Raw genomic sequence first — 57,671 nt, 5'->3', positions numbered from 1 at the left:
TGCGCGTCGCCGCGAGATGCGTGACGTTCGGTTGCCGCAGCACGGCGAGCCGTTCGGCGGCGGCCGGCACCGGCGCGGCCGCCGCCCCTTGCCGCCAGATCTGCCCGCCCGCGCGCGGATTGTCGTCGACGATCGCGACCGTCGCGCCGCCTTGCGCGGCGGCCCGTGCGGCCGACAACCCGGCCGGGCCCGCGCCGACGATCGCGACGTCGACGCTCAGTCGTTCCTGTTTCATCGCGTACGCTCCACCTGCATCCCGTCGCGGCACAGCGTCTGGCAAGCCAGCCGGCGCCGGCCGTCGATCGTCATCCGGCATTCCTGGCAGATGCCCATCCCGCAAAACGGCGCACGCGCCGCGCCCGTGCACGACACGCGGGTCGTGTCGTCGCCGCTCGCCGCGACGGCGGCCGCGACGGTCGCGCCGTCGGCCACCGTCAGCGCGCGGCCGTCCAGGTGAATGATCATGAAAGCGCTCCGGCTACGGGGGACGTCGTCAGGAAACGTCCCGGCAAATACGGTTCGACATCGATCGGCGGCCGCTCGCCGGCCATCAGCGCGGCGACGAGCCGCGCGCTGCCCGGCGCGGTCGTCACGCCGAGCCCTTCGTGCCCGACCGCGAGCCACACGCCCGGGCGCGCCGGGTGCTCGCCGAGCAACGGCAGGCCGTCGGGGCTCGCGGAGCGGAAGCCCGTCCACGATCGGATGCCGTTCAGGTCGGCCAGACCGGGCAGGTAGCCCACCGCGCGGCGCAGCATCCGCGCCAGCACGGGCGGCTCGACACGCGCATCCTCGGTGTCGAACTGGCGCGACGAGCCGATCAGCAACTGGCCGGTCGGCCGCGGCTGCACGTTGAACGCGACCGACGTGCCGTCGCTCGCATGCGCGCTTGCCGCATAACCGAGCTCGACGAGCTGGTGCGACACGTGGCCCGGATAGCGATCGGTAATCAGCAGATGGCCCTTTTTCGGGCGCAGCGGCAACTCGGGCAGCAGCGTGCGCGCCGCAACGCCGTTCGCGACCACCACACGCTCCGCGCGCAGCGTGTCGCCGCTCGCGAGCGTCACGCTCGGCCCGTCGACGGCGACGGCCCGGTCGCGGCGCAACGTGATGCGCGGTGCGCGCTGCAACAGCCAGGTCGCGGTCACCGGCGCGTAGAGAATCGCGTCGCCCGGAACCTTCAGCGCACCGCCGAGCCCCGTGCGCAGCATCGGCTCCAGTCGCGCGAGCGTCGCCGCGTCGATCAGCTCGCCGGCCACGCCGTGCGCGGCAAGCGTCGCCTGCTTCGCGCGTGCCAGATCCATCTCGTGCGCATCGGCCGCGAGCCACAGCGTGCCGCAATCACGGTACGCGCAGCCTTCGGGCATCTCGCCGCTCAACGCCCGCCACAGTTCGATCGAGTAATGGCTCAGCGCAAGCTCGGCCGCGTTGTCGTCCATCGCGACGAGGTGGCCCATGCCCGCGCCGGTCGCGCCGCCGCGCGCATCGTCGACGACCAGCACGCGCAGCCCGCGCTGCGCGAGTTCGTGCGCGCACGCCGCGCCGACGATGCCGGCGCCGATCACGACGACGTCGGTCTTCATGTCGCTCACGACCCGATGCCCCAGCCGAACGGATCGTCTTCCTCGATCAGCAGCGTCGCTTCGGCGCTCAGGTGCGCGCTGCCGCGAATCGTCGGCACGATGCCGCCGTCGGCCTGCTCGTAGCTGGCGTGGAACACGCTGCCGATCACGCTCGCCTGCCGCCACACGGCGCCCGGCGCGAGCTTGCCGTCGGCCGCGAGGCACGCGAGCTTCGCGCTGGTGCCGGTGCCGCACGGCGAACGGTCGTACGCGAGGCCCGGGCACAGCACGAAGCTACGGCTGTCGTGCTCGGGATCGTCGGCGAACAGCTCGATGTGGTCGATCTCGCCGCCGTTCGCGCCGGTGATGCCCGCGCGTTCGAGCCCTTCGCGCACGGCCGACGCGTACGCGGCGAGCGCCGCGACGTTGTCGCCGGCGACGCGCTGCCCGTGGTCGCTGATCAGGAAGAACCAGTTGCCGCCCCACGCGATGTCGCCCTTCACGGGGCCATATCCCGGCACGTCGAGCGCGACGCCCTGCGCATGGCGATACGCGGGCACGTTGCGCACGCTGACCGACAGGTCGTCGTGCAGCGTCGCCTCGACGGTGCCGACGGGCGTCTCGATCCGGTGCACGCCGGGTGCGATGCGGCCCATGTGATGCAGCGTGCGCACGACGCCGATCGTGCCGTGCCCGCACATCCCGAGATAGCCGCTGTTGTTGAAGAAGATCACGCCGGCCGCCGCATCCGGCGACACGGGTTCGCACAGCAGCGCGCCGACCAGCACGTCGCTGCCGCGCGGCTCGAGGATGCACGCGGTGCGGTAACGGTCGTGCTCGCGCGCGAGCACGTCGCGGCGCTCGGCCATCGTGCCGCTGCCGAGCGACGGGAAACCGGACACGACGAGCCGAGTGGGTTCGCCGCCCGTGTGCGAATCGATGATCTGGATGCGCTTCATCATGAGCCGTCCGAAGTGGGGAAAGGAGCATAGCTTCCTCCGTCGCGCGTCCGTCCGCTTGTGGCTTTTCGATGAGGACGACGACGAAATCGGCATAGTGCGGCGCGCCCCTCGCGCCCCTGCCGGCCGCTGTGCCGATTTCGTCATTTTGCTCCGCGATACGACTCAAGCGTGATGGGCGTTTGCGCGGCGATACTGGTTGCCACACCGACACCCCTGTCGGCCGACCGATACGAACGTAGGAGATTTCAGTGAGCCGCAAAGCCATTCAGTGGACCGGGGTTTTCCCGGCCGTCAGCACCCAGTTCAAGCCGGACTTTTCCCTCGACATCGACGCCACGCACCGCGTGGTCAAGAACCTGGTGAACGACGGCGTGTCGGGCCTCGTGGTCTGCGGCACGGTCGGCGAAAACACGTCGCTGTCGACGAGCGAGAAGCTCCAGGTGATCGAGGCCGCGCGCGACGCGGCCGGCGGCAAGATCCCGGTGATCGCCGGCATCGCCGAATTCACCACCGAATTCGCGCGCAACACGGTGCGCGAAGCGCAGCGCGTCGGCGTCGACGGCGTGATGGTGATGCCCGCGCTCGTGTACTCGGCGAAGCCGCACGAAACCGCCGCGCACTTCCGCGCGGTCGCGACGAGCACCGACCTGCCGGTGATGGTCTACAACAACCCGCCGATCTACAAGAACGACGTGACGCCCGACGTGCTGATCGCGCTGCAGGATTGCGAGAACATCGTCTGCTTCAAGGATTCGTCGGGCGATACGCGCCGCTTCATCGACCTGCGCAACGCGGTCGGCGATCGCTTCGTGCTGTTCGCGGGCCTCGACGACGTCGTGGTCGAGAGCATCGCGGTCGGCGCCGAAGGCTGGGTGTCGGGCATGTCGAACGCGTTCCCGAAGGAAGGCGAGACGCTGTTCCGCCTCGCGAAGCAAAAGCGTTTCGACGAAGCGCTCGCGCTGTACCGCTGGTTCATGCCGCTGCTGCACCTCGATGCCCGCCCCGACCTCGTGCAGTGCATCAAGCTGTGCGAAGAACTGGTCGGCCGCGGCAGCGCGATCACACGTCCGCCGCGCCTCGCGCTGCAGGGCGACACGCTCGCCGAAGTGAAGGCGATCGTCGCGAAGGCGCTCGACACGCGCCCGGCACTGCCCGACGTCGGTCTCTGATCGACGCCCCCGCGGCGGCACGCAGGCTTCCCAGGCCGCACGCCGCCGCCTCCGGTCCGGCATTGGCCCGCGGGCCCGTTTGCGCCGGCGCCCGCCCGCGCCGCACGTGAACGGCCCGCGGCCCGCCCCGGTCGTTCGAACCGGGCGACGCCGGCCGGCCGGCGTGCGCGCTGCTCCGTCGGAGCGCGCGCAGCTCGCGCCGGCACCGCCCTTCCCCCCAGGAGACAAGCCCATGCCAGGCCAAGGCAACGCTCACCCGTCTGTCCCGCTTTCCCGTTCCGCGGCCCCCGACGCGGGTCACGGCAAATTCAAGAAACAGCTGTCGCTGACCGATCTCACGTTCATCGGTCTCGGCGCCATTTTCGGTTCGGGGTGGCTGTTCGCCGCGAGTCACGTGTCGACGATTGCGGGCCCGGCCGGCATCTTCTCGTGGCTGCTCGGCGGCTTCGCGGTGCTGCTGCTCGGCATCGTCTACTGCGAACTCGGCGCCGCGCTGCCGCGCGCCGGCGGCGTCGTGCGTTATCCGGTGTTCTCGCACGGCCCGCTGCTCGGCTACCTGATGGGCTTCATCACGCTGATCGCCTTTTCGAGCCTGATCGCGATCGAAGTCGTCGCCGCGCGCCAGTACGCGGCCGCGTGGTTTCCGGGCCTGACGGCCGAAGGCTCGAGCGACCCGACGACGCTCGGCTGGCTCGTGCAGGCCGCGCTGCTCTGCTTCTTCTTTTACCTGAACTATTCGAGCGTGAAGACGTTCGCGAAGGCGAACAACATCATCAGCATCTTCAAGTTCATCGTGCCGCTCGCGGTGATCGGCGTGCTGTTCACGTTCTTCAAGCCCGCGAACCTGACCGTGCAAGGCTTCGCGCCGTTCGGCATGCCGGGCATCGAGATGGCCGTGTCCGCCGGCGGCATCATCTTCGCGTACCTCGGGCTCACGCCGATCGTGTCGGTCGCGAGCGAGGTGCGCAATCCGCAGCGCACGATCCCGATCGCGCTGATCCTGTCGATCCTGCTGTCGACACTGATCTACGTGCTGCTGCAGCTCGCGTTCATCGGCAGCATTCCCACGGCGATGCTCGCCGCCGGCTGGCACGACGTAAGCAAGGCGTTCTCGCTGCCGTACCGCGACATCGCGCTCGCGCTCGGCGTCGGCTGGCTCGCGGTGATGGTCGTCGCCGACGCGATGATCTCGCCGAGCGGCTGCGGCAACATCTACATGAACGCGACGCCGCGTGTCGTCTACGGCTGGGCGAAGACGGGCACGTTCTTCAAGGTGTTCACGCGCGTCGACGAAGCGTCGGGCATCCCGCGTGCGGGCCTGTGGCTCACCTTCGGCCTCGCGATCTTCTGGACGCTGCCGTTTCCGTCGTGGGAAGCGCTGATCAACATCGTATCGGCCGCGCTCGTGCTGAGCTATGCGGTCGCGCCGGTCTCGGTCGCCGCGCTGCGCCGCACCGCGCCCGACCTGCCGCGGCCGTTCCGTGCGAGCGCATTCGGCCTCACCGGCCCCGCTTCGTTCGTGATCGCCGCGCTGATCGTCTACTGGTCGGGCTGGAGCACCGTGTCCTGGCTGCTGGGCCTGCAGATCGCGATGTTCGTCATCTATCTCGCGTGCCGCCGCTGGGTGCCGACCGCGCACCTGAGCCTCGCCGAGCAAGTGCGCTCGTCGACGTGGCTGATCGCGTTCTATGCCGCGATGATCGTGCTGTCGTATCTCGGCGGCTTCGGCGGCACGGGCCGCCTCGCGCATCCGTACGACACGGCCGTCGTCGCGGCCGTCGCGCTCGTCATCTACTACTGGGGCGCCCGCACCGGCGTGCGTGCCGACAAGCTGCGGCTCGACGACGACGAGGACTGACGCGCCCGCGCCCTTTTCCATGCTCCCCGCGGCCGGGCGCACCACGCCCGGCCCCTGCTTTTTTCCGAGGAAAACCATGCAACTCACAGGTCAACTGCTGATCGGCCAGTCCGCCGTCACCGGACAGAACGGCACCCTCCACGCGATCGCCGCCGCCACCGGCGAACCGCTCGAACCGGCTTTCGGCGGCGCGAGCCTGCACGACCTGGAGACGGCCTGCGCGCTCGCCGACGACGCGTTCGACATCTATCGCGAAACGTCGCTCGACGCCCGCGCCGCGTTTCTCGACGCGATCGGCCGCCACATCATGGCGCTCGGCGACGACCTGATCGAGCGTTGCGTCATCGAGACGGGGCTGCCGCGCGCACGCGTCGAAGGCGAACGCGGCCGCACGGTCGGCCAGCTCGCGCTGTTCGCGTCGCTCGTGCGCGACGGCGGGTTTCTCGACGCGCGAATCGATCCGGCGCGCCCCGAGCGCAAGCCGCTGCCGCGTGTCGACCTGCGGCTGCGCAACGTCGCGGTGGGGCCCGTCGCCGTGTTCGGCGCGTCGAACTTCCCGCTCGCGTTCTCGGCCGCCGGCGGGGATACGGCGTCGGCGCTCGCGGCCGGCTGCCCGGTGATCGTGAAGGCCCATTCCGCGCATCCGGGCACGTCGGAACGCGTTGGCCGCGCGATCCAGCAGGCCGCCCGCGAATGCGGGATGCCGGCCGGCGTGTTCTCGCTGCTGTTCGACGCATCGCGCGAGATCGGCCAGGCGCTCGTCGCCGATCCGCGCATCAAGGCCGTCGGCTTCACCGGCTCGCGCCGCGGCGGCGTCGCGCTGATGCATATCGCGGCCGCGCGCCCCGAGCCGATTCCGGTCTATGCGGAAATGAGCTCGATCAATCCCGTGCTGCTGTGCCCCGCCGCGCTCGAGGCGCGCCACGAAACGATCGCGCCGCAATTCGTCGCATCGCTCACGCTCGGCGCCGGCCAGTTCTGCACGAATCCCGGCCTGGTGCTCGCCGTCGACGGCCCCGCGCTGCGCGCGTTCGAAGCCGCGGCGGCCGATGCCGTGCGCACGGCGGCCGCACAGACGATGCTGACGCCGCCCATTCATGCGAGCTATGCGCAAGGCGTCGCGGCGCTACGCCATCACGATGCGGTCGAGCTGCTGGCCGAAGGCGTGGAAGGCGGCCGCCATCAGGCCCGTGCGGCGCTGTTCGCGACCTCGGCCGACGCGTTCATCGCGCACCCTGAACTGCGCGACGAAGTGTTCGGTCCCGCATCGCTGATCGTCCGCTGCGCGGATGCCGATACGCTGCATCGCGTACTGAAGTCGCTCGAAGGCCAATTGACGATCGCCGCGCACCTGGCCGACGGCGACGCGGCGCTGTTCGCCGCGCTGCGCCCGACGCTCGAACGCAAGGCCGGCCGCATTCTCGTCAACGGCTTCGGCACGGGCGTCGAAGTCGGCCACGCGATGGTGCACGGCGGCCCGTTCCCGGCGACGTCCGACACGCGCACGACGTCCGTCGGCGCACGCGCGATCGAGCGCTTCCTGCGCCCGGTGTCGTACCAGGACGTGCCGGATGCGCTGCTGCCGGACGCGCTGCGCGACGGCAATCCGCTGCACGTGCCGCAGCGCATCGACGGCGTGCCCGCGCCGCGCGAGGTGAATCATGACTGAGCAAACCGCCGAAGTCGTCCTGTCGCTCGATGAAGTCCATGCGCTCGCGCTGCGCGTGCTGACGCACCACGGGATGTCCGACGCGCATGCGCGGGCCATCGCCAGCGTGATCACGCAAGGCCAGCGCGACGAGTGCCATTCGCACGGCGTGTACCGGCTGCTCGTCTGCGTGCGCTCGCTGAAAAAGGGCAAGGTCGATCCGCAAGCCGTGCCGACGCTGCGCAAGCTGTCGTCGTCGATCGTCTCCGTCGACGCGCATCGCGGCTTCTCGCTGCTGAGCTTCGAAACCGGGCTGCCGGTGCTCGTCGAGATGGCGAAGCAGCACGGGATCGCCGCGATGACGATCAACCACTGCTACCACTTCTCGGCGCTGTGGCCCGAAGTCGAGGCGATCGCGGCCGAAGGGCTGGTCGGCATCGCGATGAACCCGAGCCATAGCTGGGTCGCACCGGAAGGCGGCCGCGAACCCGTGTTCGGCACCAATCCGATCGCGTTCGCGTGGCCGCGCCCGGGCGGCGAGCCGTTCGTGTTCGATTTCGCGACGAGCGCGATCGCGCGCGGCGACATCGAGCTGCACGCCAAGCAGGGCAAGGCGATTCCGTCGCACTGGGCGATCGACGCCGACGGCCGGCCGACCACCGATCCGAAAGCCGCGCTGCAGGGCGCGATGCGCACCTTCGGCGGCCACAAGGGCTCGGCGCTCGCGGCGATGGTCGAATTGCTCGGCGGCGCGCTGATCGGCGACATGACGAGCCGCGAATCGATGGATTTCGACGAAGGCGTCGGCGCGACGCCGTGCCACGGCGAGCTCGTGATCGCGTTCGACCCGAAGGTGTTCCTCGGCGACGATCTCGACGCGGGGCTCGCACGCGGCGAACGGATGTTCGAGTCGATCGTCGCGCAGGGTGCGCGGCTGCCGTCGCAGCGGCGCTTCGACGCCCGCGCGCGCAGCATCGCGAACGGCGTGCGGGTTCCGAAGGCACTGTACGACGAGATCCTGACGCTGCTCGACTGACGCCCGGGCGCGGGGGCGGCGCGCATTCGTCGTCGACGCGCAGGCGTCTGCGCCGCTTTCCGAACCGGCCAGGCGGGCAGCACGCCGCCGCCCCGCCCGTCGCGCGGCACCGGCCCGTCGCCGGCCCATGGCCGCCACGCCCGCGGCGGCTGTGGGATAATTGACGGGTTTGCCCAGGGCGCAGCTCAAGAGGTTGTTCGCACGGGCGCGAGAGAGGCCTTTATTCCCGTGCCTCCACCCTTTTCCCGCGATCTTTCTTCAGCAACCACAATGCCCACTTACCGTTCCAAAACCTCCACCGCCGGCCGCAACATGGCAGGTGCGCGCTCGCTGTGGCGCGCCACCGGCATGAAAGACGACGATTTCTCGAAGCCGATCATCGCGGTCGTCAACTCGTTCACGCAGTTCGTGCCCGGGCACGTGCACCTGAAGGATCTCGGCCAGCTCGTCGCGCGCGAGATCGAAGCCGCCGGCGGCGTCGCGAAGGAATTCAACACGATCGCGGTCGACGACGGCATCGCGATGGGCCACGACGGCATGCTGTATTCGCTGCCGAGCCGCGACATCATCGCCGACTCGGTCGAGTACATGGTGAACGCGCACTGCGCGGACGCAATGGTGTGCATCTCGAACTGCGACAAGATCACCCCGGGGATGCTGATGGCCGCGATGCGCCTGAACATTCCGGTGATCTTCGTGTCGGGCGGCCCGATGGAAGCCGGCAAGACGCGTCTCGCGAACCCGGTCACCAAGGCCATCGAAGTGAAGAAGCTCGACCTCGTCGACGCGATGGTGATCGCGGTCGATCCGTCGTATTCCGACGCCGAAGTCGCCGAAGTCGAACGCTCGGCCTGCCCGACCTGCGGTTCGTGCTCGGGCATGTTCACCGCGAACTCGATGAACTGCCTGACCGAAGCGCTCGGCCTGTCGCTGCCCGGCAACGGCACCGTGGTGGCCACGCACGCCGATCGCGAACAGCTGTTCAAGCGTGCCGGCCGCCGCATCGTCGAACTGACGCGCCAGCACTACGAGCAGGACGACGAACGCGTGCTGCCGCGCTCGGTCGGCTTCAAGGCGTTCGAAAACGCGATGACGCTCGACATCGCGATGGGCGGCTCGACCAACACGATCCTGCACCTGCTGGCGATCGCGCAGGAAGCCGGCATCGACTTCACGATGAAGGACATCGATCGCCTGTCGCGCGTCGTGCCGCAGCTGTGCAAGGTCGCGCCGAACACGAACAAGTACCACATCGAGGACGTGCATCGCGCCGGCGGCATCATGGCGATCCTCGGCGAGCTCGACCGCGCCGGCAAGCTGCACACCGACGTGCCGACCATCCACGCGCCGACGCTGAAGGACGCGCTCGACCAGTGGGACATCGTCCGCACGCAGGACGAAGCGGTCCGCACGTTCTACCAGGCCGGCCCGGCCGGCATCCCGACGCAGGTCGCGTTCAGCCAGAACACGCGCTGGCCGAGCCTCGACCTCGATCGGGCCGAAGGCTGCATCCGCTCGTACGAGCATGCGTTCTCGAAGGAAGGCGGCCTCGCCGTATTGACGGGCAACATCGCACTCGACGGCTGCGTGGTGAAGACGGCCGGCGTCGACGAGAGCATCCTCGTGTTCGAAGGCACGGCACATGTGACCGAATCGCAGGATGAGGCAGTCGAAAACATCCTGAACGACAAGGTCAAGGCCGGCGACGTGGTGATCGTGCGCTACGAAGGCCCGAAGGGCGGCCCCGGCATGCAGGAAATGCTCTACCCGACCAGCTACATCAAGTCGAAGGGCCTCGGCAAGGCCTGCGCGCTGCTGACGGACGGCCGCTTCTCGGGCGGTACGTCGGGCCTGTCGATCGGTCACTGCTCGCCGGAAGCGGCAGCAGGCGGCGCGATCGGCCTCGTGCGCGACGGCGACAAGATCCGCATCGACATCCCGAACCGCACGATCAACGTGCTGGTGTCGGACGAGGAACTGGCGCGCCGCCGCGAGGAGCAGAACGCGAAGGGCTGGAAGCCGGCGCAGCCGCGTCCGCGCAAGGTGTCCGCCGCACTGAAGGCGTACGCGAAACTGGTCATGTCGGCCGACAAGGGCGCCGTGCGCGACCTGTCGCTGCTCGACGACTGACGCAAAGGGCGCATGCCGGCGATCGGTTGCCGGCCACGCAACCGACCGCAAGCCCGAATCGAAAGCCGCTCTCCGGAGCGGCTTTTTTTCGTCCGGCGCACGGGGAGATCCGCGGCGCCGGCGACGTCAATGACGGAATTCCTCGGGGCCGCCACCGCCCCCGCCACCTCCGCCGCCGTGGTTACCGCCACCGTTTCCGCCGCCTTGAGGCCGCGCGTAACCGCCGCCGCCCCCGCCTCCCTGGCGCACCGGCGGCGGCATCGGCCGCGCCTCGCCACCCGGCGCGGGCTGCGGGCGCACCACGGCCGGCGGCGGGTTGGCGGGACGCGCGTTGCCCGCGCCTCCCGGCATCGGTGAAGGCGCCGGCGCTGCCGGTGGCGGTGTGCGAATCGCGCCGTTCCAGCCGCCGCGTGCGGCCGACGGCCGCGCGTCGTGCACGGGCGGCGGGCCGCCCGGCGCACCCTGCATCGGCCCGCCCGGCTGCGGACGGCCTTGTCCCGGCGGCATGCCGCCGGGGCCGAGCCGCGGCTCCGGACGATGCGCCCAGCGATCGCGGTCGTGGTACCACGGCCGGTGCCGGTAATAGCGATCCCAGTACGCGGCGATCGCGAATCCCGTCACCGGGACCCCGATGATCGCGCCGTATTCGAGCAACGGTACGTAGCTGCCCTGGTACGGATATTCGAGCAACTGCGCATCGATCCAGCCGCGCACGCCCGGCAGCGCGACGTCGCACCACGAGTAATCGCTCAGGCAGCCGAATACGTCCAGCGCGGTATCGGGCGGGATCTGCGCGACCACCGGATAATCGGGCGCCGGCCCGGCAAACAGCTCGGCCGGCGAATTCGTGTAAGCGCTGCTCTGCGCGTCGGCCATGCCCGGCGCGGCCGCCAGGCCCACCAGGACGACACACAGGCTGCGGACAAACGTGTTTCTCATGATGCTCTCCCGCGCGGTGCCGCCGCGCGCCGGCCGATGCCGATCAGTGCCGATGGCCGCCGCCCCAGTGGCCGCCACCCCAATGCCCGCCGCCCCACGGACGATGCCAGTAGCCGCCGCGCCCGCCCCAGTATCCGCCGCCGCCCCAGCGGCCCCAGAAGCCGATCGTGACGGGTGGCCCGTACCAGCCCGGGTAATACGCGGGGGCGTAGTATGGATACGGCGCCGGCACATAGGCCGGCGCGACATATACCGGCGCCGGCGCTTCGACGTAGTCCGGGGTGGCTGGTACCGTGGAAGGGGCCGGACCGGGCGTGGCCGGCGCAACCGGAATTTCACGCTGTGACACCGTCGCGGGCGCCGGTGCGTAATAAGGCGCATAACCGTACGGGCTCGTGTAGTAGCAGCCGCCGAGCGTCAGCGCGGCCAGCGCGATGACGGCAGGCCTCGCGGCGGGAATCGGGTTCATCTCGTGCTCCGGCAGAATCCGCGCGCCGCCGGGCGCGCGCCTGACTCTAGCTTACGTCCCCTGCAGATTTCCGCGCGTATGATCGGTTACTTTTTGTTTCCTGGCCCGGATGGCGCGGGCACGCGGTGTGCTGCTCGTCCGCGGCGCCCACGTTGAAGTTGGCGCAAATGCCCTCAACTTGAACGATGTCAGGCTGACCGGCGCGGACGAGCGTTCGCGAGCAACCGGCCACCGCAAACCGGCGAGCTTCGGCCCGCCCCGACAGGAACGCGGCTCGCGCCGCCATCGACATGACTACGCCACGCCCCACTTCCCGGGCGGACACACCGCTCGATCCGATCATCCAGTTGCTGGCGCTTGCCGGCGAACAGGGTTATCTGACACACGCCGACCTCGTCGACGCGCTGCCGCCCGAAAGCGACAGCCCCGATGCGCTCGACGTCGTGCGCGCCGCGCTTGCCGACATCGGCATCGCCGTGCTCGACGAGCCGGCCGCGCCCGCACCGTTCGCCGCCGCGGCGCCGGTCGACGTCGATCGCGACACGCTCGACGAAGGCCGGGCCATGCTCGGCGAACTCGCACGCGGCACGAGTGCGTCGACCGATCCGCTCGCGCTCTACATGCGGCGCATGCAGGCGGTGCCGCTGCTGACGCGCGAAGGCGAAATCGTGCTCGCCCGCGAAATCGAGACGGGGCGCCATCAGGTGCTGCACGCGATCGCGGGGTATCCGGCGGCGGTCGACGCGCTGCTTGCGCGTCACCGGGCAACGGGTGCGGCGGCTGCCACCGGCACGACTGACGACGAAGACGGCGACACGCCCGAACCCGCCCGCTACGACGTGCTGCAGGCAGCCGTCTCGACGTTGCGCGACGCGTTGCACGCGCACGGCTTCCGTTCCGACGCCTATCGCGACGCGCGCAACGCCATGGCCGCCCTGCTCGGTTCGCTGCCATGGGCGGCCCCGGCCATCGACGACGCCAGCCGCGCCGTGCACGCGCTCGCGACCGCGCCGCACGACGCCGCGACGGGCGAAGCCGCCCGCTTCGACGCGGTCGCGCGGCGGGCATTGGGGGCCGCGCTGCGCGACGGCCAGCAGAAAGTGCGCGACGCGACGCGCGCGATGCTCGAGGCAAACCTGCGGCTCGTGCTGTCGATCGCGCGCAAGCACATGAACCGCGGCGTCGACCTGTCCGATCTCGTGCAGGACGGTTGTCTCGGCCTGATGCGCGCGATCGAGAAGTTCGAATACCGGCGCGGGTTCAAGTTCTCGACCTACGCGACCTGGTGGATTCGTCAGGCGATCACGCGTGCCGTTGCCGATCGCTCGCGCACGATCCGCGTGCCGGTACACGTCGGCGACCAGTACCAGCGCGTGCAGCGGCATGCGCTGCGCTTTCGCCAGCGCACGGGCCGGCGGGCGACGCCTGCCGAGCTCGCGGCCGAAACCGGCCTGGCCGAGGACAAACTGCGCGCGGTGCTCGCCCTGCCGGCCGAACCGGTGTCGCTCGACACGCCGCTGCCCGACGCGGACACCGGGCTCGTGGAACTGATCGAGGATCAAACCTCGGCCAGCCCGTTCGAGCGACTGGCCGACACCCGCATGCGCGACTGCGTGCGGTCGCTGCTCCGGTCGGTCACGCCGGCCGAGGCCGACGTGCTGAGCCGGCGGTTCGGCCTCGGCGGCGCCGAGCCCGATACGTACGACGCGATCGCGCAGGACGCGGGCATGTCGCGCGAACGCGTGCGGCAGATCGAGAAACGGGCGCTCGCCGCGCTGCGCACGGCAGCCGAGGCCGAGAACGCGCAGTCGTTCCTCGACGCGTAAGCGTAAGCGCACCCGCGCCGCACGGTCGTGCCGCCAACCGGCACGACCGTGCGCTTCGCGCATGTGCTACGTTTGCCATTGACGTGCATCAAGTTTTCTTCGTCGCGTGCCGCGACAATGGTGGAAAAGGCCGACCGGCGCATCGTTCGCCGCGTCCATTCCGTTTGAGCTTCCCCAGGTCCCTCGCCATGCAGACGACCGCCAGCCAAACGTTCGAGGAAAACCGCCACATCGCGACCTGCCTGCGCGAGGCCGCGCAGCGGCTGGCCGACCAGGGCGCGAATCCTTACCGGGTCGCCGCCTACCGCGCGTCGGCCGAGACGGTCGAGGCGCTCGACCGCGATATCCGCACCGTGTTCGAATCCGGCGGCATCGACGCGCTCGGCGCGCTGCCCGAAATCGGCACGGGCGTCGCACAGGCGATCGCCGAGTTGCTGGTGACGGGCCGCTGGCGCCAGCTCGACCGGCTGTGCGGCGACGCCCAGCGCGCGTCCGCGTTCGAAGCCGTGCCGGGCATCGGCCATGCGCTCGCGCTGCGCATCCACGACCTGCTGCACATCGATACGCTCGAGGAACTCGAACGCGCGGCTCGCAACGGCCAGCTCGAAACGATCGCGGGGGTCGGCCCGCGGCGCGCGGCCGGCATCCGCACCGCGCTCGATGACGTGCTGAGCCGGCGCCGGCGCTGGCAGGGTCACATGCAACATGCCGGCCCCGGCACGGAGCCGCCCGTCGAACTGCTGCTCTACATCGACCGCCAGTACCGCCACAAGGCGGCCGCCGGCATGCTGCCGACGCTCGCGCACCGGCGCCTGAACGCGGACGGCTATGTGCCGCCGCCGGTGATGCACATGACCAAGGGCGGCTGGCATTTCACCGTGCTGAGCCTGCATGCCGCGATGCGCACGCCGGAGGCCGACCGCCCGACGGACTGGGTCTCGCTCTATTTCTACGACGCCGTGCAGTGCGAGCACCAGCGCACCGTCTTCACCGAAACGTACGGTTCGCTCGTCGGCAAGCGCATCGTGCGTGGGCGCGAGATGGAATGCCGCGTGTATTACGCGGGATGAGTCAGTCGTCCGAGGTTTCGTCGACGTCGAACGCCACGTCGAGCACGGACGCGATCTCGCGACAGGCACGGACGAGCGCGCGTGACCGGCGTTCGGCATGTGCCACGCCGAGATCGAACCACGTCGAATGCGTGACGTATGCGCCGACCGCTCCCCGTTTCGGCACGTCGAACCGGAACGTCACCATGTAGTCGCCGTTCCAGCGAACCGGCATCACCATCGTGAGTCGCAGCCCCGTGATCGCACCGTGGCGAAACCGGAAGCTGTCGTCGCCGACGCGAAACCCCGACCACGCGCCGTCGTCCGACACGAACACGGTCAACGTTTCGTCCGCCGGCGGCGACAGGCCGTCCGCCGGCGCCAGGTCGGCCGCCCGCACCATCGCCGCGCCCGAACCGTCGCGCCCCGCCTCGACTTCCACGAACGCTTCGATCGCCTGCTTCGCCTTGTCGTAGAAACGACGCGCGACGCCGCTGTGCGCGGCGCCGGCAATCAGAACCAGTTGCTTGAATCGCGCATGCTCGCCGTATCGAAGCTGCACGCCGGGCGCGTCGCCCGCCTCGTCTTCGGGCTCGGCCTCGCGGCCATCGGCGGGTTCGGCCGGTACGGTCGCCCCAGGCTGCCCGCCGGCCCCACGCCGCCGTTTCACCGCCGCGGCGCCCCACGTCAGCAGCATGGTCTGCGCCGCCAGCACCCCCGCCATCGTCGCGCACCCCGCGAGAAACCCGTAATGCGGCCCGACCTTCGATGCCGCATACGCGGCCGGAAGCACATAAAGCACAAGCAATGGCACGAGCAATATCGACACGCGGCAACCCCGTTGTTTTCCGTGTTCGTTTTCGACTTTCGCCGGACTGCGACTGCCACCCGCGCATCGCGCGCGCTCACGGCCTACGCACCGTCCGTCTTCGTGCGACGCGCCGGATGACGATGCGCGGCGATGCGCAGCAGCTTCCGGAACGACGGACATTCGAGGTGGCTCGGCGCCGGGCACACGGCCGCGTGCCGCAGCATGTCGCGCACGGCGCCGAGACGGCGGATCGTGCGGTCGAGTTCGTCGGCCTTGTCGTCGAGCTTCGCGCGATCGATCGCGGGCTGGCCGTCCGTGCCGACCATCGCGAGGATGTCGTCGAGCGAGAAACCGGCCTCGCGGCCGAGCGCGATCAGTGCCAGACGCTCCAGCACCGATTCGTCATATTGCCGCCGCAGCCCGTGCCGGCCGACCGGAACGACCAACCCTTTTTCCTCGTAGTAGCGCAGCGTCGACGCGGGCAATCCCGAGCGCCGCGCCACCTCGGCAATGTCCAGACGGCTCATGCTTGACCTCAAGTGAACTTGAAGTTGCAAGATAGTGACTCGACTACGCGAACGCAAGCCGGAAACGCCATGAAACCGCCCCGTATTGCGCCGCGCCACGCAGCGGCCATCGTACGGGGCGGGTCCCTGGGTCGCGGTGTTCGCGCTCGCGGTGCCGGTCCGTTGAACACCCGGCATGACACGAGCCGCGCCGGGTAGCGCTCGCTCAGCCGGCCGCCGGTGCGCCCGAACGGGCGCCCGCGTCACTCCCCGCCGCAATCGATCAGGTTGTGACGCACGCGTCCGAGCAGCCGCACCAGCGTATCGCGCTCGTCGGACGTGAAGCCGCGCAGCCCGTCGTCGGCGACGGTATCGCCCACTTCGAGCATCTGCGGAAAGATCTCCCGCGCCTTGTCGGTCAACCGGATCACGAACGCGCGGCGGTCGTCGTCGTTCGCGATGCGTTCGATCCAGCCGTAGCTTTCCATCCGGTCGAGCAGGCGCGTCAGCGAGATCGGCGTGATCTCGAGCCATTCGGCCAGCCGCGCCTGGTTCATCTCGCCCTTCCACGTCAGGTACGCGAGCACGCGGCTTTGTGCCCGCGTCAGCCCGATGCGCTTCGCGCGCCGGTCGAACAGGCGTCCGTTCAGGCGAGCCACGTCGGCGATCAGGTAACCGATCCGGTTCTCGTAAGTCTTGTCCATCCGCCGATTATAGGGTCAAGCCGCCGGCGGGCCGCGGCTCGCGCCCAAGCGATAAGTTTCTTTATAATAAGCATGCTTATAATTTGAACCATACCGGATCGCCGCCCACGGCGATCGCCCGACGGAGACACCCGCTTGAACCCCGCCGCCGACGCCCCCGCCTCGCCCGCCCTGAACCGGCCGATGCTGACCCTGTCGATCATGCTCGCCACGCTGATCCAGACCCTCGACAGCACGATCGCGAACGTCGCGCTGCCGCACATGCAGGGCACGCTGTCCGCGTCGCAGGACGAAATCACGTGGGTGCTGACCTCCTACATCGTCGCCGCGGCGATCGCGACGCCGCTCACCGGCTGGCTGTCCGACCGGTTGAGCGTCAAGCGGCTGCTGATCGTGTCGATCGCGGGTTTCACGGTGGCGTCGGCGCTGTGCGGGCTGTCCGAGACGCTCGTGCAGATCGTCGGCGCGCGGCTGCTGCAGGGCGTGTTCGGCGCCGCGCTGGTGCCGCTGTCGCAGTCGATCCTGCTCGACATCAACCCGCGCGAGAAACAAGGCCAGGCGATGGCGATCTGGGGGATGGGCGTGATGGTCGGCCCGATCCTCGGCCCGACGCTCGGCGGCTGGCTCACCGACAGCTACAACTGGCGCTGGGTGTTCTTCATCAACGTGCCGATCGGCGCGTTCGCGCTCGCCGGCGTGATGACCTTCCTGCCGGCACGCGCGCCGCGCCCGCACGTGAAATTCGATGCGTTCGGCTTCGCGACGCTGGCGCTCGCGATCGGCGCGTTCCAGGCCATGCTCGACCGCGGCGAACAACTCGACTGGTTCGGTTCGTACGAGATCCGCATCGAGGCGCTCGTCGCGGCGCTCAGCTTCGCGTTCTTCCTCGTGCATACGGCGACCGTCGGCAAGGCGTCGTTCTTCAAGTCGGAACTGCTGCGCGACCCGAACTTCGCGACGGGTACGCTGTTCATCTTCGTCGTCGGCGCGGTGTTGTACGCGACGCGCGCCCTGCTGCCGCCGATGCTGCAGAACCTGATGGGCTACCCGGTCGCGACGACGGGCCTCGTCACCGCGCCGAGCGGCGCCGGCACGATGATCGCGATGCTGCTCGTCGGCAGGCTGCTGAAATACGTGGATGCACGGATGCTGCTGCTCGCGGGGCTCGCGATTTCCGCGCTCGCGCTGTGGCAGATGATGCAGTACACGGTCGTGCTGTCCGAATCGGACATCGTGTGGCCGGGCGTGGTCCAGGGCTTCGGGCTGGGGCTCGTGTTCGTGCCGCTGAGCGCGCTGTCGTTCTCGACGCTGCCGCCGGAGTTGCGCGCGGACGGCACGGCCACCTACAGCCTGATGCGCAACATCGGCAGCAGTATCGGCATCTCGATCGTGCAGACGCTGATGACGCGCAACACGCAGGTCGCGCATGCCGACCTCGCGACCCATATCACGCCGTTCGACCCGGCCGTGCAGGCGCTGGCCGGCAGCCACCTCGACATCGCGCTGCTCGATCGCACGATCAACCAGCAGGCGGCGATGATCGCTTACCTGAACGACTTCAAGCTGATGTTCGTGGCGACGCTGCTGATGATCCCGCTGTTGCTGCTGATCCGCCCGCCGCAGAAAACGGCGAGCGTCGACGTCGCGCACGCGGCGATGGACTGACGGGCGCGCATGCGCCCGTCCGACGCCGCGTCAGACCTTCATCGTGCCGGTCCGCACGTAGCGCTCGTGCCACGACAGCGCCTCGGCGAGCAGGTGCGGCGTGTGCTTGCCGAAGCTCTCGCGCGACGCGCGCTCGAAGTAGTCCTCGAGCATCGGCCGGTAGTCGGGATGCGCGCAGGTCGCGATGATCTTGCGCGCGCGCTGCTTCGGCGACAGGCCGCGCAGGTCGGCCAGGCCCTGCTCGGTGACGACCACCGCGACGTCGTGCTCGGTATGGTCGACGTGGCTCGCCATCGGCACGATCCGCGAGATCGCGCCGCCCTTCGCGGTGCTCGCCGACATGAAGCACGACAGATAGCCATTGCGCGCGAAGTCGCCCGAGCCGCCGATACCGTTCTGGATCTTCGTGCCCATCACGTGCGTCGAGTTCACGTTGCCGTAGATGTCGGCCTCGATCATCCCGTTCATCGCGATGCAGCCGAGGCGGCGCACGAGCTCCGGATGGTTGCTGATCTCCTGCGGGCGCAGCACGATCTTTTCGCGGAACGTCGCGATTTCGTCGGCGAAGCGCTGCACGGCGGCCGGGCTCAGCGACAACGCGGTGGCCGACGCGAAGCTCAGCGTGCCGTCGTCGAGCAGGTCGAGCATGCCGTCCTGGATCACTTCGGTATAGGCCGTCAGGTTCGAGAAGCCGGCCGAGCTGAGCTCCGCGAGCACCGCGTTCGTGATGTTGCCGACGCCCGACTGCAGCGGCAGCAGGTTTTCCGGCAGGCGGCCGCGCTTCACTTCGTGGCGCAGGAAGTCGATCAGCTGCAGCGCGATCTGCTTCGACGTCGCGTCCGGCGCGGAGAACGCATTGCTGCGATCGGGCGCGTCGGTCTCGACGATCGCGACGATCTTGTCGGCCGGGCAGCGCAGGTACGGCTCGCCGATGCGGTCGTCGCTCTTCGTCAGCGGAATCGGCTTGCGATGCGGCGGCAGCGCGGTGCCGTAATAGATGTCGTGCATCCCGTCGAGGCCGAGCGGCTGGCGTGCATTCACCTCGAGGATCACGTGCTTCGCGCGTTCGAGCCAGGTCTTGTTGTTGCCGATCGACGCGGACGGGATCAGCAGCCCGTCCTCGCGGATGCCCGCGACCTCGACGATCGCGACGTCGAGATCGCCGTACAGCCCGAACCACGCGTACTGCGCGACGTGGCTCAGGTGGACGTCCTGGTAATCGACTTCGCCGCCGTTGATCTTGTCGCGCAGCGTCGGGTCGGACTGGTAAGGCAGTCGCATCGAGATGCCGTTGGTGCGGGCGAGCGCGCCGTCGAGTTCGGGCGCGGTCGACGCGCCGGTCAGCACGTTGATCCGGAAGTCCTCGCCGCGCGCGTGCGCCGCGTCGATATGGGCGGCAAGCGCGGCCGGGACGGCCTTCGGATAGCCCGAACCGGTGAAGCCGCTCATGGCGACGGTCATGCCGGGACGGATCAGCGCGGCGGCTTCGTCGGCGGTGCGGACGAGCGAACGCAGGGCGGGAGCGAGGATGCGTGATGAAGACATGGCAGGTTTCTGACGCTGGGGTCTGTCGTTGACGTCGCGGGGGGTGTCTCCTGAGCGACATGAAGCCCTTGGGGCCGCGCGGGGCGGCCGGCACCACAGGCATGGCCGGAGTATCGCAGAGGCCGTCGCCGCGAAATGTCCGCTGGATGCAAAAGATCCTTACCGAATATGCCGGGTATCGAACGACCGTTCTGTGACAGTCGATCCGCGCCTCCCGATGCACCCGAAAGGTGCGCGAAAGCATCGGAGCGAATGGCCGGACGACGATCGCCAACCGTCGCGCATCAATCGGCGGATTTCCATTGCAATTCGCCGCCCGACATCGGCAATGGCCGATGAAGTCGCGGCGCGGCCGATTGTCGCCCGACGATGCTTTGCCGGACCTGACGCACGTCAACGTCGCATGCGCTGCGCACGGCTCGCCGCCGCGCGCGAAAATCTCCGCCGCATCGGCCCGCGAGGCCCGCCCGTCCTTGACAGCGGCGTGACGCGAACCACACTGGAAGACGGGCCCGGCGACGCCGCCTGCCGTCCCGATCGGCCGCCCTGTCGCGCATCCGGCTTCGGCCGGCCGATACGTGCAAGACGCGGTAACACTCCCGCATGTCAGGACATTGATCGAATAAAAAGCAACAAATTACAATTCCGTATATATTTCGCCGATGGACCAAAGAAAAACCGCCACACGCGCCGAGCCCCCCCTGCCACGCACCTGGGATGCGCGGCTCGCGCGCTCGCTTGTCCGACCGCTCGTCGATACGCCGGTCACCCCGAATCACCTGACTACCCTTCGTCTGCTGATCGGCCTCGCCGGTGCCTGGTGCCTTGCGCACGGCGGCTTCGGCTGGAGCAATGCCGGCGCGTTCCTGATCGTGCTGTCGAACTTCGTCGACCACACCGACGGCGAACTCGCGCGCATCAGCGGCAAGTCCAGCAAGATCGGTCATTTTTACGATCTCGCGGCCGATGCGCTCGTCACGGTCGCGCTGTTCGTCAGCATGGGGCTCGGCATCGTCGCCCAGGGCGGCCAGATGGCCGCGTCGCCGGTGCTGCTGGGCGCGGTGGCCGGTGCGGCCGTCGCGCTGATCTTCTTCCTGCGCATGCGGATCGAATCGATCGCCGGCAAGGCCGGCACCAAGCAGGCGTTCGCAGGCGGCTTCGAAACCGAAGACGTGCTGTACCTGCTGCCGATCGTGACGCTCGTCGACGGCGTCGAGCCGTTCCTGCTCGCGGCATCGATCGGCGCCCCGCTGTTCGCCGCATGGGTCGTGATCGACTGGTGGCGCATCGTCCGCCGTGGCAACGCTCCGCAGAATTCAACCGAAATCCAGGCTTCCAAATGACTCCTAGCACGCGCGACGACTCCGTGCTGAGCCCGGCACGCCCCGCGCCCGTGCGCGCGGCCGCGGCCGACCCCGATCGCACCGTGGCCGACCGCGTCGGCCGGCTCGACCTCGACCGCCTGCGCGGCGACTACACGCGCCAGGGCTCGTTCCTGTACCTCGACACGTTCCTGCCCGCCGACGCGCACGCGAAACTCGCGAGCGCCGCCCGCGCGATGCAGGCCGGCCTGAACCGCAATTACCTGCCCGGCCACAAGCAGGGCGGCAGCGTGAGCCGTCATACGATCGACGAGCAGGCGCCGTACATCGCCGAGCTCTATCGCTCGAAGGCGCTGATCGGCTTCCTCGAGAAAGTCACGGGCGACAAGCTGATGCTGTCGCCGGACGACGATCCGCACGCGTACGCGCTGTATTACTACACGAAGCCCGGCGACCACATCGGCTGGCATTACGACACGTCGTACTACGATGGCCGTCGCTACACGCTGCTGATCGGCGTGATCGACGAATCGTCGTGCCGGCTCGACTACGAGCTGCACACGCGCAACCCGGACGTCGCCGACGAACCGGGCTCGGTGCAGATCGCCGACGGCGGCATCGTGCTGTTCGACGGCGACAAGCTGCGTCACCGCATCACGCCGCTCGGCCAGAACGAGATGCGCGTGTCGCTCACGTTCGAATACGTGACGAACCCCGGCATGCGGCCGTGGAAGCGCTTCATCTCGAACATGAAGGACGCGATCGCGTATTTCGGTTTCCGCCAGGTGTTCAAGCAACTGGCGACGCGACGCACGACCGGGTCATGACGCGCGCGGGCCTCATCCTGCTGTCCCTCGGGACCGCACTCTTCATCGCACTCCTTGCCTGGCAGGGCATCGGCGCGGTCGCGTCCACGTTCCTCGCGGCCGGCTGGGGTCTCGCGCTCGTCGCGGCGTTCCATGTCGTGCCGCTCGTGATCGATGCGACGGCGATCTCCGCCATGTTCCGCCGCGGGCAGCCCGGTGCCGATCTCGGCAACGCGCTGCGCGCGCGCTGGGTCGGCGAATCGGTCAACAGCCTGCTGCCCGCCGGGCAGATCGGCGGCCCCGTGCTGATGGTGCGCCACCTCGCGCAGCGCGGCACGCGAATGGCCGACGCGGCGGCGGCCGTGACCGTCAGCACGACGATGCAGGCGCTTGCCCAAATGGCCTTCGCGTTGATCGGCGTCGCCGCATTCAGCCTGTATGCGACGCACGAGTCGGTCGCGCACCTGCGCACGCCTGCGCTGATCGCGACCGGCGTGCTCGGCGCGCTTGCGTTGCTGTTCTACGCGGCGCAGCGGCGCGGGCTGTTCGGCCGCGGCCTGCGCCTCGCGTCGAAGCTGCTCGGCCCGCGCGACTGGTCGTCGCTGGCCACGCGCGCCGATGCGATCGACGACGCGGTCGGCGCGCTGTACCGCGATCGCGCGAAGGTCGCGAAGACGTTCGCGCTGAGCCTCGTCGGCTGGATCGTCGGCACCGCGGAAGTGTGGCTCGCCCTGCACTTCCTCGGGCACCCGGTGAGCTGGCTCGACGCGCTGCTGCTGGAAAGCGTCGGCCAGGCGATCCGCGGCGCGGCCTTCGCGATCCCCGGCTCGCTCGGTGCGCAGGAAGGCGGCTACCTGCTGCTCGCCCCGCTGGTCGGACTGCCGCCCGACGCGGCGCTCGCGCTGTCGCTCGCGAAGCGCGCGCGCGAACTCGCGCTCGGCCTGCCCGGGCTGCTCTATCTGCATTTCAGTGAAAGAAACTGGCAGCGGCGCCGTGCGCCGCAGCCGCTCGCCGACTGATCGTTCAGATCGCCGGCTTTTTGGTTGGAGAACCCATGCGAGCCATCATTCTTGCGGCAGGCCTCGGCTTGCGCCTGCAACAACCGCCCGAAGCGCAGTTCCCGAAGTGCCTGCTGCGCTTCGACGACGTGTCGCTGCTCGAGCGCCATCTGCGTGTACTCGACGCCGCGGGCATCGACGAGATCGTGCTCGGGCTCGGCTTTCAGCACGAGAAGGTCGAGCAGGAACTGAAGCGCCTCGGCCGCCAGGCCGAGATCGTGATCAACGACCGCTACGACCTCGGCAGCGTGCTGACCGTGCATACCGTCGCCGATGCGATGACGCGCGGCGGCGACGTGCTGCTGATGGACGCGGACGTGCTGTACGACGAGAACATTCTGCATGCGCTGGTGGCCGATGCCGACCAGGCGGTCGACCGCCTGCTGATCGACCGCGACTTCGAGGCCGGCGACGAGCCCGTCAAGCTGTGCCTGAAGAACGGCGTGCCGGTCGAACTGCGCAAGCAGCTCGCGGTCGACCTCGACTACGACACGATCGGCGAATCGGTCGGCTTCTTCCGCTTCACCGAAGGCACCGCCCGCCGCCTCGCGACGATCGTCGCGGGTTACGTCGACAGCGGCCGCGCGAACCTGCCGCACGAGGAAGCCGTGCGCGACCTGCTGCTCGAAGGCGGCCATTCGTTCGACGTGGCCGACGTCACCGGCTCGCCGTGGATCGAGATCGACTTCCCGAACGACGTCGCCCGCGCGACCCAAGACATCCTCCCCCTGATTCAACGCACGACCGCAGGAGCCGCACGATGAACGCACGCGAACCCAACTTCACCGAATCGCGCAGCGCGCGCCTGCGCCGCATGCTCGTCAGCAGCGACCTCGAATTCCTGATGGAAGCGCACAACGGCCTGTCCGCGCGCATCGTCCGCGAAGCCGGCTTCAAGGGGATCTGGGCGTCGGGCCTCGCGATCTCCGCGCAGTTCGGCGTGCGCGACAACAACGAAGCGAGCTGGACGCAGGTCGTCGACGTGCTCGAATTCATGGCCGACGCGAGCGACCTGCCGATCCTGCTCGACGGCGACACCGGCTACGGCAACTTCAACAACGTGCGCCGCCTCGTGAAGAAGCTCGAACAGCGCGGCATCGCGGGCGTGTGCATCGAGGACAAGCAGTTCCCGAAGACGAACAGCTTCATCGGCGGCGAGCGCCAGCCGCTCGCGGAAATCGACGAGTTCTGCGGCAAGATCAAGGCCGGCAAGGATTCGCAGACCGATCCCGACTTCTCGATCGTCGCGCGCGTCGAGGCGCTGATCGCCGGCTGGGGCATGGACGAGGCGCTGCGCCGCGCGAACGCGTATGCGGAAGCCGGCGCCGACGCGATCCTGATTCACAGCAAGCTGTCGCGCCCGGACGAGATCCTGCAGTTCGCGCGCGAATGGAGCGGCAAGGCGCCGCTCGTGATCGTGCCGACCAAGTACTACAGCACGCCGACCGACGTGTTCCGCCAGGCCGGCATCAGCACCGTGATCTGGGCGAATCATCTGATCCGCGCGTCGGCATCCGCGATGCAGGCGACCGCGCGCGAGATCCACGAAAGCGAAACGCTGATCAACGTCGAGGACCGCGTGGCATCGGTCAACGAGATCTTCCGCCTGCAGGACGCCGACGAGTACTCGGCGGCCGAGCGTATCTACCTGTCGTCGTCGTCGCGCGCGTCGAATGCCGCGATCGTGCTCGCGGCGAGCCGCGGCAAGGGCCTCGAAGCCGTGACCGAAGACAAGCCGAAGGTCATGCTGCCGGTCGCCGGCAAGCCGCTGCTGCGCTGGCTCGTCGACGGCTTCAAGACGCACGGCGTGAACGACATCACCGTGGTTGGCGGCTATCGCGCCGATGCGATCGATACGTCGGGCATCAAGCTCGTCGTCAACGAGCGCCACGCGCAGACCGGCGAGCTCGCGTCGCTCGCCTGCGCGGCCGAACGCCTGACGGGCGACACCGTGATCTCGTACGGCGACCTGCTGTTCCGCAGCTACATCGTGCGCGACCTCGCGGAGAGCGAGGCCGAGTTCAGCGTGGTGGTCGATTCGTCGCTCACCGAGACCAATCAGAGCGTGCGCGACTTCGCCCTCTGCTCGGCCGCCGACGATCGCGGCCTGTTCGGCCAGAAGACCTACCTGCAGCGCGTGTCGAGCGACGTTGCCGCGGGCACGCCGCACGGCCGCTGGATCGGCCTGCTGAACGTGCGCGGCGCCGGTGTCGAGCGCCTGAAGGCGATGCTCGCGACGCTGCAGGCGCGCCCTGATTTCGACACGCTCGACATTCCGTCGCTGCTCAACGAACTGATCGCCGCCGGCGAGAAGATTGAGGTGCAGTACGTGCACGGCCACTGGCGCGGGGTCAACGACCTCGAGGACTTCCGCCGCGCGGGCGACTTCGCGCACGGCCAGACGCCGCTGTCCGAACCGGGCGCCGGCAACGGGGGCGCGCAATGATCGAAGCGGCCCAGTTCGTCGAGGCCGCGCGCGAACGCGGCTTCGACTGGTACGCGGGCGTGCCCTGCTCGTACCTGACGCCGTTCATCAACTACGTGCTGCAGGACCCGACGCTGAACTACGTGTCGGCCGCGAACGAAGGCGACGCGGTCGCGCTGATCGCGGGCGCGACGCTCGGCGGCAAGCGCGGGATCGCGATGATGCAGAACTCGGGGCTCGGCAACGCGGTGAGCCCGCTCACGTCGCTGACCTGGACGTTCCGCCTGCCGCAGCTGCTGATCGTCACGTGGCGCGGCCAGCCGGGCGTCGCCGACGAGCCGCAGCATGCGCTGATGGGCCCGATCACGCCCGCGATGCTCGACACGATGGAGATTCCGTGGGAGACGTTCCCGACCGACCCCGAACAGGTCGGCCCGGCACTCGACCGCGCGATCGCGCACATGGACGCGACGGGCCGCCCGTACGCGCTCGTGATGCAGAAAGGCAGCGTCGCGCCGTATGAACTGAAGGCGAACCCGGCCGCCAAGCCGCGCGCGCATGTCGCCGCGCAATCGTCGTCGCGCGCCGTGTCGGCCGATGCATGGCCGACCCGTCACGACGCGCTGCGGCGCGTGATCGCGCACACGCCGGTCGATTCGACCGTCGTGCTCGCGTCGACCGGCTTCTGCGGCCGCGAACTCTACGCGCTCGACGATCGCCCGAACCAGCTGTACATGGTCGGCTCGATGGGCTGCGTGACGCCGCTCGCGCTCGGCCTCGCGCTCGCGCGCCCCGACCTGCGCGTGGTCGCCGTCGACGGCGACGGCGCCGCGCTGATGCGCATGGGCGTGTTCGCGACGCTCGGCACCTACGGCCCGGCCAACCTCACGCACGTGCTGCTCGACAACGGCGCGCACGAATCGACGGGCGGCCAGGCAACCGTGTCGCAGCATGTGTCGTTCGCAGGCGTCGCGGCCGCATGCGGTTATGCGTCGGCGCTCGAAGGCGACACGCTCGACGTGCTCGATGCGACGCTGGCCGCATCGGGCGACGGCGCCCAGTTCGTGCGCGTCGCGATCCGCACGGGCGTGCCCGACGGCCTGCCCCGCCCGACCGTCACGCCGGTCGAGGTCAAGACCCGTCTGATGCGGCACATCGGCGCCACGCAGACCGAAGCACACGTTGAAGGAGCCCATTGATGCTGCTGCTGAACCCCGGCCCGGTCACGCTCACCGAGCGCGTGCGCCGCAGCCTGCTGCAACCCGATCTGTGCCACCGCGAAAGCGAATTCTTCGATCTGCAGGATGAGGCGCGTGCGCGCCTCGTCGCCGCGTACGAACTCGATCCGGCCGAATGGACGGCCGTGCTGATGACGGGCTCGGGCACGGCGGCCGTCGAAAGCATGATCGCGGCGCTCGTGCCGCAGGACGGCAAGCTGCTCGTGATCGAGAACGGCGTGTACGGCGAGCGGATCACGCAGATCGCGACGCAGTACGGCATCGCGCACGACGTGCTGAAGCATGAATGGATGCAGGCCCCGGATCCCGCGCAGATTGCCGCGCGCCTCGACGCGGGCGGCTACACGCACGTCGCGGTGATCCATCACGAAACGACGACGGGCCGCCTGAACGACCTCGGCGCGATCGCGGAAGTCTGCCGCGCGCGCGGCGTGAAGATGCTCGTCGACGGCGTCAGCAGCTTCGGCGCGGAAGCGATCGACTTCGCCGGTGGCGACATCGATGCGGTTGCCGCGACCGCGAACAAGTGCCTGCACGGGGTGCCTGGCGCGGCGTTCGTGATCGTGCGACGCCGCGCGCTCGCGAAGGCTGCAAGCCGTACTTACTATCTCGATCTCGGCCGTCTCGCGAAGCTGCAGGATCAGCGGAACACGCCGTTTACGCCGTCCGTGCATGCGTACTATGCGCTCGTCGAGGCGCTGCGCGAATTTGATGAAGCCGGCGGCTGGCGTGCGCGCCATGCGCATTACAAGGCGCTCGCCGATCAGGCGCAGGCCGGGCTCGCTGCGCGCGGGATGCCGCTGGTGCTGCCGGAAGGCGCGTCGTCGGTCGTGCTGCGCGCGTATCGGCTGCCGCAAGGCGTCACGTACGAAGCGCTGCACGACGGGCTGAAGGCGCGCGGCTTCGTGATTTACGCGGGGCAAGGCGGGCTGTCGAAGGAACTGTTCCGGATCTCGACGATGGGCGCGATTCAGGCGGCTGACGTCGAGCGGTTGCTGGAAGGGTTTACGGCGCTGACGCGTTAAACGGCCGCCCTTTCTCGTCGATCGAAGGCCCGCAAGGGCCTTTTTTCTGGTTCGAGGAATTCCACGGGTGTCGTGCGTCGACCCATCTCGGTCGTACGACGCCGGCCGCTTCCAAAGCACCGCCCCCTCCCGTCGAAAGGAGGGCGAGGACGCCAAACGGCCAGCACCGATGCAACCCTTTGTCATTGGTGCAGGAACTCCAGCACCATCCGGTTGAATCGCTCCGCGTGCTCCCATTGCGCCCAGTGCCCGCAGCGCCCGAACACGGTCAGATCGGCGTTCGGCATCCCCCAAACGAGCCGCAGCCCGACATCCATGGGCACGAAACGGTCATCGCGTCCCCAGATCACGAGCGCCGGCGCCTGAATCTCGTTCAGTCGGTGACCGTAGTCCGGAAACTGCTTCGGATTGGCCGCCAGACTCTTCACGAAATTCTCGAGATGATCGCGCCGCGCGAGCATATTATCGAGCCGCGTCTGCATCAGCTCTTCGGTCATCGTGCTCGCGTCGTAGACGAACACATTGAGCATCTTCTTCAGGTTCTCGAGCGTCGGGGCGCGATACAACCCTTGCAGCAGCTTGATGCCTTCGGTCGGCATCGGCACAAACTGGCTCGGACCGCCCGTGCCGCCGCCCATCAGCACCAGCTTGCCGACGCGCTCGGGATACGACAGCGCGAAGGCCACCGCGCTATGCCCGCCCATCGAGTTGCCGACGAGATGCGCGCGCTCGACGCCGAGCGCATCCAGCACGCCCTTCAGCACGCGCGCGTTGAGGTCGGAGCGAGAGCCGGTACAGACGATCGAGTCGCTCTTGCCCCAGCCGGGACAGTCGACGAGGATCACGCGATAACCCGCATTCGCGAACGCGTCCACATTGCGATGGAAGTTCGCCCAGCCGCTCGCGCCCGGACCGGAGCCGTGCAGCAGAACGAGCGCTTGCCCGCCCGCGCCGGTGTCGTTGTAGTGCACACGCAGTTCCCTGCCGCCCTCCATCACGTTCATGTACTTGCTGGTCGCGGCTTCGGTATGAATCACGGTGTCAGTCATGTCGATGTCCTTCGTCAGATCGATTCGGTTCCAAGGGTGTGCGAGCCGTTGGTCGACTCGCGCGGAGATTTCGCGACCACGGTGAGCGCACCGAGCGCCGCGATCACGATGAGCGGAATGCTCGAGATCACGAGCATCGACGCGCTCTGGCCTAACGCCAGCAGTTGCCCGGCGATCAGCGGGCCGACCATCGATCCCACCCGGCCAACGGCCACCGCCGCGCCGACACCCGTGCCGCGCACGCGCGTCGGATACGTTGCACCGGCGAGCGCATACAGCACCGACTGCGTGCCGACGAGAAACAGCCCCGCCAGCAGGCCGCCCCATGCCATCGACACGCTGCCCGTCGCGCTGGCGAGCGCCAGTAACGCAGTCGCGATGCCCGTGTACATGCCGACCACGACCGGCCGCTTGCCAATGCGATCCATCAACCCCGCGATCACGATTGCGCCGACACCACCGCCGATGTTGAACATCATCTGCACGATGCTCGCCTGTACCGGCGTGAGGCCGCGCGAGAGCACCATCGATGGCAGCCAGTTCATCAGGAAGTACAGCACGATCAGCGTCCCCAGATAGCTGATCCACAGCGAGAGGGTGGTCGCCGCGCGCCCGTCACTGAAGAGCGCGCGCACGATGCCGTCCTTCGACTCGCGGGTCGCGCCCCGGCTTGCCGCGACGAAGTACGTCGACTCCTTCAGGAAAATCGCCAGCAGCGGCAAGGTCAGCAGCGGCCCGATCCCGCCGACATAGAAGATGTGCCGCCAGCCCTCGGCGCCCGGGCTGACAATACCGATCACTGCCGCGAGCGCCGCACCGAACGGCATGCCGCAGTACATCGCACCGACCGCCGTGCTGCGTCGCCCGGGCGCCGCCGCTTCCGCGCACAGCGCGATCAGGTTCGGCATCGCGGCGCCCAGGCCGAGGCCCGTGAGAAAACGCGCGATGAGCAGGCTCTGCAGATCCCACACCTGAGTCGTTGCAATCGAAAATATCCCGAACAGCGCGACCGACATCATCAGCACGCGCTTGCGGCCAATGCGATCCGCGAGCCTGCCGCCAATCGCCGCACCCGGCAACAGGCCGAGCGCGCCGATGCCGAATGCCCAGCCGAGCTGCGCGACGGCGAGATGGAACTCGTGTGCCATGCGCGGCGCGGCGACGCCGGTGGATTGCAGGTCGAGACCCTCGAGGAGGGCAACCGCGAGGCACAGCCCGATGGTGATGGCGCCGCCGGCGCGCGGGGGAGAAGCCGTTGACGTTTTCATTGATGTCTCCAGGTTGAACGATGCGGCGCTCTTCACGGCGCCTGGCATACGTGTGTGGTTCAGGCGCTGGCTTCGCGCTTCTTCAGATCGAGCGCAACGTCGACGATCATGTCTTCCTGACCGCCCACCATGCGTCGTTTGCCCAGTTCGACGAGAATGTCGACCGCTTTCAGGCCGTACTTCTTCGCCGCGATTTCGGCATGCCGCAGGAAGCTCGAATACACGCCCGCATAGCCGAGCGCGAGCGTTTCGCGGTCCACGCGCACCGGCCGGTCCTGCAACGGGCGCACGAGATCGTCGGCCGCGTCGAGCAGGCGATATAGATCGGTGCCGTGATGCCAGCCAAGGCGCTCGGCCGCCGCGACGAACACTTCGAGCGGGGCATTGCCCGCGCCCGCCCCCATGCCCGCCAGACTCGCATCGATGCGGTCGCAGCCCTCCTCGACCGCAACGATCGAGTTGGCCACGCCGAGGCTCAGGTTGTGATGGGCATGCATGCCCGTGTGGGTCTCGGGTCGAAGCACGGCCTTGAGCGCCTTGAAGCGCGCACGAATGTCGTGCATGTTCATCGCGCCGCCCGAATCGACCACGTACACGCAGGTCGCGCCATAGCTTTCCATCTTCCTCGCCTCGATCGCGAGGTGGTCAGGCGTGGTCATGTGGCTCATCATCAGAAAGCCGACGGTGTCCATGCCGAGGCTGCGCGCATACTCGATGTGCTGCTTCGAAATGTCCGCTTCCGTGCAATGGGTCGCGACACGGACGACACGCGCGCCCGCGTCGTACGCGGCCTTCAGGTCGTGAATCGTGCCGATGCCAGGCAGCAGCAGTGTCGCGATTTTCGCGTGCTTGACCACATCGGCCACCGCCTCGATCCATTCCAGATCACTGTGCGCGCCGAAGCCGTAGTTGAAGCTCGAACCCTGCAGGCCGTCACCGTGTGCGACCTCGATGCTGTCGACCTTCGCCTCGTCCAGCGCGCGGGCAATGTCCTGCACGTTCCGAATCGAATACTGATGACGGATCGCGTGCATGCCGTCGCGCAGCGTCACGTCGGAGATATAGAGTTTCTTGTCCATGATCGGGTGCTCCCTGCTTCAGGCGTTCACAACCGACGCGGCCATGCGTTCGGCCGTTGCCAGCGCGGCGGAAGTCATGATGTCGAGATTGCCCGCATAGGCCGGCAGATAATGGGCCGCGCCTTCCACTTCGACGAAGATCGAGGTCTTCAGTCCGCTGAAATGGCCGAGTCCGGGAATATGCAACGGCGCGTCGGAGGGGATGTCGTCGAACTGCACGGACTGCTTCAGGCGATAGCCGGGCACATAGGACTGGATGGCAGCGGCCATCTCGCCAACCGACGTTTCGATCAGCGCCCGGTCTGCCGCCTCGGACAGCACATAGACCGTGTCGCGCATCATCAGCGGAGGCTCGGCCGGGTTGAGCACGATGATCGCCTTGCCCTTGCCGGCGCGGCCGACCGCTTCGATCGCCTTCGACGTCGTCTCCGTGAACTCGTCGATGTTGGCGCGTGTGCCGGGTCCTGCCGACTTGCTGCTGATCGATGCGACGATCTCCGCGTAATGCACCCTTGCGACCCGCGACACGGCGGCGACCATTGGAATCGTCGCCTGTCCGCCGCACGTGACCATGTTCACGTTCGGCGCATCGAGATGCGCGTCGAGGTTCACCACCGGTACGCAGTACGGGCCGATGGCGGCGGGCGTCAGGTCGATCACGCGAATGCCGGGCTTGAGCGCGCGCAGGAACGCGTCGTTCTTCACATGCGCGCCGGCCGACGTCGCATCGAACACGAAGTCGATCTCGTCGAACACGGGCAGGCGCGCCAGCCCTTCCACGCCGTCATGCGTCGTCGCCACCCCGAGCCTTGCGGCGCGCGCGAGGCCGTCCGAGGCAGGATCGATGCCGACCATCGCCGCGACTTCGAGATGCCTGCTGCGGCGCATGATCTTGATCATCAGGTCGGTGCCGATGTTGCCGGATCCGATGATCGCGGCTTTGCACCTGGTGTTCTCTGTTGCCATGGGAATGTCTCCGTCCGTCATTCGCTGAAACTGGCGCGCACACTGCCGAGCCCTTCGATATGCGCCGTATAAGTGCCGGCCGCCTTCACCGCGACCATCGGGCCAAGCGCGCCCGTCAGCACGATGTCGCCCGCGCGCAGCGGCGTGCCGAGTCGAACCATCCGGTCCGCGAGCCACGCCGCCGCATTCAGCGGATTGCCGAGGCACGCGCCGCCATTGCCGCGTGACAGGACTTCGCCGTCCTGCGTGAGCGTCATTGCACAAGCGGTCAGCTCGATATCGCGCAGCAGGACCGGGCGGCTGCCGAGCACGAACAGCGCGCTCGACGCGTTGTCCGCGACGGTGTCGAAAAACCGGATGTCCCAGTCGCGGATGCGACTGTCGACCACCTCGATCGCGGCCACCGCATACGCGGTCGCTGAAATCAGATCCGCGTAGGTGTGTTTTTCGGCGGTCAGGTCGCGTTCGAGCACGAGCGCGATCTCCGCTTCGACCTTCGGCTGAATCAACGAGGCGAGCGGCATCGGCTGGCTGTCGCCGTACGCCATCGACGCGAACAACGCGCCGAAGTCGGGCTGATCGACGCCAAGCTGCTTCTGCACCGCGGGCGAAGTCAGGCCGATCTTCCTGCCGACGACGCGCTCGCCGTTCGCCGCGCGCAAGTCGTTGTTGATCTGCTGGATCGCGTAGGCGAGTGTCGCGTCGCCTTCGGGACACGTCTCGCGCAGCGGCGCGATCGTCCGGCGCGAGGCCTGCGCTTCACGCAGGCGCGCGGCCATCGAAAGCATGCTGTTGTCATCCGACATGGTTCTATCTCCTGGAAAGGGCCTGTTCTCGCGCGTGCATCGCGCCGAAGCCGGCGATCCATTCCGGAATCGCGCGGTAGTAATCGATCGAAGCCGCGTAAGGACCGCTCGCCGCAAGTGCACCGAATGCGGCGACCCACGTGCGAATCTCGTGCGCGGACTTGCCTGCATCGCGCGTGATCGCTTCGTTCGTGAGGCCATCGGCTGCGGTGAGTTCACCGCGTTCGAGCCATTCGAGAAACATGTGGTCCCATGCGGGATTGAGCGGATGCAGGCGGCTGTCGCCCGCTGCGAATGCCTTGGCCGCCGCGACGGTGCGGGATTGCCGCGCATCGCGCGACGCCGGTGACGGGTTGCGCCCAGCGATCAGCCGTTCCGCGACGATATCGTCCGCGCCCGCGATTTCCGGCACCGGCGGCTCATGCGAAATGCCGCCCGAGCCGATCAGCAACACGCGCCGGTTCATGCGCGCGACGGTACGGCCGATCGCATCGCCGAGCAGTCGCGCGCGGCGGCACGACGCCATCGGCGGCGCGACCGAGTTGATGAAAACGGGCACCACGGGATGGCGGTCGATGCCGCCCGTGAGTACCTCGAGTGCCTGCGCGCAGCCGTGATCGACCTGCATGCGATACGACACGGCTACGTCGATATCGCTCGCGAGCGTCGCATCGGCAAGCGCGAGCGCCACATCGCGGTCGACGGGCAACGGGCCGGCCGCGCTGCCGAAATCGCCGATGGCCGTCGCGCTCACGCCGATGCAGAACTGCGGCATCACGTCGTAGAAAAATCCGTTGTAGTGGTCAGGCGCGAACACGATCACCAACTCCGGATCGAACGCGTCGACCCGCTCGCGCGCCGCGCGCTGCACCTGCTCGACTTCCGCGACGACCGCCGGCGCCGGATCGAAGTAGCCGTGCAGCGGCGTGTGCGACATGCATTCGAGATGAATCGGCATTTCAGGCCCCTACCAGGTCGGCGGCATGCGGGAACGTCGCGTCGTTGATCGTCGCGCCCGTCGTCACGGCAAGCGACAGCCTTTGCGCAAGCTGCGACACGCAACCCGATACGCTTTGCGGCGAGCACATGCCGGCCACGAAGCGGTCGGGCCGCAACAGCACGACCGATTCCGGCACGCGCGCGAACCAGTCGCGCAGGCGCGAATCGACATCGCCAATGGCGATCACGTCTTCGGGCACGTCATCGTGGAACGCGAGCTGCGGGTCGGGCTTGGCGATCACGAAACACCCCCCGAGCGCGGTCCAGATGCGGCGCGCCTCGGGCGTCAGGCCGAACGTCGGGTCCGAGCCCCATCCCACGATCGCGAAGCGGTTGCCGATCGCATCGTCGAGCCGGACGATGCTGCCATCCACGCGACGCACGCGCGGCTGGATGAACATGCGGCCCACGGGGGTGCCAGCCTGCGCATCGCGGCCATGCACCATCCGCCCGATCAGCGATTCACGTTTCTCGCTCATCAGACCGACCAGCCGCCCGAACGCGCCGTGTCCGCGCTTCGCGATCATGCGCGCGAGCAGCCCTTCGGACCGCGCGCGGCGCGCCAGCAGCACGACACCTTCTTCATAGCGCGGCATCGGCTTGAAGCGCATCTCGACGAAATAGCGCTGCATGGCGGGCAGCACATCGAAGCAGCGCACGAACGCGTCACGCACTTTCGATCCGACGAAGCTCGTCGGCGCGAAGATATCGCCCGCGACTTCCGAGAGGTGGATCATCGAGCGTGCATGGGCGCGCCGCTCCATCGTGTAGGTATCGAGCAGCGTGTCGCGCGCGGTGCCTTTCACGACCATCGCCAGCTTCCAGCCGAGATTGCTCGCGTCGCGAATGCCGCTGTTGTAGCCCTGCCCCTGCCACACCGGCATGATGTGCGCGGCGTCCCCCGCGAGCAGGATGCGCTTGACGCGGAACGTGCTCGCGAGCCGCGCGTTGTGCGTATAGACCCGCTGACGAATGTAGTCGACCTTGTCGGGGTCGTCGACCACCCCGCGCACCAACGCCGCCATGTTCTCCGGCTTCGACAGTTCCTCCTCCGTCTCGCCCGGCATCACCATGAATTCGAAGCGCCGGATCCCGTGCGGCAGCGCCGCCGACACGTACGGACGCCGCGCGTCGCAATGCAGATAGACATGCGGAGAGCCGATCGGGTCGTTGCGCACGTCGATCACGATCCATTGATTCGGCTTCGTGCGGCCTTCGAACGGCACGTCGAGCGTGCGACGCACGAAACTGTTGCCGCCGTCCGCACCGACCATGTATGCGGCGCGGATCGTCGTCTTTGCACCGTGCGCGTCTGTCGCCTCTATGGTCACACCGCACTCGTCCTGCGCGAAGCTGTCGACGCCGTGGCCAAGCAGCGTCGACACATTCTCGAAACGCTCGAGACCGCCGTACAGAATCCGATCGGCGAGCGGCTGGATGAACGCATTGCGGCGCGGCCAGCCGAACTCGTCGGTGCGCGGCTCGATCGACGCGAAGCACTTCCCTTTCAGCGTGAAGCGCATCCAGTGATTCGGCGTGGTGTGCGGAAGCAGTTCGTCGACCAGGCCGACCGACTGGAATACGCGCAGCGCTTCGTCGTCGAGGCCGATCGCCCGCGGATAGTCGATGATCTGCGCGAGCTTCTCGATGAGGACGACGCGCACGCCCTGCAGGCCGAGCAGGTTCGCGATCATCAGGCCGACCGGGCCCGCGCCGATGATGGCGACATCGGCGTCGATCGAACGATGTGTCGTTTCGTGAGGATGAGCGCGGCCGTTGCCGGCCGCCGGTTCAAAGGCGGGGCGCATGCTTGTCTCCTGACTGGGCTTGTCCGATGTGCTGAACCGACGAAGCGCCTGGCGCTCGATCGTTCAACTTATGCACGCAGTTTATGGAGGGCGGAAAACACCCTCAACAAAATCTCCGGAATGTGCATAGAATGCACATGATTGATTTCAATGGGATTTTTACGTGACAACCTACACGAACGTGCGCGGACTGGCGCGCGGCCTCCAGGTGCTGCGGACGCTGAATGCGATGGAAGACGGGCGTGCAACGAGCCAGCAGATCGCCGATCTGACCGGCCTGCATCGCACCACGGTGCGCCGCCTGCTCGAAACCTTGATGGACGAAGGATTCGTGCGCCGCAGCACGTCGGACGACAGTTTCCGCCTGACGCTCGCCGTACGTTCCTTGAGCGAGGGCTTCACCGATACCGAGCGCATCGCCACCGTGGCGCCGCCGATCATGGGGCAGCTCCTGCAGCGCGTCGCGTGGCCATCCGATCTGACCACACCCGACGGCGACGCAATGATCATCCGCGAGACGACACATCGCTTCAGCCGGCTGTCGTTTCATCGCTCGATGGTCGGGCGGCGTTTGCCTATCTTGCTGACCGCGGCTGGCCGGGCCTACTTCGCGATGTGCCCCGACGAGGAGCGCGAGGATATTCTGGAACTGTTGCGCTCCGGTGCCGGCGGTGAAGAGCAACAGGCGTTCGCGAAAAACGATACGCTCGTGCGCAAGCTGATCCGACGGGTGCGCGAGGACGGTTTCGGATCGAATCACGGCGACTGGACCGCGCAGGCGAAAATCGGTGCGGTGGCGGTCGCGATCAGCGCGGACGAACGCGTGATCGCCAGCCTCAATGTCGTCTTCCTGTCACGCGCCGTCAGTCTCCAGGATGCCACTCGCCGCTATGTGCCCGAGCTGCAAAAAGCAGCAGCGGATATTGCCGAAGCATTGCGACAGGAACCCGCGGCTCGTTCCCGCGCATCAACGTAGTCTCCCAGACAGGCTGAATGGCATGAACGGACGCGCGAATGACGATGTGCCGACCGCGACGGGCGGCCGAGCATGGCTGACAATCGACGCTCTCCCCCGCGCACCCGAATGAGCTTGGAAGAACCCGTTTTTTCATCGAGACCATGAGAATCCATCACTTCGTTCCCTTGCTGGCGCTCGCCGCCGTACCCACCGCCCACGCCGCCGACAGCCAACCTTGCAGCGACGCTGCCGTCACGGCCGTCGCCCGTTGGGCCGGCATCGCGAGCGCACGCATCGCGACGCGCGACGCGAACCGGCTCGTCGTCGCGTCCGCGTGCAAGGTCATGCCGAACGCGCCGGGCACGACGATCGCGGCCGTCGTGTTCGATTCGCTGCCCAAAAGCAAGAATCCGGACGAAAGCGACAAGCTGCAGGTCGTCGCGCTCGTCGAGGGCGACAAGGTCGTCGCGGCCGACAAGTCGGTGGTTCAGGAGGATGCGGCGACCGAGATCGGCGAGAACAGCTATCGCATCGATACGGCGCCGTACCGGCTGTCGCCCGAGGTCCGCGCATTTGGCGTCGTGTTCACGAGCAGCGCGCGCGGGCCGAGCTGTCCGGATGCGGACGCCAGCGAAGAATTGACGCTGTGGGTGCGCGAAGGCAACCGCATCCGCCCGGTGTTCGGCACCAATCTCTACGGCTGGGTCAGCGTCGAAGGTGCGGCGTGCGGTGCCGGCATGGGTGACGCGATCAGCGAGGATGCCCACATGACGATCGCCGTCGAAAAGACCGCCAGCCACGGCTTCGCAGACCTGTCGATCACCGCACGCATCACGAAGAGCCAACGCAAGGACAACGAATACGCCGAGACGGGCAAGCGCACCGCACGCACGATCGTCCGCTACGACGGCAAGTCATACGGCATCGACATGTTCCGAAACTTCTGGTATCCGCCCGCCGCGATGCAGCGCTTCAAGTAACGGCGCGTCAGCCCGCGCCCGCCTACTCCGCCACCTTCGGCCCGATCCCGTCGCCCGACGCGGGCATCCGCAGCGCATCGTCCCGCACACGTCGCGCCTCGCGTGCCGTATAGCGATCCTTCAACCGCAGGAACGGTTTCTCGACGAGGAAGTAGCTGGCCGTCGCGGCCAGCAGCGCCCACACGATGCCGAGCGGAAACGCATGCGCGACCGGCAGATCGGGATTCGCGAACGGCTGCTGCCACAGATACAGACTGAACGAGATCGTGCCGATGAACACGACCGGCCGCGCGCGCAGCCAGCGCGCGCACCAGAACTCGCCGCGGAAATTCAGCACGACGATCACGATCGCGATCAACGCGGCTTCGAGCGTCACGCCGTAAGTCGCGTTCCAGAAGCCGCCGAGCCGGTGTTCGGCGAGCGGCATGCCGAGCAGCACGACGATGACGATCGCCGTCACGATGCGCGCCTCGCCTCGCCACGCGCCGATCCACGCTTCGAGCCGTTCCCGGTTGAGCGACGCATAACACCCGATCAGGATCGGATCGACGCCGGTGTGAAGCATCATCCCGAGTTGCCCGCGCAGCGCCGGTGCAACGAAATACGTGACGGCGCGCACCAGCGGCACGATCAGGATCAACGCGGCCAGCCAGCGCGTGCCGGCGCGGCGCATGCCGAACCCGAACAGCAGCGGCCAGAACCAGTAGAACTGCTCTTCGAGCGCGAGCGACCAGAAATGACCGAGATACCACGCGCCGTCCGGATGCAGCGCGTTGTCGCCGGTCAGCCCGAACCACGCCGAGTAATTCCACAGATGCAGCGCCGCATACAGCCACTGCCGGCGATCGACGTCGAACCAGCCGGCGAACGCGACGACCGCAACGGCCGCGAGATAGACGTAGCAGGCCGGCCAGATCCGCAGCGCGCGACGCACGTAGAACGACGTCAACGCAATGCCGCCGGTGCGCGCGAACTCGGCGCGCAGCACGTTGGTGATCAGGAAACCGCTCAGGACGAAGAAGATCAGGACCCCGAGCCGGCCGTCGGCAATCAGCCGCAACGGCGCATACCAGCCCGTGTAGCCGCCCGGCAGCACATGTTCGGCGTGCCCGACCACCACCATCGCGACCGCGACGGCGCGCAACCCGGTCAACTGCGTGACGCGATGGTTCATCGGCTCGTTTCCGTTGGCACGGGTTAGAAACAGGAGATGACCGGCGCGCCGACTGGCATGCCGATATGCCGCCGGGATTTTGTATGAAAAATATCGGAATGAAATTGCTTCAAAAATCGCCGCGCCGCCAGCTGCGGCCGCACACGTCCGAACGAGCCGGCGCCCGGCGCGGCGAATGGGCATAATGACAAGCCTTGCCCGGCGACGACCGGACCGATGCCCACGCAACGTTTTTGCGGCGCAGCAACATCCGAAGTACCGCCCCCGCACGGATACCGGCCCGCACTCGTCCGCCTCCAGTCGACCCTCATCCGGAGCCTGCCTGTGTACCCACCGATCGAACCCTACGCCCACGGCCACCTCGACACCGGCGACGGCCATCGCATCTACTGGGAGCGCTGCGGCAACCCGGCCGGCAAGCCCGCCGTGTTCCTGCACGGCGGCCCCGGCGCCGGCTGCAGCCCCGACCATCGCCGCCTGTTCGACCCCGAGCGCTACGACATCCTGCTGTTCGACCAGCGCGGCTGCGGGCGCTCGACGCCGCACGCGAGCCTCGAGAACAACACGACGTGGCATCTGGTCGCCGATATCGAACGCCTGCGCGAGATGGTCGGCGCCGAGCAATGGCTCGTGTTCGGCGGTTCCTGGGGCAGCGCGCTGGCGATCGCGTACGCGGAAACGCACCCCGAACGCGTGAGCGCGCTGATCGTGCGCGGCATCTTCACGATGCGGCGCGCGGAACTGCTGTGGTACTACCAGGAAGGCGCGTCGTGGCTGTTCCCGGATCTGTGGGAGGACTTCGTTGCGCCGATTCCGGAAGCCGAGCGCGGTGACCTGATGGCCGCCTACCATCGCCGGCTGACCGGCGACGACGAAGCCGCGAAGCTCGAGGCGGCTCGCGCATGGAGCATCTGGGAAGGCCGCACGATCACGCTGCTGCCCGACCCGGCGCTCGCCGCGCACTTCGCGGACGGCCACTACGCGCTCGCGTTCGCGCGAATCGAAAACCACTACTTCGTGAACGAGGGCTTCGTCGAGGAAGGTCAGTTGCTGCGCGACGCGCATCGCCTCGCCGGCATTCCGGGCGTGATCGTGCAGGGCCGCTACGACGTCGCGACGCCAGCACGCACCGCATGGGAACTGTCGAAGGCGTGGCCGGAGGCGACGTTCGAGATCGTGCCCGGCGCCGGGCACGCCTACAACGAGCCGGGGATCCTCGAAGCGTTGATCGCGGCGACGGACCGGTTCGCCGCGTAGTCCATAGGGTGCAACGCATCGCAGTGCGTGCTGCGATGCCTGCCGGCACACCTAGGCGCCGCCGCGATCAAAGCGCGGCTTCGACGATCGTCCTGCCGCTGATCGCGCGCTCGACAAGCTGCTCGTCGCCGACCTTGCGAATTGCGTCGTCGAGCAGCCCCTCCGGTTCTTCGGTCGCCACCTTCAGCAGGCCCGACAGGCCGCGCGCGTCGAGCACCACCAGCGTCTCCATCGAATCCGCGCGGCTCACGAGCACGCGGCGGAATGCCGGGCCCGCGCCGAAGCTCGCGCAGAGCGAGATCGTCTCGCCGCCGAGCGTGTAGTCGAAGTGCTTGATCATGGTCTGCCGCCGTTGCAAGGAAATGGCGACGCGCGACGGCGCGGCGCCGTGACGTCGACGCACCCGCGCGTGCCGCCGGCGCGCCGGACCGGAGTCCGGACCGTCCACCGGCATCACCATGCTAGGCGTGCAGTATTAACGAAGACTTAAACCGGAAACCGCCCTCACGGGAGGCCCGCGTTACGGCGCATCGAGCGGCTCGACCGTCACGCCGACCTTCAGCTCCTGATCCGCACCGCCGCCGCGGATCACGCCGCGCAGCGGCGTGACGTCCGCATAGTCGCGACCGACCGACAGCATCACGTAGTCGTCGCCCGGCGCGCGGTCGTTGGTCGGATCGAGCTGCAGCCAGCCGTTGTCCTCGGGCCATGCCGGGTCGTACACCTCGACCCACGCATGCGACGCATCGGCACCGATCAGCCGCGGTTGCCCGGGCGGCGGCTGCGTGAGCAGGTAGCCGCTGACGTAACGCGCGGCCAGCCCGAGCGAGCGCAGCGCGCCGATCATCACGTGCGCGAAATCCTGGCAGACGCCCTTGCGCAACCGCAGCGCATCGAGCGCCGACGTCGTGATGTCGGTGCTGTTCGGTGTATAGGCGAAATCGGCGTGCACGCGCCGCATCAGGTCCCAGGCGGCCTGCACGAGCGGCCGTCGCGGCGTGAAGCTCGCGGCCGCATAAGCGGCGAGCTCGGGATCGCAGGCGACGTGCGGTGACGCGAACAGGAATTCGCTCGCCGCGTCGTAAGGCTGCCCCGCACGAAACCGCAAGCGGTCGCGCACGGCTTCCCATTCGGTCGCCTGCCTTGCGTCGGGATGCGCGATCGCGGGCGGCGGCTCGCCGCGGGCGCCAAGCGACCACACGGGCGGCGTCACGCGCACCGTGCTGCGGCTGCGCACGAGCAGCGCGTCGTGCGGCTGGTTCAGTGCGAACGACGCGCGCGCGTTGCCGAACGCGTCGATCTCCGTGCAGACCGATTCCGGCACGGGCTCGATGTCGAGCGAGAACGACAGCACCTGCTGGCGCGGCGTCACGAGCGGTTGCAGGCGTGCCTGGTGCTGCGCGGATTCGACGCGCGCCGCGTAACGGTATTCGGTGTCGTGCGTGACACGCAGCAACCGGCCGGGCGCCATGGCGCCCGGCGCGGCTGCCGGTCGTGTCTTGCCTGCACCGGACGGCGCCTTCACCGCGCCTTTCGTCGTCACCATAGCGTCCTGCCCGCCTCGCGCACGTGGCTGAAGTAGCGTTCGCCGATGCGGTTCGACAGTTCCCAGACCGCCTTCACGGTCGTGTCGAGCGCATCGAGCAGCTTGTCGTGCCGGCCGCCGTCAACGGTTTCGCACAGTTCGTGCAGCGACCACGCGGGCACGTCCGGAATCGTCTCGGCCAGCTCGGACAGCGCATAGCCTTCGCTGCGCTCGACCTTCGTCAGCCGGCCGCGCAGCGCCTGCACGACCCAGCCGAGCGAACGCGGATTGTCGGTGTCGAGCACGACGAGCGACAGCAGCGGCGCGACGTCGAAGCCGCGCTGGAAACGCGAGCGGAACGTGATCGTGCTGTCGAACAGCTCCAGCACGAGTTCGAAACCGTCCTGCCGGTGCACGACACCCTCCTCGAAGGCGAACTTCAGCACGCTGCACAGGAAGTCCAGCCGGTCGATCTGCCGGCCGATCGACAGCAGGCGCCAGCCGTCGTCGCGCGTCATGTTGTCGGTCTGCGCACCGGTGATCGCGCCGAGCAGCAGGCCGAGGCGCTCCAGCAGCTGCAGCGCCTCGTTACCGATCTGCTCCTCGGCCTCCGGCTGCCCGGCGCTGTCCGCGAACAGTTGCGTCGCGTCGTCGATCAACCGCCACTGATCGCTGGACAGCCGTTCGCGGATCGCGGCGGCGGCGCCGCGCATCCCGAACAGGCACGACGCGATGCCCGACGTGCGATCGGCGCCGCGCGTCAGCGACGTCGCAAGCGCGTGCTGGAACGCGCGCGGCGCGTCGACGGCATTCGGCGCGTCGGCCGCGATCAGGCCCGTGTCGCGGCACAACGTATCGATCAGTTCCAGATGCGCGGGGCTGTCGACGTCGTCTTCGCCGCGCAGCCTTTCGAGCGCGGCGCGCGCGAGGCGCATCAGGTTGGTCGCGCGTTCGGTGTAACGGCCGAGCCAGAACAGGTTCTCGGCCGCACGGCTCGCGATCGCGCGCGGTCGCTCGACGAGGTCGTCGGGGCCGAGGTGCGTTTGCAGCAGCGTCGTCGAATCGACGATGCCCTCGGTCATCACCCAGGTATCGACGGTGCTGCCGCCGTGCGGCATCGGCGCATTGAACAGCGTGTCGCGCGTGCCGACCCGCGACAGCCCGCCGGGCAGGAGCCGCCAGCGCTGCGCGCCGTCGGCGAGCGCGAACACGCGCAGCAGCAGCGGCTTCGGCACGATGCGTGCGCTGCCGTTGCCCTCGGGCGTGTCGGGTCGCGGCCAGGTCGGCGCCTGCGACAGCGGCAGGTCGGCCTGCACCGTGTAGTGTTCGGGCCGCGCGAGGATCCGGGCGCGCCATGCGGCCAGCTGCGCCTGCGTGAGCCGTGCGCCGATCACCGGCTCGAACGCGCCGCCGGCCTGCACCTCGGGTGGATAGGAGGCCTTCACGATGCCGCGCGCAAGCTGCGGCAGCGCATCGTCGCAGGCAGCCGCCTCGCCGCACCACCACGAATGCACGGCCGGCAGCGTCAACGTTTCGCCGAGCAGCGCTTCGGCGAGGCGCGGCATGAAGCCGAGCATCGCCGGCGATTCGAGGAAACCCGAGCCCGGTGCGTTCGCGAGCAGCACGTTGCCCGCGCGCACGGCCTGCAGCAGCCCCGGCACGCCGAGCATCGAATCGGGCCGCAGTTCGAGCGGATCGAGCCACGCGTCGTCGACGCGCCGCAGGATGCCGTGCACCGGTTCGAGCCCGCGCAGCGTCTTCAGGAAGACGCGGTTGTCGCGCGCGGTCAGGTCGCCGCCCTCGACGAGCGTGAGGCCGAGATAGCGTGCGAGATACGCATGCTCGAAATACGTCGCGCTGTGCGGCCCCGGCGTCAGCAGCACGATCCGCGAGTTCTTGCGGGCCGGGCTGAGCGACTGCATGCTCTGCAGCAGCGCGCGATACGCGGACGCGAGGCGCTGCACGCGCAGCCCGCGAAACCCGCGCGGAAAGAGCCGCGACACGATCAGGCGGTTTTCGAGCAGGTAGCCGAGCCCGGCCGCGCCCTGCGTATGCTGCGCGACGATCCGCCACTGCCCGTCCGGGCCGCGCGCGAGATCGAACGCGACGACGTGCAGCCAGGTATCGCCCGGCACGCGCGCGCCGCGCATCGCGCGCAGGTAGCCGGGGTGGCCGGTGACGAGCGCGGGCGGCAGCAGCCCGCGCTGCAGGATGGTCTGCGGCCCGTACAGGTCGGCCAGCGTCGCGTTGAGCAGCCGCACGCGCTGCAGCACGCCGCGCTCGATCGCGACCCAGTCGTCGGGCGTGACGATCATCGGCAGCAGGTCGAGCGACCACGGGCCGGCCGCGCCGTCGCCGGCGCGCTGCTCGTGCAGCTGGTAGAACAGGCCGTTCTCGCGCATGCTCCGGTGCAGCGCATCGGCGCGGCGATCGAGATCGGCCACGCCGTCGCTGCCGATCGACGTAAAGAAGCTGCGCCACGCGGGCGCGAGCGCAGGCGCGATCAGGCCGGCCGCGCTGCCGCGCAGTTCGTCGTAGCGGCCGGCGGCCGCCGGCGCCGCGAGCGCGGCGGCCAGTTCGGCGGCGTTCGGCTGCGCGCCGGTATCGAAAAGCGTGGGCATCGCGTCGAGGGCGGCGAGATGGTCGGTATCAATGGGCGGCACGATGTCGTTCCGTCGTCAGGGTGCGGCCGCGCACGCGCGCCGCCATCGGGGCGGCAAGCCTCGGCGCGCGGCCGCAATCTGCCCGCATCCTAGCATTCCGGCGAGGCCGCCGGGAGATCGCGAGCCGCGCATCGTCGTCCACCCCGTCGTTACTGGATCACGGCCGCCGCAAGTCGAGCGTGAACGGGAATTCGCGGCTCGGCGCGGCAGCCGCGACATCCATCCGCCCCGGCGTATGCCCCATCTCGACGAAGCGTGCGAGCCGGCGGCTCTCGGCTTCGTATGCATTGACCGGGAACGTCGCGTAGTTGCGCCCGCCCGGATGCGCGACGTGATAACGACAGCCGCCGAGCGAGCGCTGCAGCCACGTATCGACGATGTCGAACGTGAGCGGCGCATGCACGCCGATGGTCGGATGCAGCGCGGACGGCGGCGACCACGCCTTGTAGCGCACGCCCGCGACGTACTCGCCGACGGTGCCGGTCGGCTGCAGCGGCAGCGCGCGGCCGTTGACGGTCACGACGTGCCGGTTGTCGTTCAGCCCCGTCACGCGCACCTCGAGCCGTTCGACCGACGAATCGACGTAACGGACCGTGCCGCCGGGCGCGCCCTCCTCGCCCATCACGTGCCACGGTTCCAGTGCGCCGCGCAACGACAGCTGCATGCCGTTCACCGCGATCTGGCCGAACAGCGGGAAGCGGAATTCGAAGTGCGGTGCGAACCACGCCGGATCGAACGCAAAACCGGCCTCGCGCAGTTCGGCCAGCACATCGTCGAAATCCATCTGAAGAAACTCGGGCAGCATGAAGCGGTCGTGCAGCGCGGTGCCCCAGCGCGTGAGCGGCGTCGTGTACGGCGCGGCCCAGAAACGCGCGACCAGGGCGCGCAGCAACAGTTGCTGCACGATGCTCATCCGTGCGTGCGGCGGCATCTCGAACGCGCGCAGCTCGAGCAGGCCGAGCCGGCCGGTCGACGAATCGGGCGAATACAGCTTGTCGATGCAGAACTCGCTGCGGTGCGTGTTGCCCGTCACGTCGATCAGCAGGTTGCGCAGCACGCGGTCGACGAGCCACGGCGGCATGTCCTGCCCGAACAGCAGCTTGTTGCGCTGGATCTCGGCGAACGCGATGTCGAGTTCGTACAGCTGGTCGTTGCGCGCCTCGTCGACGCGCGGTGCCTGGCTCGTCGGCCCGATGAACAGCCCCGAGAACAGGTACGACAGCGACGGATGGTTGTGCCAGTACGCGATCAGGCTCGCGAGCAGGTCCGGGCGGCGCAGGAACGGGCTGTCGGCCGGCGTCGCACCGCCGAGCACGAAGTGGTTGCCGCCGCCCGTGCCGACGTGACGGCCGTCGACCATGAATTTCTCGCTGCACAGCCGCGACTGCCACGCGGCGTCGTACAGGAATTCCGTGTGGTCGACGAGTTCGTCGAAGCTCGCGGCCGGATGGATGTTCACCTCGATCACGCCGGGATCGGGCGTCACCTGCAGCAGCTTCAGCCGCGCATCGCGCGGCGGCGGATAGCCTTCGAGCACGAGCTTCACGCCGAGCGCGTGCGCGGTCAGCTCGATCGCGCCGAGCAGGTCGAGATAATCCTCGAGCGCGGCGAGCGGCGGCATGAACAGGTACAGGATGCCGTTGCGCACCTCGGCGCACAGCGCGGTGCGCGTGATCCACGCGGCCGATTCGAAGCGCTCGGGCCGGCGCTGCGGATCGTGCGCTGACGCGCGCCCGCCCGCGGCCGTGCCGTCGTCACGCCACTGCATGACCGTCTGCGCAGGCGCTTCGCGATGCACGCCGGACAGGTAGCGCGGCGCGTCGGCCGGGCCCGCATAGCGCGCACGGATCGCGGCGGCATCCGGCAGCGCGCTGCGCGGCGCGAACGGATCGCGTTCGACCAGGTACGGATGGTCGGCGCGCGAGGCCCACGGCAGCGAATCGAGCGGCAGTCGATAGCCCATCGGCGAATCGCCCGGCACGAGATACATCCGCTCGTCGCGGAAGAACCACGGGCCCGTCTGCCAGCGCGGCCCGTCGAGACCCGGTGCATCGTCCGTGCGCTTGACCGGCAGCACGTAGCCGACCACGCTGTCGAGCTGCTGGTCGAACACCTTGCGCAGCCGCGCGCGCTCGAGCTCGTCGTCGAGTCGCGAGTCGAACGGATCGACGTTGACGGGCAGCCGGCGCTCGCGCCACAGGTAGTACCAGACATCCTCGTAGCCGGGCTGGATGAATTCGTCGGTCAGGTTCAGCCGCGCGGCGAGCGCATCGATGAAGCGCTTCGCGTCGTCGGTCGTGTACGCGGACGGCTCGCGCTCGTCGGCGAACAGCGACGGATCGTGCCACACGGGCTGGCCGTCCGCGCGCCAGAAGATCGACAATGCCCAGCGCGGCAGCTGCTCGCCCGGATACCACTTGCCCTGCCCGAAATGCAGGAAACCGCCGTCGCCGTACTCGGCGCGCAGCCGCTGCACGAGTTCGGTCGCGTAGCCGCGCTTGGTCGGGCCGAGCGCATCGGTGTTCCACTCGGCGCCGTCGCGATCGTCGATCGACACGAAGGTCGGCTCGCCGCCCTGCGTGAGCCGCACGTCGCCGGCCGCCAGCGCGCCGTCGACCTGCGTGCCGAGCGCCAGCACGGCGTCCCACTGCGATTCCGTATACGGTTTCGTCACGCGCGGCGATTCGTACACGCGCGTCACGGTCATCTCGTGCTCGAACGACACCTCGCACTCGTCGATCAGCCCTTCGACCGGCGCGGCGCTCGTCGGCTGCGGCGTGCAGGCGAGCGGAATATGCCCTTCGCCCGCGAGCAGGCCCGACGTCGGGTCGAAGCCGATCCAGCCGGCGCCCGGGAGGTACACCTCACACCACGCGTGCAGGTCGGTGAAGTCCACCGACGTGCCGCTCGGGCCATCGAGCGACTTCACGTCGGGCGTGAGCTGGATCAGGTAGCCCGACACGAAACGCGCGGCGATGCCGAGATGACGGCACAGCTGCACGAGCAGCCACGCGCTGTCGCGGCACGAGCCGGACGCGAGCTCGAGCGTCTGCTCGGGCGTCTGCACGCCGGGCTCCATCCGCACGAGATAGCCGATGTCGTGCTGAAGCTGCTGGTTCAGCGCGACGAGGAAGTTCACGGTGCCGGCCGGCGTACGATCGACGCCGTCGAGATACGTGCGGAACAACGGCGACGCGCTCGTCTGCGGATCGCACACGAGATACGGCGCGAGCTCGGTCTTCAGCGCATCGTCATAGCTGAACGGGTATTGCTCGGCGCTCGCTTCGAGGAAGAAGTCGAACGGGTTGTACACCGACATCTCGGCGACGAGATCGATCGTGATCTCGAAGTGCTCGGTGCGCTCCGGAAACACGAGCCGCGCGAGATAGTTCGAGAACGGGTCCTGCTGCCAGTTGATGAAGTGCTGCGCGGGCTCGACCGTCATCGAGTACGCAAGGATCGGCGTCCGGCAATGCGGCGCGGGCCGCAGCCGCACGACCTGCGGGCCGAGGTTGACGAGCCGGTCGTAGCGATAGCGGGTGGTGTGATGCAGCGCGACGTGGATGGACATGGGAACTCGGTTCGGGTTGGGCCGGCCGCGCGCGCCGCGTCGCACTCGACGCGGCGGCCCGGCATGGCGGATTCGGCGAAAGCGTGCGCGGGGTCAGACGAGCTCGGGCGACTGCACGACGCTGATCTCGACGCCGACGGCCGTCGCGCCGAGCCCCGTCACCGGCTGCGCGTCGCGATAATCGAGGCCGACCGCGATGCGCACGTAGCGCTCGTCCGGGCAGCGGTTCATGAACGGATCGAACCCGACCCAGCCGAGCCCTTCCACGTACGCCTCGGCCCATGCATGGCCGGCCGGCTGCTGCATCAGCGCGGCGGCCTGCGGCTGCGCGCCGAGCGCCGGTTGCGGCAGCCCTTGCGATTGCGCGGCATGCGATGCGCCGAGCATCTGCTGCATGCCCTCGCCGCTCTGCAGCGCGAGCGCTTCCTCCTCCTCGACGTCGCCCGCGTTCTGCTTCGCATCGGCGATGCGCTGCATCGCGCTGTCGGCGAGCACGTAGCCCGAGATGTAGCGCGCGGGAATCTTCAGCACGCGCGCGGCCGCGATGAACGCATGCGCATGGTCGCGGCTCGTGCCCTCGCCGCTTTGCAGCGCGGTTTCCGCGTCGACGGGCACGTCGGCGGCCAGGTTCGGCGCATACGCGATACGGTCGTGCACTTCCGTCATCAGCCAGTGCAATGCGTCGAGGCCGTGCGGCTCGATCGGCAGCGCTTCCGTGAGTTCGCGCACGGTATCGCCCGCCTTCGTGAGCGCGGTCTCGCGCTCGAAGATCCACGGCGGCGCATAGCCCTCCGGATTCCCGAGAATGCCCGCGCGGTCCTGCGTCTCGACGACGCCGGCCGCGACGACGACGATCTCGGCCTTCGCGCCGCGGTCGTGACGCACGAGGTCGATCCGGTTGCCGAGCCCGTCGGCGTAAGACAGCGACGGCTCGACGCCGTCGATCGTGACCTGCCACGCGCGCACCGTCTGCCCGGGGCCCGACTGCGGGCGCAGCCGCAGCCGTTGCAGCGCATGGGTGGCTTGATCGTCGAACTGATAACGCGAAATGTGTCGAATGGCGAGTCGCATGGCAAGTCTCAGTCGAAGTTGTAAGCCTGGGCGATTTCGAGCCCAAGGCTGTTGTTGCGGCCGATGAAGTCGGTCAGGAACTCGTGCAGCCCGCTCTTGAAGATCCGCTCGACCGAGGTATCGGACAGCATTTGCAGGATCTTCGTGGCCGTGTCGTGACACGGGTGTGTCACGCCGTAATCCTTTGCAAGCAGGTTCAGGCTCGACACGACGCGTCCGTAGCAATAACGCAGCGAACGCGGCATGCGGCCGTTCAGGATCAGGTAGTCGGCGATGTTCATCGGCTTGTACTGCACGTCGTACACCCAGCGGTACGAACGGTGCGCGGCGACGCAGCGCAGGATCGTCTCCCACTGGTAGTTGTCGAGGATCGTGCCGACGTGCGACACCGACGGCAGCAGCAGGTGGTACTTCACGTCGATGATCCGCGCGGTGTTGTCCGCGCGCTCGATGAATGCGCCGATCTGCGCGAAATCGAAGATCTCGTTGCGCAGCATCGTGCTGTAGAAGCTGCCGAGGATCAGCGCGGTTTCGCGCTTCACTTCGTCGAGCACGGCCGGCAGCTCGCTCTCCGGCACCGGCTGCGCCAGCGCGCGGCGCAGCGCGAGCCACGCGCCGTTCACGCTTTCCCACGCCTCGCGCGTGAGCGCCGTGCGCACCATCCGCGCGTTCGAGCGCGCGGCCTCGATGCACGACAGCACGCTCGACGGGTTGTCGCGGTCGCGCAGCAGGTAGTCGGTCACCGTATCGGCCGCATACGCGTCGTATTTCTCCCGGTAGCCGTCGTCCGCGCCCGAGCTGACGAGCACCGACGACCATTCGGCCGGCGCGTCGGACGTGCGCGTGAGCGCCATCCGCAGCCCGGCATCGACGATGCGCGCGATGTTCTCCGCGCGCTCGATATAGCGGTACATCCAGTAGAGCCCGCTTGCAGTACGTCCTAGAAGCATCTCGTGTCCACTCCGTCTTCGTTCGGTTCGCGCGCCGGCTGCGGCGCGCGCGGTCGCATCCGGCTCAGTCGGCCAGCACCCAGGTGTCCTTGGTGCCGCCGCCCTGGCTCGAGTTGACGACCAGCGATCCCTCCTTCAGCGCCACGCGCGTGAGCCCGCCCGGCGTGATGCGGATCCGGTCCGACACCAGCACGAACGGCCGCAGGTCGACGTGGCGCGGCGCGAGGCCGGCGTCGGTGAGGATCGGCGTCGTGGACAGCGCGAGCGTCGGCTGCGCGATGTAGTTCGCCGGACGCGCGCGCAGCTTCGCGGAAAACGCCTCGAGCTCGGCCTTCGACGCGCACGGGCCGACCAGCATCCCGTAGCCGCCCGAGCCATGCACTTCCTTCACGACCAGTTCGTCGAGATGCTCGAGCACGTACTTCAGGCTGTCGGCCTCGCCGCAGCGCCAGGTCGGCACGTTCTCCAGCAGCGCCTTGCGCCCCGTGTAGAACTCGACGATCTCCGGCATGTACGAATAGATCGCCTTGTCGTCGGCGATGCCGGTGCCCGGCGCGTTCGCGATCGTGATGTTGCCGGCGCGGTACACGTCCATGATCCCCGCCACGCCGAGCACCGAATCGGGGCGGAACGTGAGCGGATCGAGGAAGGCGTCGTCGACGCGGCGGTACAGCACGTCGATCGGCTGGAAGCCTTCGGTCGTGCGCATCGCGACGCGGCCGTCGATCACCTGCAGGTCGCTGCCCTCGACGAGGTGCACGCCCATCTGGTCGGCGAGGAACGAGTGTTCGTAGTACGCGGAATTGTGGATGCCGGGCGTGAGCACGGCCACGGTCGGGTTGTCGGCGTTGCCGCCCGGCGGGCACACCGCGGCCAGCGACTGGCGCAGCATCTGCGGATAGGTCTCGACCGGGCGCACCTTCACCTGCTGGAACAGCTCCGGGAAGAGCTGCATCATGGTTTCGCGGTTTTCCAGCATGTAGGACACGCCGGAGGGCGTGCGCGCGTTGTCCTCCAGCACGTAGAACTGGTTCTCGGCGGTGCGCACGATGTCGACGCCGATGATGTGCGTGTACACGTTGCCGGGCGGCCGGAAGTCGATCATCTCCGGGATGAACGCCTCGTTGTGCGCGATCAGGTGCTTGGGCACGATGCCCGCGCGCACGATTTCCTGGCGGTGGTAGATGTCGTCGAGGAAGGCGTTCAGCGCCATCACGCGCTGCTCGATGCCGAGCGAGAGGCGGCTCCATTCGGCGCCCGAGATGATGCGCGGGACGATGTCGAACGGAATCAGCCGCTCGGCGGCCTCCGCGTCGCCGTAGACGGCGAACGTGATGCCCGTCTTGCGGAACACGCCTTCCGCGTCGTGGGCTTTCTGGGCGAGGCTCGCGGGATTCTGCGTGTCGAGCCATTGCTTCAGGCGCGCGTAGGGCGCCCTTACCATGTCGCCGGATTGCAGCATTTCATCGAATGGCTTCATCGATCTTTTCTCCATCGATCGTTTTCCCCGGCATTGCGCATGCCGGACCGGCGTAATGAATGCTTTGCAAGGAACGTGCCTTGCGCTACCCCCCGATATCCCCCCGTTTTTGCGCCGCGCCGGGCACGCCCGCACGGCATCGCGCACCATAACGGTGCATCACCCGGCGCGGCGGGCGCCCGCATGCGCCGCGAGCGCGCACGGCCGATGCTGCGCCGCGTCCTGCAAACATAGTTCCCCCGCGTGTCACGAATGTGCAATCTGCACTGCACAAAAAAATGGCGCGACCGGGCACCGGATCGCGGCAAGGGAGGCGGGCCGGCACGCACACGGCGCAACCGACCCTGGGGAAGTACCGTCTGCGGCACGCCGGGCGTTCGACGCGGTGAACTATCCGGTTAGCCGGGTCCGGCACCTCAACGCTATGTAGCCGTAATCCCGCCGACAACGCTCATGCATATTTCGACTGACACCGATCGAAAAAAAACATCGGACCGCCCCCGCGAGGCGCGGTACGCTAGAAAACTGGCGCGGCGCAGCGATGCTGTCGCCTTTCAGGCGCCCGACTATAAAAAGCGAAGATCGAAATGGAAGCAAAGTGGCTGGAAGATTTCCTGAGCCTGGCGGATACCAAGAGCTTTTCCCGGGCCGCACGTCATCGGCACCTGACGCAATCGGCATTCAGCAGACGAATCGCCGCCCTCGAAACGTGGATGGACGCGAAGCTGGTCGACCGGAGCATCAATCCGGTTGCGTTGACGCCGGCCGGCCAGATGTTTCGCGGGCTTGCCGCGGACATCCTGCGCAGCATGTATGCGGCGCGCAATCTCGTGAACGGCTATGACCAGTTCGCGGCCAGCGACCAGGTCGTGCGGTTCGCCGTCGCGCATACGCTCGTGTTCACGCTGTTCCCCGAATGGCTCAAGCAGCTCCATGGCGAAGTCGGCCACGTGACCGCCCGCGTCAACGCGGTCAACGTGCCGGAAGGCGTGCAGCAGCTGGTCGAAGGCGAATGCGACCTGCTGCTCGGCTATCACCATCCGCAGCTGCCGATCGTGCTCGATCCGAACCACTTCCCGTTCGTCAGCCTCGGCATCGAACGAATCCTGCCGGTGTCGACGCCCGACGCGCGCGGCAAGCCGGTGTTTCAGCTGCCCGGCACGCCGGATGCCCCGCTCCCGCTGCTCGCGTATTCGTCGGGGGCGTTTCTCGGCAACATCGTCGAGATGCTGCTGCTGAACGCAACCGAGCCGTATGCGGTGCACCGATGCTTCGAGACGCACATGTCCGAGGCGTTGAAAGGCATGGTCGTGGCCGGGCACGGCATCGGCTGGCTGCCGGAAAGCTGCGTCGCGAAGGAGCTCGCCGACGGCACGCTCGTATGCGCGGGCTCGGGAGACTGGATCACCGAACTCGAGATCCGCCTGTATCGATCGGCGCGCAAGCGCGGGCTCGCGGCCGAGCAGTTGTGGACCTACATCATGAACCGGCCGCGCGCGGCGGTCGAAGGCGCGCTCGATGCCGAACAGGCCGCCGCGCCGACGATGCGCACCGCACGGCGACTCGCCGGCGGCAGCCGCTGATTCCTGCATTCGCGCCGTGCGGGTTCACGGTGCGAATGCGCTTTCTCCAGCCAGCAATCGCCAAGCCCGCCGAAGCCCGTGAACTCCCTGTGCCCGATCTGCAATCGATATCAGACGAAACGCAAACGTTTGCATTCAATATCGTATTTTTTACTGGCACGGCATTACGTCCGAATATTAAGACCGATTTTACGGACGGAAATACCCTGTTACAGAACAAAATAAAAGTTTCCATTTACCTGCAACAACCCAAAATAACAAAAACGTCGCACCCTCTTTTCACGACGCACGACCTGTATCCTGACCTTCATTGTTTCGCGTCGAACACAGCCGCAAGAATTCCTTTTATCAGTCGTTACTTTTCGGCACGAACGTCGATACCTCCGACGTGACTCAATGCGTGCTCGATCATCGCTACCGACCAGCAATAATCATATTCGGCAATATCGACTTTCTTCAGCATTAAACGAACCAGACGAATCCATCGTTATCCTATTTAAATAGGATATTTCCCTTCGTCCCATTCCAGCCACACGCGGTTGTTGATTCAAAAGCCATCGTGTATCAATAGCGTGTCGCAAAAAGAACGCTGCCAAATCTGACTCGGAATAAATGCTCGCCATTGATTCCGGACGGGAGGTTGCAATGTCTTCTTCGTTTCGACTGCCTGCTCGCCCTTTCCTCAGCGTCTTCCTTTCCTCGCTCTGCGTGAACGCGATGGCCGAGGCGCCGGCGTCCGGTCCGGATGCCGGCCGCTACGTGATTTCGTATATCTGCGGCGACGCACGCATCGACGGGACGGCACCGCTTCCTCCCGACGGCCGGCCATACAACCTGGGCGTGTCGTTTGCTTCCGGCCGCACCGGACAACCGCTCGCCAACGTCCAGGTCCGCCTGCGGCGACATGGCCGCGTGCTCGTCGAATTCAACGCCGCGGGATCGCGCTGCCTGTTCAGCGTGCCGGACGCCAGCTACCGGGTCGAAGGGACCTATCAGGGAGCGACCCAGTTCGCGATCGTCGAAACGGGCACGCTCACCACGCAGTTGCGATGGTGAACGCCGCCTGACCCCATCCCGATCGCGTCATCCACCGCAACGCATCGAATCGAGGAGCTTCGAATGACTCGTGCAGAACGACCCGACGGCTCGTCCGCCTGCCCGCCGAAACCCTCCTGGGGTCCTGGAAAGAACGCGGCGCTCAGCTTCGTCGCGTTCGCCGCGATCTTCAGCCTCTTCGCGTATACCGAGCGGGACAAGACCGCCGGCCATGCGAGCGTGACGCACGACATCGCCGGCGCGATCGACGCCGCGGTCGGCCAGTACCGCCAATCCATCGTGGCCGCGCCCGGCCGCGCGAGCGGCGCATCCGTCCCTCCGATCGCGGCCGCGCCTGCATCGACGATTGCGCGACAGGCCGCACCGCTCGCGCGGCCCGGGCCGACTCCCGCGCCGTCCGCATCGACGCCGCGCGAGGTGTCGACCGCGCCGCCGGTCACGCTCGCGGTCGAACCGCCAGCCGCGTCGCGGGTCCGGCCCGGCACCGCCGCCCGACACCGGCAGCCCTACCCTCCACCGCCCGCGGCACTGGCAGCCGATACGCACGGCGCGCCGGCCCATGGCCGCGCCGCCGCACGGTCGCTTGCCGAACATCGCGCACCGCGCGCCGAGAGGCTGGCAGGCACGCGAAGGCGCCTGGATTTCACGCCGAAGGCGCCGCCGTATGGCACCGACGCGGCGCGCATGCAGACGGCGAGCGTCACGCACGAGGCGCTTGAAGGCGCACGTGCGCTGGCAAAGGCCCGCTCGTGCGCGGTGATCGACGAGTGGAACTGCGTGGCGCAAAACGCGAGCCGCGCACTCGCGATCGACCCGACGAACAGCGAATCGCGCGCGTTGCTGGGACAAGCGATCCGCAATCGCCTGTGAGCCGGTCGGAGGCCGCCGGGCCTCGCCGCCCGGGGGGATGACCGCAGGCGACGAGCGTCGTCGGGCGTGCAACCGATGTGATCGTTTCAGAGTGAGGAGACACCGTGGACAACCCTCGGAAACCACCATGCACCACCGTCGCCCCGTCCAACCGGCGGGTCCTCCTGCATGCGCCGCTGGTGTTGCTGCTCGTCGCGTCCGGCCCCTGCTTCTCCGCCGAAGGCGACGCGGAATCCGGCGGCGCGAGAGAAATCGCCAGATCCGCGCCGGATGCGCCTGCGCCCGATCGGCAGGCGAGCGTGACGTCGATGGAGATCGCCGCGGATTCGGGCACGCTGCCCCCTCATGCGCCGACCCCGATCGCACAGGCATCGGATGCGTCGATGCAGATCGCGCAGGCACCGAACCCGGCCATGCCGACCACGGTCGTGGTGGACCCGGACGCGCCGCAGCCGGCTGACCGGGGGCCTGGCGCGGCATCGGCCGATACGCAGGCCTCGGTCGCGCAGACGTCGCACGCGCCGATGCGGCTTGCGCAGGCGTCCGGCACCGCGTTTCCGAATACGTCGGCACCGCACGCGCAAACGTCGCATGCCCCGATGCAGCTTGCGCAGGCATCCGACACCGCTCGGGCGAATACGGCCGCACCGATCGCGCCCACGTCGGGCGCCCCGCCGCGGGCCGCACCGACCACAACCGCCTCACCGGCCACCACGCCGACGCTGACCGCTCAGGCATCCGGCACCCCGATGCCGAACGCCCCCACCCCCGTCCCGCAGACGCCCGGCGCCCAGCTCCCTGGCGAACCGATCCAGCGATCCCAGGGCCCCGACGTCGAAACACCGAATGCGCAGGCGCCGAATCTCCGCACCGCCGATGCCGCGACGGTACGCAACGACGTGTTCGGCCTCGCGGCGAGCGGCGGCGCGATCAAGGCGCTCGACGAAGCGAAAGCCCGGCCCGATGCGTTCTCCGCCGTCGACATCGCGCAACTGGAAGAACTGTCGATTCGCCAGCAAGTGCGCGGCGGACGCGACAAGTCGCGTTCGATGACGAGTTCGGACCGCTTCGACGGCCTCGACAGCGCGCTGCGCGCGGCCGACGACCTCGACAAGCGGATGCCGGCCACGCCGGAGTACACGCCGGTCAGGACGGCGCTCGCGGGCGACCGTACGGTCGCCTACGCGGCACGCGGCGACATGAAGACGGCCGTCGCGACGTTCGAGACGATTCCGTCCAGCGCGGAAATCTCGATCGACGCGCTGGCGGCCGTCGGCGACGCCTACCTGTACCTGAGCGAACCGGCCAAGGCGAACGTCGTCTACCTGCGCGCGCTGAAGCAGGCGTCCGCGTCGCCGACCGACCGCGCGACCCGCGGCTTCCAGTACGGCGTGCGCACGCGCGAGATCGAACTGCGCGAAGGCGTGTTCTGGTCGTACGTCGACCAGGGGCGCGCGGCGCAAGCGAAGCAGGTACTCGACGAGATGGGCAAGTCGCTGCCGCCCGTCAAGGAGGTGCGCAGCGTCGGCCCCGAGGAAGGCGACTACCTGCGCTACTACCGGCTGCGCGCGCAATACCTGATCTTCACGGGCCATGCCGACGAAGGGATCGCCGCGCTCGAACAGCTCGAGAAGCAGGTGCCGTTCAACGCGGAGATCCGTGCCGCGCACGCCGACGCGGTGTCGGGCCAGTCGCACCCGCGCCAGGCGATCTCGATGTATCGCGCGTCGCTGACCGATCACCCGGACAGCGTCGAGATGCTTGCCGGCCTCGGCCGCGCGTCGCTCACGGCGGACGACTACGCGACCGCGAAGACCGTCGACCAGACCCTGGGCGACACGTTCCCGGACAGCGGCGCCGTGCGCGGCTTCAAGCGCGACTACAAGGCCTATCGCAGCCCCGTGTTCACGACCGACCTGAGCTTCGAACACGGCAACAGCGCGCTGGCCGACAACAGCTTCACGTCGGACAGTTATGTGTATTCGCAACCGTTCGGCGACAACTGGCGCGTCTTCTCGCACACGTTCTTCGGTCATGCGCAAACCGACGGCGGCAACGTCAGCCGCACGCGCACCGGTGTCGGCGGCGACTACCGGCACGGCCCGCTCACCGTGCAGGGCGAAGTCACGCGCTCGTTCGGCGCGGACGGCCGGACCGGCGGCCGCGGAACGATCGCGTACGCGCTGAACGACTACTGGACGGTCGGCGCCGGGCTCGACACCAACGACAACTCGCTGCCGTGGAAGGCCTATGCCGCGCACATCTGGGGCCGCTCGGCGAACGTCGAGGTCGTGTATCGCCAGAACGACCGCCGCGAGATCAGGCTGAGCTACGGCGTGAGCCGCTACAGCGATTCGAACCTGCACCAGGAGATTTCCGCGACCGGCACGCAGCGCGTGTACACGACCGCGACCCAGCTCGTCAACGTATCGCTGAACCTCGGCACGGACAGCAACACGCGCCAGGACGCGCCCTACTTCAGCCCCGGCCGCGACTACGCGGCCGCGGCGACCGTCATGCACCAGCTGACGCTGTGGAAGAAGGGCGACATGGGGCTGCAGCAACGCGTGTCGGTGTCGGGCGGCGTGTACAACGAGCGCGGCTTCGGCACCAGTCCGCTGTGGAGCGCGCGCCTCGAGCACGCGTGGACGTTCAAGCACGACATCACGCTGACCTACGGCGTCGAAGTCAGCAGCCATGCGTACGACGGCCAGCGCGAGCGCTCCGAAACCGGCTTCCTGTCGGTCAACCTGCCGTTCTAGCAAGGAGAGCGTTCATGCACACCAGACGGACCTTCATGTGCGGATG

Annotated in this window: 48 protein-coding genes (2 of these 48 cut by a window edge); 23 read left to right on the top strand and 25 right to left on the bottom strand. The window is 68.2% G+C overall.

Annotation, left to right across the window (positions count from 1 at the left end; all coding sequences use genetic code 11):
• The 4 genes in view from AC1VVG_RS25490 to AC1VVG_RS25475 are tightly spaced (each overlapping or abutting the next) and all read right to left on the bottom strand, a layout consistent with a single transcriptional unit that may run on beyond the window.
• A protein-coding gene (locus AC1VVG_RS25490) for an NAD(P)/FAD-dependent oxidoreductase (RefSeq protein ID WP_034191609.1) crosses the window boundary here: on the bottom strand, positions 1-235 show its start. 1,034 nt of this gene lie to the left of the window's left edge; only the first 235 of its 1,269 coding nucleotides appear in the window; the start codon lies at positions 233-235; the stop codon falls past the left edge of the window.
• Entirely contained in the window at positions 232-465 is a 234-nt protein-coding gene (locus tag AC1VVG_RS25485; protein WP_012338331.1) for a 2Fe-2S iron-sulfur cluster-binding protein, read from the bottom strand. The genes AC1VVG_RS25490 and AC1VVG_RS25485 overlap by 4 nt, the downstream gene beginning before the upstream one ends.
• Positions 462-1,589, bottom strand: a complete 1,128-nt coding sequence (locus AC1VVG_RS25480; RefSeq protein ID WP_482836605.1) for an NAD(P)/FAD-dependent oxidoreductase — start codon at positions 1,587-1,589, stop codon at positions 462-464. The genes AC1VVG_RS25485 and AC1VVG_RS25480 overlap by 4 nt, the downstream gene beginning before the upstream one ends.
• A complete protein-coding gene (locus AC1VVG_RS25475) occupies positions 1,586-2,518 on the bottom strand; it encodes a 4-hydroxyproline epimerase (protein WP_482837215.1) in 933 nt (310 codons plus the stop codon). Before AC1VVG_RS25475 ends, AC1VVG_RS25480 begins: the two co-directional genes overlap by 4 nt.
• A 251-nt stretch (positions 2,519-2,769) precedes the next feature.
• Here AC1VVG_RS25475 and AC1VVG_RS25470 point away from each other — a divergent pair, with 251 nt between their 5' ends.
• The 5 genes from AC1VVG_RS25470 (at position 2,770) to ilvD (ending at position 10,362) form a co-directional block, all read left to right on the top strand.
• On the top strand, positions 2,770-3,690 hold the full coding sequence (locus AC1VVG_RS25470; protein ID WP_034191611.1) for a dihydrodipicolinate synthase family protein: 921 nt from the start codon (positions 2,770-2,772) through the stop codon (positions 3,688-3,690).
• Between the two features lie 232 nt (positions 3,691-3,922).
• Positions 3,923-5,548: an APC family permease gene (locus AC1VVG_RS25465; RefSeq protein ID WP_482836603.1), complete on the top strand. Its 1,626-nt coding sequence runs from the start codon at positions 3,923-3,925 to the stop codon at positions 5,546-5,548.
• Positions 5,549-5,624: 76 nt separating this feature from the next.
• Positions 5,625-7,217: an aldehyde dehydrogenase (NADP(+)) gene (locus AC1VVG_RS25460; RefSeq protein ID WP_034191613.1), complete on the top strand. Its 1,593-nt coding sequence runs from the start codon at positions 5,625-5,627 to the stop codon at positions 7,215-7,217.
• Positions 7,210-8,232 (top strand): Ldh family oxidoreductase, encoded by a 1,023-nt coding sequence (locus tag AC1VVG_RS25455; RefSeq protein WP_482836602.1) that lies wholly within the window; start codon positions 7,210-7,212, stop codon positions 8,230-8,232. The genes AC1VVG_RS25460 and AC1VVG_RS25455 overlap by 8 nt, the downstream gene beginning before the upstream one ends.
• A 270-nt stretch (positions 8,233-8,502) precedes the next feature.
• Entirely contained in the window at positions 8,503-10,362 is a 1,860-nt protein-coding gene (gene ilvD / locus AC1VVG_RS25450) for a dihydroxy-acid dehydratase (RefSeq protein ID WP_034191615.1), read from the top strand.
• A gap of 126 nt (positions 10,363-10,488) precedes the next feature.
• Here ilvD and AC1VVG_RS25445 read toward each other — a convergent pair whose 3' ends face one another.
• Positions 10,489-11,301, bottom strand: a complete 813-nt coding sequence (locus AC1VVG_RS25445; protein ID WP_034191616.1) for an SH3 domain-containing protein — start codon at positions 11,299-11,301, stop codon at positions 10,489-10,491.
• Between the two features lie 43 nt (positions 11,302-11,344).
• Positions 11,345-11,770, bottom strand: a complete 426-nt coding sequence (locus AC1VVG_RS25440) for a hypothetical protein (RefSeq protein ID WP_034191617.1) — start codon at positions 11,768-11,770, stop codon at positions 11,345-11,347.
• Positions 11,771-12,060: 290 nt separating this feature from the next.
• Between AC1VVG_RS25440 and AC1VVG_RS25435 the strand changes: the two genes are divergently transcribed.
• Together AC1VVG_RS25435 and AC1VVG_RS25430 are read left to right on the top strand one after the other, a co-directional pair.
• Positions 12,061-13,596, top strand: a complete 1,536-nt coding sequence (locus tag AC1VVG_RS25435; protein ID WP_482836600.1) for a sigma-70 family RNA polymerase sigma factor — start codon at positions 12,061-12,063, stop codon at positions 13,594-13,596.
• Between the two features lie 188 nt (positions 13,597-13,784).
• Positions 13,785-14,666: a helix-hairpin-helix domain-containing protein gene (locus AC1VVG_RS25430; RefSeq protein WP_482836598.1), complete on the top strand. Its 882-nt coding sequence runs from the start codon at positions 13,785-13,787 to the stop codon at positions 14,664-14,666.
• Position 14,667: 1 nt separating this feature from the next.
• On the opposite strand, the gene AC1VVG_RS25425 is transcribed toward AC1VVG_RS25430, so the two are convergent.
• The 3 genes from AC1VVG_RS25425 to AC1VVG_RS25415 all read right to left on the bottom strand — a co-directional run bounded on the left by AC1VVG_RS25425 (position 14,668) and on the right by AC1VVG_RS25415 (position 16,666).
• Positions 14,668-15,459 (bottom strand): hypothetical protein, encoded by a 792-nt coding sequence (locus AC1VVG_RS25425; RefSeq protein WP_200087505.1) that lies wholly within the window; start codon positions 15,457-15,459, stop codon positions 14,668-14,670.
• A 98-nt stretch (positions 15,460-15,557) separates the two neighbouring features.
• Positions 15,558-15,983: a helix-turn-helix domain-containing protein gene (locus tag AC1VVG_RS25420; RefSeq protein ID WP_482836596.1), complete on the bottom strand. Its 426-nt coding sequence runs from the start codon at positions 15,981-15,983 to the stop codon at positions 15,558-15,560.
• A gap of 242 nt (positions 15,984-16,225) precedes the next feature.
• Positions 16,226-16,666 carry a MarR family winged helix-turn-helix transcriptional regulator gene (locus tag AC1VVG_RS25415; protein WP_034191621.1) on the bottom strand — a complete coding sequence of 147 codons (441 nt, stop codon included), beginning with the start codon at positions 16,664-16,666 and terminating at the stop codon, positions 16,226-16,228.
• A 135-nt stretch (positions 16,667-16,801) separates the two neighbouring features.
• Here AC1VVG_RS25415 and AC1VVG_RS25410 point away from each other — a divergent pair, with 135 nt between their 5' ends.
• The gene (locus AC1VVG_RS25410) at positions 16,802-18,331 is read left to right on the top strand and encodes a DHA2 family efflux MFS transporter permease subunit (protein ID WP_482836594.1); all 1,530 of its coding nucleotides are present in this window, start codon (positions 16,802-16,804) and stop codon (positions 18,329-18,331) included.
• Between the two features lie 30 nt (positions 18,332-18,361).
• On the opposite strand, the gene AC1VVG_RS25405 is transcribed toward AC1VVG_RS25410, so the two are convergent.
• Positions 18,362-19,876, bottom strand: a complete 1,515-nt coding sequence (locus AC1VVG_RS25405) for an acetyl-CoA hydrolase/transferase family protein (protein WP_034191623.1) — start codon at positions 19,874-19,876, stop codon at positions 18,362-18,364.
• A 662-nt stretch (positions 19,877-20,538) separates the two neighbouring features.
• On the opposite strand from AC1VVG_RS25405, the gene AC1VVG_RS25400 reads away from it, so the two are divergent.
• The 7 genes from AC1VVG_RS25400 to AC1VVG_RS25370 are packed head-to-tail and all read left to right on the top strand — an operon-like array spanning position 20,539 to position 27,750.
• A complete protein-coding gene (locus AC1VVG_RS25400; protein ID WP_034191624.1) occupies positions 20,539-21,219 on the top strand; it encodes a CDP-alcohol phosphatidyltransferase family protein in 681 nt (226 codons plus the stop codon).
• A complete protein-coding gene (locus tag AC1VVG_RS25395) occupies positions 21,216-22,025 on the top strand; it encodes a HalD/BesD family halogenase (protein ID WP_034191625.1) in 810 nt (269 codons plus the stop codon). The genes AC1VVG_RS25400 and AC1VVG_RS25395 overlap by 4 nt, the downstream gene beginning before the upstream one ends.
• Positions 22,022-23,023, top strand: coding sequence for an HpnL family protein (locus tag AC1VVG_RS25390; RefSeq protein ID WP_034191626.1), 1,002 nt, complete (start codon positions 22,022-22,024; stop codon positions 23,021-23,023). Before AC1VVG_RS25395 ends, AC1VVG_RS25390 begins: the two co-directional genes overlap by 4 nt.
• A gap of 35 nt (positions 23,024-23,058) precedes the next feature.
• Positions 23,059-23,826, top strand: coding sequence for a phosphocholine cytidylyltransferase family protein (locus tag AC1VVG_RS25385; RefSeq protein WP_482836591.1), 768 nt, complete (start codon positions 23,059-23,061; stop codon positions 23,824-23,826).
• Complete coding sequence (aepX, locus tag AC1VVG_RS25380) at positions 23,823-25,508, top strand: phosphoenolpyruvate mutase (protein WP_034191628.1); 1,686 nt, start codon at positions 23,823-23,825, stop codon at positions 25,506-25,508. The genes AC1VVG_RS25385 and aepX overlap by 4 nt, the downstream gene beginning before the upstream one ends.
• On the top strand, positions 25,505-26,686 hold the full coding sequence (aepY, locus tag AC1VVG_RS25375; protein ID WP_124669406.1) for a phosphonopyruvate decarboxylase: 1,182 nt from the start codon (positions 25,505-25,507) through the stop codon (positions 26,684-26,686). The genes aepX and aepY overlap by 4 nt, the downstream gene beginning before the upstream one ends.
• On the top strand, positions 26,686-27,750 hold the full coding sequence (locus AC1VVG_RS25370; protein ID WP_059556412.1) for a 2-aminoethylphosphonate aminotransferase: 1,065 nt from the start codon (positions 26,686-26,688) through the stop codon (positions 27,748-27,750). Before aepY ends, AC1VVG_RS25370 begins: the two co-directional genes overlap by 1 nt.
• Positions 27,751-27,932: 182 nt before the next feature.
• Here the strand turns inward: AC1VVG_RS25370 and AC1VVG_RS25365 are convergent, their stop codons facing one another.
• The 7 genes from AC1VVG_RS25365 to AC1VVG_RS25335 are packed head-to-tail and all read right to left on the bottom strand — an operon-like array spanning position 27,933 to position 35,725.
• Entirely contained in the window at positions 27,933-28,799 is an 867-nt protein-coding gene (locus AC1VVG_RS25365; RefSeq protein WP_034191631.1) for an alpha/beta fold hydrolase, read from the bottom strand.
• Positions 28,800-28,813: 14 nt separating this feature from the next.
• Positions 28,814-30,067, bottom strand: coding sequence for a 3-(3-hydroxy-phenyl)propionate transporter MhpT (mhpT, locus tag AC1VVG_RS25360; RefSeq protein ID WP_034191632.1), 1,254 nt, complete (start codon positions 30,065-30,067; stop codon positions 28,814-28,816).
• A gap of 59 nt (positions 30,068-30,126) precedes the next feature.
• Positions 30,127-31,149 carry a 4-hydroxy-2-oxovalerate aldolase gene (gene dmpG / locus AC1VVG_RS25355; protein ID WP_311767572.1) on the bottom strand — a complete coding sequence of 341 codons (1,023 nt, stop codon included), beginning with the start codon at positions 31,147-31,149 and terminating at the stop codon, positions 30,127-30,129.
• A gap of 15 nt (positions 31,150-31,164) precedes the next feature.
• Entirely contained in the window at positions 31,165-32,112 is a 948-nt protein-coding gene (locus AC1VVG_RS25350; protein ID WP_124669407.1) for an acetaldehyde dehydrogenase (acetylating), read from the bottom strand.
• Between the two features lie 17 nt (positions 32,113-32,129).
• Positions 32,130-32,918, bottom strand: a complete 789-nt coding sequence (gene mhpD, locus AC1VVG_RS25345; RefSeq protein WP_034191635.1) for a 2-keto-4-pentenoate hydratase — start codon at positions 32,916-32,918, stop codon at positions 32,130-32,132.
• Positions 32,919-32,922: 4 nt separating this feature from the next.
• Positions 32,923-33,876: a 3-carboxyethylcatechol 2,3-dioxygenase gene (locus AC1VVG_RS25340; protein WP_473375178.1), complete on the bottom strand. Its 954-nt coding sequence runs from the start codon at positions 33,874-33,876 to the stop codon at positions 32,923-32,925.
• 1 nt (position 33,877) lies between these two features.
• Positions 33,878-35,725 (bottom strand): bifunctional 3-(3-hydroxy-phenyl)propionate/3-hydroxycinnamic acid hydroxylase, encoded by a 1,848-nt coding sequence (locus AC1VVG_RS25335; protein ID WP_482836589.1) that lies wholly within the window; start codon positions 35,723-35,725, stop codon positions 33,878-33,880.
• Between the two features lie 163 nt (positions 35,726-35,888).
• Here AC1VVG_RS25335 and AC1VVG_RS25330 point away from each other — a divergent pair, with 163 nt between their 5' ends.
• Together AC1VVG_RS25330 and AC1VVG_RS25325 are read left to right on the top strand one after the other, a co-directional pair.
• Positions 35,889-36,701, top strand: a complete 813-nt coding sequence (locus AC1VVG_RS25330) for a DNA-binding transcriptional regulator (protein ID WP_482836588.1) — start codon at positions 35,889-35,891, stop codon at positions 36,699-36,701.
• A gap of 143 nt (positions 36,702-36,844) precedes the next feature.
• Complete coding sequence (locus tag AC1VVG_RS25325; RefSeq protein WP_482836587.1) at positions 36,845-37,663, top strand: PA3715 family protein; 819 nt, start codon at positions 36,845-36,847, stop codon at positions 37,661-37,663.
• A gap of 22 nt (positions 37,664-37,685) precedes the next feature.
• Here AC1VVG_RS25325 and AC1VVG_RS25320 read toward each other — a convergent pair whose 3' ends face one another.
• The gene (locus AC1VVG_RS25320; protein ID WP_200087515.1) at positions 37,686-38,837 is read right to left on the bottom strand and encodes an acyltransferase family protein; all 1,152 of its coding nucleotides are present in this window, start codon (positions 38,835-38,837) and stop codon (positions 37,686-37,688) included.
• A 324-nt stretch (positions 38,838-39,161) separates the two neighbouring features.
• Between AC1VVG_RS25320 and pip the strand changes: the two genes are divergently transcribed.
• A complete protein-coding gene (gene pip / locus AC1VVG_RS25315) occupies positions 39,162-40,094 on the top strand; it encodes a prolyl aminopeptidase (protein ID WP_124669410.1) in 933 nt (310 codons plus the stop codon).
• Positions 40,095-40,161: 67 nt separating this feature from the next.
• On the opposite strand, the gene AC1VVG_RS25310 is transcribed toward pip, so the two are convergent.
• From AC1VVG_RS25310 to AC1VVG_RS25280, 7 genes are all read right to left on the bottom strand, one after another.
• Positions 40,162-40,434, bottom strand: coding sequence for a hypothetical protein (locus tag AC1VVG_RS25310; protein ID WP_059556695.1), 273 nt, complete (start codon positions 40,432-40,434; stop codon positions 40,162-40,164).
• Between the two features lie 180 nt (positions 40,435-40,614).
• Complete coding sequence (locus AC1VVG_RS25305; protein WP_482836586.1) at positions 40,615-41,640, bottom strand: transglutaminase family protein; 1,026 nt, start codon at positions 41,638-41,640, stop codon at positions 40,615-40,617.
• Positions 41,634-44,240, bottom strand: coding sequence for a circularly permuted type 2 ATP-grasp protein (locus AC1VVG_RS25300; RefSeq protein WP_482837214.1), 2,607 nt, complete (start codon positions 44,238-44,240; stop codon positions 41,634-41,636). Before AC1VVG_RS25300 ends, AC1VVG_RS25305 begins: the two co-directional genes overlap by 7 nt.
• Positions 44,241-44,439: 199 nt before the next feature.
• Entirely contained in the window at positions 44,440-47,853 is a 3,414-nt protein-coding gene (locus tag AC1VVG_RS25295; RefSeq protein WP_034191644.1) for a transglutaminase family protein, read from the bottom strand.
• 93 nt (positions 47,854-47,946) lie between these two features.
• Positions 47,947-48,924, bottom strand: a complete 978-nt coding sequence (locus AC1VVG_RS25290) for a transglutaminase family protein (RefSeq protein WP_034191645.1) — start codon at positions 48,922-48,924, stop codon at positions 47,947-47,949.
• A gap of 8 nt (positions 48,925-48,932) precedes the next feature.
• Positions 48,933-49,874 (bottom strand): alpha-E domain-containing protein, encoded by a 942-nt coding sequence (locus AC1VVG_RS25285; protein ID WP_069245929.1) that lies wholly within the window; start codon positions 49,872-49,874, stop codon positions 48,933-48,935.
• A 64-nt stretch (positions 49,875-49,938) separates the two neighbouring features.
• Positions 49,939-51,354: a circularly permuted type 2 ATP-grasp protein gene (locus AC1VVG_RS25280; protein WP_069245928.1), complete on the bottom strand. Its 1,416-nt coding sequence runs from the start codon at positions 51,352-51,354 to the stop codon at positions 49,939-49,941.
• A gap of 587 nt (positions 51,355-51,941) precedes the next feature.
• Between AC1VVG_RS25280 and AC1VVG_RS25275 the strand changes: the two genes are divergently transcribed.
• From AC1VVG_RS25275 to pgaB, 5 genes are all read left to right on the top strand, one after another.
• A complete protein-coding gene (locus AC1VVG_RS25275) occupies positions 51,942-52,937 on the top strand; it encodes a LysR substrate-binding domain-containing protein (protein WP_124668990.1) in 996 nt (331 codons plus the stop codon).
• 645 nt (positions 52,938-53,582) lie between these two features.
• Complete coding sequence (locus AC1VVG_RS25270; protein ID WP_034185951.1) at positions 53,583-53,993, top strand: hypothetical protein; 411 nt, start codon at positions 53,583-53,585, stop codon at positions 53,991-53,993.
• A 63-nt stretch (positions 53,994-54,056) separates the two neighbouring features.
• The gene (locus AC1VVG_RS25265) at positions 54,057-54,863 is read left to right on the top strand and encodes a flagellar biosynthesis protein FlhF (protein ID WP_367189207.1); all 807 of its coding nucleotides are present in this window, start codon (positions 54,057-54,059) and stop codon (positions 54,861-54,863) included.
• Between the two features lie 104 nt (positions 54,864-54,967).
• Positions 54,968-57,625, top strand: coding sequence for a poly-beta-1,6 N-acetyl-D-glucosamine export porin PgaA (gene pgaA, locus AC1VVG_RS25260; protein ID WP_482836585.1), 2,658 nt, complete (start codon positions 54,968-54,970; stop codon positions 57,623-57,625).
• Between the two features lie 14 nt (positions 57,626-57,639).
• Positions 57,640-57,671: the 5' portion of a poly-beta-1,6-N-acetyl-D-glucosamine N-deacetylase PgaB gene (gene pgaB, locus AC1VVG_RS25255; protein WP_482836584.1), read on the top strand. It continues 2,062 nt past the right edge of the window; 32 of the gene's 2,094 nt are visible here — the first part of the coding sequence; it begins with the start codon at positions 57,640-57,642; the stop codon falls past the right edge of the window.

Source organism: Burkholderia sp. L-4 (assembly GCF_056856535.1).
The sequence above is the reverse complement of the archived record's forward strand: the minus strand, read 5'-3'. Positions and strand labels throughout refer to the sequence as shown.

Excerpts from the sequence above, each read along its gene's own strand:
- AC1VVG_RS25280 (WP_069245928.1), bottom strand. The coding sequence starts at position 51,354 with ATGAAGCCATTCGATGAAATGCTGCAATCCGGCGACATGGTAAGGGCG.
- AC1VVG_RS25320 (WP_200087515.1), bottom strand. The coding sequence starts at position 38,837 with ATGAACCATCGCGTCACGCAGTTGACCGGGTTGCGCGCCGTCGCGGTC.
- mhpD (WP_034191635.1), bottom strand. The coding sequence starts at position 32,918 with ATGTCGGATGACAACAGCATGCTTTCGATGGCCGCGCGCCTGCGTGAA.
- AC1VVG_RS25390 (WP_034191626.1), top strand. The coding sequence starts at position 22,022 with ATGACGCGCGCGGGCCTCATCCTGCTGTCCCTCGGGACCGCACTCTTC.
- AC1VVG_RS25270 (WP_034185951.1), top strand. The coding sequence starts at position 53,583 with ATGTCTTCTTCGTTTCGACTGCCTGCTCGCCCTTTCCTCAGCGTCTTC.
- AC1VVG_RS25350 (WP_124669407.1), bottom strand. The coding sequence starts at position 32,112 with ATGGCAACAGAGAACACCAGGTGCAAAGCCGCGATCATCGGATCCGGC.
- AC1VVG_RS25475 (WP_482837215.1), bottom strand. The coding sequence starts at position 2,518 with ATGAAGCGCATCCAGATCATCGATTCGCACACGGGCGGCGAACCCACT.
- ilvD (WP_034191615.1), top strand. The coding sequence starts at position 8,503 with ATGCCCACTTACCGTTCCAAAACCTCCACCGCCGGCCGCAACATGGCA.
- AC1VVG_RS25310 (WP_059556695.1), bottom strand. The coding sequence starts at position 40,434 with ATGATCAAGCACTTCGACTACACGCTCGGCGGCGAGACGATCTCGCTC.
- AC1VVG_RS25365 (WP_034191631.1), bottom strand. The coding sequence starts at position 28,799 with ATGACTGACACCGTGATTCATACCGAAGCCGCGACCAGCAAGTACATG.
- AC1VVG_RS25385 (WP_482836591.1), top strand. The coding sequence starts at position 23,059 with ATGCGAGCCATCATTCTTGCGGCAGGCCTCGGCTTGCGCCTGCAACAA.
- AC1VVG_RS25335 (WP_482836589.1), bottom strand. The coding sequence starts at position 35,725 with ATGCGCCCCGCCTTTGAACCGGCGGCCGGCAACGGCCGCGCTCATCCT.
- AC1VVG_RS25275 (WP_124668990.1), top strand. The coding sequence starts at position 51,942 with ATGGAAGCAAAGTGGCTGGAAGATTTCCTGAGCCTGGCGGATACCAAG.
- AC1VVG_RS25420 (WP_482836596.1), bottom strand. The coding sequence starts at position 15,983 with ATGAGCCGTCTGGACATTGCCGAGGTGGCGCGGCGCTCGGGATTGCCC.
- AC1VVG_RS25300 (WP_482837214.1), bottom strand. The coding sequence starts at position 44,240 with ATGCCCACGCTTTTCGATACCGGCGCGCAGCCGAACGCCGCCGAACTG.
- aepY (WP_124669406.1), top strand. The coding sequence starts at position 25,505 with ATGATCGAAGCGGCCCAGTTCGTCGAGGCCGCGCGCGAACGCGGCTTC.
- AC1VVG_RS25415 (WP_034191621.1), bottom strand. The coding sequence starts at position 16,666 with ATGGACAAGACTTACGAGAACCGGATCGGTTACCTGATCGCCGACGTG.
- AC1VVG_RS25430 (WP_482836598.1), top strand. The coding sequence starts at position 13,785 with ATGCAGACGACCGCCAGCCAAACGTTCGAGGAAAACCGCCACATCGCG.
- mhpT (WP_034191632.1), bottom strand. The coding sequence starts at position 30,067 with ATGAAAACGTCAACGGCTTCTCCCCCGCGCGCCGGCGGCGCCATCACC.
- AC1VVG_RS25340 (WP_473375178.1), bottom strand. The coding sequence starts at position 33,876 with ATGCCGATTCATCTCGAATGCATGTCGCACACGCCGCTGCACGGCTAC.
- AC1VVG_RS25285 (WP_069245929.1), bottom strand. The coding sequence starts at position 49,874 with ATGCTTCTAGGACGTACTGCAAGCGGGCTCTACTGGATGTACCGCTAT.
- AC1VVG_RS25265 (WP_367189207.1), top strand. The coding sequence starts at position 54,057 with ATGACTCGTGCAGAACGACCCGACGGCTCGTCCGCCTGCCCGCCGAAA.
- AC1VVG_RS25290 (WP_034191645.1), bottom strand. The coding sequence starts at position 48,924 with ATGCGACTCGCCATTCGACACATTTCGCGTTATCAGTTCGACGATCAA.
- aepX (WP_034191628.1), top strand. The coding sequence starts at position 23,823 with ATGAACGCACGCGAACCCAACTTCACCGAATCGCGCAGCGCGCGCCTG.
- AC1VVG_RS25400 (WP_034191624.1), top strand. The coding sequence starts at position 20,539 with ATGGACCAAAGAAAAACCGCCACACGCGCCGAGCCCCCCCTGCCACGC.
- AC1VVG_RS25405 (WP_034191623.1), bottom strand. The coding sequence starts at position 19,876 with ATGTCTTCATCACGCATCCTCGCTCCCGCCCTGCGTTCGCTCGTCCGC.
- AC1VVG_RS25325 (WP_482836587.1), top strand. The coding sequence starts at position 36,845 with ATGAGAATCCATCACTTCGTTCCCTTGCTGGCGCTCGCCGCCGTACCC.
- AC1VVG_RS25395 (WP_034191625.1), top strand. The coding sequence starts at position 21,216 with ATGACTCCTAGCACGCGCGACGACTCCGTGCTGAGCCCGGCACGCCCC.
- AC1VVG_RS25440 (WP_034191617.1), bottom strand. The coding sequence starts at position 11,770 with ATGAACCCGATTCCCGCCGCGAGGCCTGCCGTCATCGCGCTGGCCGCG.
- AC1VVG_RS25435 (WP_482836600.1), top strand. The coding sequence starts at position 12,061 with ATGACTACGCCACGCCCCACTTCCCGGGCGGACACACCGCTCGATCCG.
- AC1VVG_RS25370 (WP_059556412.1), top strand. The coding sequence starts at position 26,686 with ATGCTGCTGCTGAACCCCGGCCCGGTCACGCTCACCGAGCGCGTGCGC.
- AC1VVG_RS25455 (WP_482836602.1), top strand. The coding sequence starts at position 7,210 with ATGACTGAGCAAACCGCCGAAGTCGTCCTGTCGCTCGATGAAGTCCAT.
- AC1VVG_RS25445 (WP_034191616.1), bottom strand. The coding sequence starts at position 11,301 with ATGAGAAACACGTTTGTCCGCAGCCTGTGTGTCGTCCTGGTGGGCCTG.
- AC1VVG_RS25485 (WP_012338331.1), bottom strand. The coding sequence starts at position 465 with ATGATCATTCACCTGGACGGCCGCGCGCTGACGGTGGCCGACGGCGCG.
- AC1VVG_RS25295 (WP_034191644.1), bottom strand. The coding sequence starts at position 47,853 with ATGTCCATCCACGTCGCGCTGCATCACACCACCCGCTATCGCTACGAC.
- AC1VVG_RS25460 (WP_034191613.1), top strand. The coding sequence starts at position 5,625 with ATGCAACTCACAGGTCAACTGCTGATCGGCCAGTCCGCCGTCACCGGA.
- AC1VVG_RS25465 (WP_482836603.1), top strand. The coding sequence starts at position 3,923 with ATGCCAGGCCAAGGCAACGCTCACCCGTCTGTCCCGCTTTCCCGTTCC.
- AC1VVG_RS25305 (WP_482836586.1), bottom strand. The coding sequence starts at position 41,640 with ATGGTGACGACGAAAGGCGCGGTGAAGGCGCCGTCCGGTGCAGGCAAG.